43 protein-coding genes are annotated in these 49632 nt (G+C 64.9%); 20 read left to right on the plus strand and 23 right to left on the minus strand.

Going from position 1 to position 49632, the window contains the following annotated elements; genetic code table 11:
• Nucleotides 1–307 precede the first annotated feature (307 nt).
• The 4 genes from CHB99_RS24625 (at nucleotide 308) to CHB99_RS24640 (ending at nucleotide 7991) form a co-directional block, all read left to right on the plus strand.
• A complete protein-coding gene (locus tag CHB99_RS24625) occupies nucleotides 308–2077 on the plus strand; it encodes a flavin monoamine oxidase family protein (RefSeq protein WP_042125990.1) in 1770 nt (589 codons plus the stop codon).
• Nucleotides 2074–3759 carry a thiamine pyrophosphate-binding protein gene (locus CHB99_RS24630; protein ID WP_042125993.1) on the plus strand — a complete coding sequence of 562 codons (1686 nt, stop codon included), beginning with the start codon at nucleotides 2074–2076 and terminating at the stop codon, nucleotides 3757–3759. The genes CHB99_RS24625 and CHB99_RS24630 overlap by 4 nt, the downstream gene beginning before the upstream one ends.
• A gap of 12 nt (nucleotides 3760–3771) precedes the next feature.
• Complete coding sequence (locus CHB99_RS24635) at nucleotides 3772–5781, plus strand: hypothetical protein (RefSeq protein WP_042125995.1); 2010 nt, start codon at nucleotides 3772–3774, stop codon at nucleotides 5779–5781.
• A gap of 254 nt (nucleotides 5782–6035) precedes the next feature.
• Complete coding sequence (locus CHB99_RS24640; RefSeq protein WP_042125997.1) at nucleotides 6036–7991, plus strand: DNA topoisomerase III; 1956 nt, start codon at nucleotides 6036–6038, stop codon at nucleotides 7989–7991.
• Between the two features lie 81 nt (nucleotides 7992–8072).
• Here CHB99_RS24640 and CHB99_RS24645 read toward each other — a convergent pair whose 3' ends face one another.
• Entirely contained in the window at nucleotides 8073–8894 is an 822-nt protein-coding gene (locus CHB99_RS24645; RefSeq protein ID WP_042125999.1) for a class I SAM-dependent methyltransferase, read from the minus strand.
• Between the two features lie 116 nt (nucleotides 8895–9010).
• Between CHB99_RS24645 and CHB99_RS24650 the strand changes: the two genes are divergently transcribed.
• Nucleotides 9011–9400: a VOC family protein gene (locus tag CHB99_RS24650; protein ID WP_042126001.1), complete on the plus strand. Its 390-nt coding sequence runs from the start codon at nucleotides 9011–9013 to the stop codon at nucleotides 9398–9400.
• A gap of 164 nt (nucleotides 9401–9564) precedes the next feature.
• On the opposite strand, the gene CHB99_RS24655 is transcribed toward CHB99_RS24650, so the two are convergent.
• The 4 genes from CHB99_RS24655 to CHB99_RS24670 form a co-directional block, all read right to left on the minus strand.
• On the minus strand, nucleotides 9565–10290 hold the full coding sequence (locus tag CHB99_RS24655; protein ID WP_089266671.1) for a DUF4198 domain-containing protein: 726 nt from the start codon (nucleotides 10288–10290) through the stop codon (nucleotides 9565–9567).
• Between the two features lie 18 nt (nucleotides 10291–10308).
• On the minus strand, nucleotides 10309–12402 hold the full coding sequence (locus CHB99_RS24660; RefSeq protein ID WP_042126003.1) for a TonB-dependent siderophore receptor: 2094 nt from the start codon (nucleotides 12400–12402) through the stop codon (nucleotides 10309–10311).
• Nucleotides 12403–12616: 214 nt separating this feature from the next.
• On the minus strand, nucleotides 12617–13561 hold the full coding sequence (locus CHB99_RS24665) for a p-hydroxyphenylacetate 3-hydroxylase reductase component (RefSeq protein ID WP_042126009.1): 945 nt from the start codon (nucleotides 13559–13561) through the stop codon (nucleotides 12617–12619).
• A 71-nt stretch (nucleotides 13562–13632) separates the two neighbouring features.
• Nucleotides 13633–14802 carry a p-hydroxyphenylacetate 3-hydroxylase oxygenase component gene (locus CHB99_RS24670; protein ID WP_042126011.1) on the minus strand — a complete coding sequence of 390 codons (1170 nt, stop codon included), beginning with the start codon at nucleotides 14800–14802 and terminating at the stop codon, nucleotides 13633–13635.
• Between the two features lie 259 nt (nucleotides 14803–15061).
• Between CHB99_RS24670 and CHB99_RS24675 the strand changes: the two genes are divergently transcribed.
• Together CHB99_RS24675 and CHB99_RS24680 are read left to right on the plus strand one after the other, a co-directional pair.
• On the plus strand, nucleotides 15062–16546 hold the full coding sequence (locus CHB99_RS24675) for an aldehyde dehydrogenase family protein (RefSeq protein ID WP_042126013.1): 1485 nt from the start codon (nucleotides 15062–15064) through the stop codon (nucleotides 16544–16546).
• A gap of 134 nt (nucleotides 16547–16680) precedes the next feature.
• Complete coding sequence (locus CHB99_RS24680; protein ID WP_042126014.1) at nucleotides 16681–17544, plus strand: LysR family transcriptional regulator; 864 nt, start codon at nucleotides 16681–16683, stop codon at nucleotides 17542–17544.
• On the opposite strand, the gene CHB99_RS24685 is transcribed toward CHB99_RS24680, so the two are convergent.
• The 5 genes from CHB99_RS24685 to CHB99_RS24705 all read right to left on the minus strand — a co-directional run bounded on the left by CHB99_RS24685 (nucleotide 17541) and on the right by CHB99_RS24705 (nucleotide 21096).
• Nucleotides 17541–18686 (minus strand): HPP family protein, encoded by a 1146-nt coding sequence (locus CHB99_RS24685; protein WP_042126016.1) that lies wholly within the window; start codon nucleotides 18684–18686, stop codon nucleotides 17541–17543. The genes CHB99_RS24680 and CHB99_RS24685 overlap by 4 nt on opposite strands.
• A 201-nt stretch (nucleotides 18687–18887) precedes the next feature.
• Nucleotides 18888–19574 (minus strand): anti-sigma factor, encoded by a 687-nt coding sequence (locus tag CHB99_RS24690; protein WP_042126018.1) that lies wholly within the window; start codon nucleotides 19572–19574, stop codon nucleotides 18888–18890.
• Nucleotides 19571–20104, minus strand: a complete 534-nt coding sequence (locus tag CHB99_RS24695) for a sigma-70 family RNA polymerase sigma factor (RefSeq protein ID WP_084702771.1) — start codon at nucleotides 20102–20104, stop codon at nucleotides 19571–19573. Before CHB99_RS24695 ends, CHB99_RS24690 begins: the two co-directional genes overlap by 4 nt.
• 70 nt (nucleotides 20105–20174) lie before the next feature.
• Nucleotides 20175–20699, minus strand: coding sequence for a DUF3455 domain-containing protein (locus CHB99_RS24700; RefSeq protein WP_042126020.1), 525 nt, complete (start codon nucleotides 20697–20699; stop codon nucleotides 20175–20177).
• A 109-nt stretch (nucleotides 20700–20808) separates the two neighbouring features.
• Entirely contained in the window at nucleotides 20809–21096 is a 288-nt protein-coding gene (locus CHB99_RS24705; protein WP_042126022.1) for a hypothetical protein, read from the minus strand.
• 136 nt (nucleotides 21097–21232) lie between these two features.
• Between CHB99_RS24705 and CHB99_RS24710 the strand changes: the two genes are divergently transcribed.
• Nucleotides 21233–21670, plus strand: a complete 438-nt coding sequence (locus CHB99_RS24710) for a hypothetical protein (RefSeq protein WP_170946412.1) — start codon at nucleotides 21233–21235, stop codon at nucleotides 21668–21670.
• Nucleotides 21671–22008: 338 nt separating this feature from the next.
• On the opposite strand, the gene ppnN is transcribed toward CHB99_RS24710, so the two are convergent.
• Nucleotides 22009–23382, minus strand: coding sequence for a nucleotide 5'-monophosphate nucleosidase PpnN (gene ppnN / locus CHB99_RS24715; RefSeq protein WP_042126027.1), 1374 nt, complete (start codon nucleotides 23380–23382; stop codon nucleotides 22009–22011).
• A 174-nt stretch (nucleotides 23383–23556) separates the two neighbouring features.
• Entirely contained in the window at nucleotides 23557–24765 is a 1209-nt protein-coding gene (locus tag CHB99_RS24720; protein ID WP_042126029.1) for a Bcr/CflA family multidrug efflux MFS transporter, read from the minus strand.
• Between the two features lie 174 nt (nucleotides 24766–24939).
• On the opposite strand from CHB99_RS24720, the gene CHB99_RS24725 reads away from it, so the two are divergent.
• The 5 genes from CHB99_RS24725 (at nucleotide 24940) to CHB99_RS24745 (ending at nucleotide 29576) form a co-directional block, all read left to right on the plus strand.
• Nucleotides 24940–26196: an OprD family porin gene (locus CHB99_RS24725; protein WP_042126031.1), complete on the plus strand. Its 1257-nt coding sequence runs from the start codon at nucleotides 24940–24942 to the stop codon at nucleotides 26194–26196.
• Between the two features lie 219 nt (nucleotides 26197–26415).
• Nucleotides 26416–27615: an MFS transporter gene (locus CHB99_RS24730; RefSeq protein ID WP_042126033.1), complete on the plus strand. Its 1200-nt coding sequence runs from the start codon at nucleotides 26416–26418 to the stop codon at nucleotides 27613–27615.
• A 92-nt stretch (nucleotides 27616–27707) separates the two neighbouring features.
• Complete coding sequence (locus CHB99_RS24735) at nucleotides 27708–28256, plus strand: cupin domain-containing protein (RefSeq protein ID WP_009408871.1); 549 nt, start codon at nucleotides 27708–27710, stop codon at nucleotides 28254–28256.
• A 455-nt stretch (nucleotides 28257–28711) separates the two neighbouring features.
• Nucleotides 28712–29044 carry a hypothetical protein gene (locus tag CHB99_RS24740; RefSeq protein ID WP_042126037.1) on the plus strand — a complete coding sequence of 111 codons (333 nt, stop codon included), beginning with the start codon at nucleotides 28712–28714 and terminating at the stop codon, nucleotides 29042–29044.
• Nucleotides 29045–29156: 112 nt separating this feature from the next.
• Nucleotides 29157–29576: a group II truncated hemoglobin gene (locus CHB99_RS24745; protein ID WP_042126039.1), complete on the plus strand. Its 420-nt coding sequence runs from the start codon at nucleotides 29157–29159 to the stop codon at nucleotides 29574–29576.
• Between the two features lie 64 nt (nucleotides 29577–29640).
• Here CHB99_RS24745 and CHB99_RS24750 read toward each other — a convergent pair whose 3' ends face one another.
• The 11 genes from CHB99_RS24750 to CHB99_RS24800 all read right to left on the minus strand — a co-directional run bounded on the left by CHB99_RS24750 (nucleotide 29641) and on the right by CHB99_RS24800 (nucleotide 36385).
• A complete protein-coding gene (locus CHB99_RS24750) occupies nucleotides 29641–29937 on the minus strand; it encodes a hypothetical protein (protein WP_042126041.1) in 297 nt (98 codons plus the stop codon).
• Between the two features lie 208 nt (nucleotides 29938–30145).
• Nucleotides 30146–30337 carry a hypothetical protein gene (locus CHB99_RS24755; RefSeq protein WP_042126043.1) on the minus strand — a complete coding sequence of 64 codons (192 nt, stop codon included), beginning with the start codon at nucleotides 30335–30337 and terminating at the stop codon, nucleotides 30146–30148.
• 140 nt (nucleotides 30338–30477) lie between these two features.
• Nucleotides 30478–31362: an EamA family transporter gene (locus CHB99_RS24760; protein WP_042126045.1), complete on the minus strand. Its 885-nt coding sequence runs from the start codon at nucleotides 31360–31362 to the stop codon at nucleotides 30478–30480.
• A 612-nt stretch (nucleotides 31363–31974) separates the two neighbouring features.
• The gene (locus tag CHB99_RS24765; protein WP_042126046.1) at nucleotides 31975–32526 is read right to left on the minus strand and encodes an ATP-dependent Clp protease proteolytic subunit; all 552 of its coding nucleotides are present in this window, start codon (nucleotides 32524–32526) and stop codon (nucleotides 31975–31977) included.
• 161 nt (nucleotides 32527–32687) lie between these two features.
• Nucleotides 32688–33488, minus strand: a complete 801-nt coding sequence (locus CHB99_RS24770; RefSeq protein ID WP_042126048.1) for a glycine-rich domain-containing protein — start codon at nucleotides 33486–33488, stop codon at nucleotides 32688–32690.
• Between the two features lie 154 nt (nucleotides 33489–33642).
• On the minus strand, nucleotides 33643–33876 hold the full coding sequence (locus tag CHB99_RS24775) for a metallothionein (protein ID WP_042126050.1): 234 nt from the start codon (nucleotides 33874–33876) through the stop codon (nucleotides 33643–33645).
• Nucleotides 33877–34005: 129 nt separating this feature from the next.
• Nucleotides 34006–34185 (minus strand): hypothetical protein, encoded by a 180-nt coding sequence (locus CHB99_RS24780; RefSeq protein ID WP_042126052.1) that lies wholly within the window; start codon nucleotides 34183–34185, stop codon nucleotides 34006–34008.
• A gap of 104 nt (nucleotides 34186–34289) precedes the next feature.
• Nucleotides 34290–34463, minus strand: coding sequence for a con-10 family general stress protein (locus CHB99_RS24785; protein ID WP_042126054.1), 174 nt, complete (start codon nucleotides 34461–34463; stop codon nucleotides 34290–34292).
• A 199-nt stretch (nucleotides 34464–34662) separates the two neighbouring features.
• A complete protein-coding gene (locus tag CHB99_RS24790; protein WP_377698362.1) occupies nucleotides 34663–35136 on the minus strand; it encodes a copper chaperone PCu(A)C in 474 nt (157 codons plus the stop codon).
• Nucleotides 35136–35741, minus strand: a complete 606-nt coding sequence (locus tag CHB99_RS24795; protein WP_042126056.1) for an SCO family protein — start codon at nucleotides 35739–35741, stop codon at nucleotides 35136–35138. The genes CHB99_RS24790 and CHB99_RS24795 overlap by 1 nt, the downstream gene beginning before the upstream one ends.
• 182 nt (nucleotides 35742–35923) lie before the next feature.
• The gene (locus tag CHB99_RS24800; RefSeq protein ID WP_042126058.1) at nucleotides 35924–36385 is read right to left on the minus strand and encodes a hypothetical protein; all 462 of its coding nucleotides are present in this window, start codon (nucleotides 36383–36385) and stop codon (nucleotides 35924–35926) included.
• Between the two features lie 464 nt (nucleotides 36386–36849).
• Here CHB99_RS24800 and CHB99_RS24805 point away from each other — a divergent pair, with 464 nt between their 5' ends.
• The 7 genes from CHB99_RS24805 (at nucleotide 36850) to CHB99_RS24835 (ending at nucleotide 49394) form a co-directional block, all read left to right on the plus strand.
• Nucleotides 36850–37740 carry a helix-turn-helix transcriptional regulator gene (locus CHB99_RS24805; RefSeq protein WP_042126060.1) on the plus strand — a complete coding sequence of 297 codons (891 nt, stop codon included), beginning with the start codon at nucleotides 36850–36852 and terminating at the stop codon, nucleotides 37738–37740.
• Entirely contained in the window at nucleotides 37737–39314 is a 1578-nt protein-coding gene (locus tag CHB99_RS24810; RefSeq protein ID WP_042126062.1) for a hypothetical protein, read from the plus strand. The genes CHB99_RS24805 and CHB99_RS24810 overlap by 4 nt, the downstream gene beginning before the upstream one ends.
• Nucleotides 39315–39319: 5 nt before the next feature.
• A complete protein-coding gene (locus CHB99_RS24815) occupies nucleotides 39320–43753 on the plus strand; it encodes an AAA family ATPase (RefSeq protein WP_042126063.1) in 4434 nt (1477 codons plus the stop codon).
• Between the two features lie 214 nt (nucleotides 43754–43967).
• A complete protein-coding gene (locus CHB99_RS24820) occupies nucleotides 43968–45911 on the plus strand; it encodes an autotransporter outer membrane beta-barrel domain-containing protein (RefSeq protein ID WP_042126065.1) in 1944 nt (647 codons plus the stop codon).
• Nucleotides 45912–46287: 376 nt separating this feature from the next.
• Nucleotides 46288–47319, plus strand: coding sequence for an IS110 family RNA-guided transposase (locus CHB99_RS24825; RefSeq protein ID WP_042126075.1), 1032 nt, complete (start codon nucleotides 46288–46290; stop codon nucleotides 47317–47319).
• A gap of 487 nt (nucleotides 47320–47806) precedes the next feature.
• A complete protein-coding gene (locus CHB99_RS24830) occupies nucleotides 47807–48430 on the plus strand; it encodes an START domain-containing protein (RefSeq protein WP_042126067.1) in 624 nt (207 codons plus the stop codon).
• A 130-nt stretch (nucleotides 48431–48560) separates the two neighbouring features.
• The gene (locus CHB99_RS24835; protein WP_042126069.1) at nucleotides 48561–49394 is read left to right on the plus strand and encodes a bifunctional allantoicase/(S)-ureidoglycine aminohydrolase; all 834 of its coding nucleotides are present in this window, start codon (nucleotides 48561–48563) and stop codon (nucleotides 49392–49394) included.
• Nucleotides 49395–49632: the final 238 nt, after the last annotated feature.

A 49632-nucleotide genomic window follows, 5' to 3' on the forward strand; every position in this document is an offset into this window, starting at 1 on the left:
GCTTTGCGGCCCTTCGCGAGCAAGCTCGCTCCCACAGGGGGCCGCCAAACTCCTGTGGGAGCGAGCTTGCTCGCGAAGGGCTGCGAAGCAGCCCCACTACTGACGCCAACCGCAGTCTTGAGCGCCCCGCTCAGGTTGCCTTGCGCACACACCTTTTCTCCCCTGAAAGCCTTGTAATCCGCAGCTTTCGCCGTTTCAGCCATCGCTTGCAAAAAAATCAGTGATGGCAGATTGGCACTGACACAATCCTCGTCAATACTGCCTCCCGCATGGAATTCCTTGCCCACACAACATAAGGATATTTGCGATGAGTCAGACCCAGCCATTGGATGTCGCCATCATCGGCGGCGGCGTATCAGGGACCTATAGCGCATGGCGCTTGCAAGAAGCCCAGGGTGATCGTCAACGCATCCAGTTGTTCGAATACAGCGACCGCATCGGCGGCCGTCTCTTCAGTATCAATCTTCCCGGTCTGCCCAACGTCGTCGCCGAAGTCGGCGGCATGCGCTGGATGCCCGCGACCGACGATGGCACCGGCGGCCACGTGATGGTCGACAAGCTGGTCGGCGAACTCAAGCTGCCGACCAAAGACTTCCCCATGGGCAGCAACCTGCCGGAAAAAGACCCGGTCGGCGCCAAGGACAACCTGTTCTACCTGCGCGGCGAGCGTTTCCGCCTGCGCGACTTCACCGAAGCACCGGAGAAGATCCCCTACAAGCTGGCCTGGTCCGAGCGTGGTTTCGGTCCGGAAGACCTGCAGGTCAAGGTGATGAACAGCATCTACCCGGGCTTCGACCAGCTCAGCCTGGCCGAGCAGATGCAGGTCAAGGTGTTCGGCAAGGAAATCTGGCGCTACGGCTTCTGGGACCTGCTCTACCGCGTGCTGAGCAACGAGGGCTACCAGTTCATGAAGGACGCCGGCGGCTACGAGGCCAACGTGGCCAACGCCAGCGCCGTGACCCAGTTGCCCGCCACCGAATACAGCGACAACACCAAGTTCCTCACCCTCAAGACCGGCTTCCAGACCCTGCCGCTGACCCTGGCCAAGCGCTTCGTCGATGTCGCCGGTGGCCTGGTCCCCGCCGAGCAGCGGGTGCAGATGAACCGTCGCCTGGTCTCCGTGCAGTTCAGCGATGACACCGAATACCCGTACCGCCTGCACTTCCAGGCGACCGTCACCGTCGACGGCAACACCACCGACGTTGCCGGCCCGGAAGAAATCATCCATGCCCGCCAGGTGATCCTGGCGATGCCGCGGCGCTCCCTGGAACTGATCCAGTCGCCGCTGTTCGACGACCCATGGCTGAAGCAGAACATCGACTCGGTACTGGTGCAGTCGGCCTTCAAGCTGTTCCTCGCCTACGAGCAACCCTGGTGGCGCAGCCAGGGCCTGGTGGCCGGGCGCTCGGTCACCGACCTGCCGATCCGCCAGTGCTACTACATGGGCACCGAGTGCGAGCAGGACGGCGGCGAGAAGACCCTCAACTCGCTGTTGATGGCGTCCTACAACGACATCGGTACCGTGCCGTTCTGGAAGGGCCTGGAAGGCGGTCTGCCGTTCGGCGGCTACCAGCCGAAGAGCCTGCAAGGCAGGATCGACGCCAACGAAGTAGTGCCGAGGATGCAGTACCAGATCAGCGACGAGATGGTCCAGATCGCCCAGCGCCAGGTCACTTCGCTGCACGACCAGATCGAGCTGCCGGCGCCCTACTCCGCGGTCTACCACGCCTGGGACGCCGATCCGTTCGGCGGCGGCTGGCACGAGTGGAAGGCCAACTACCGTCTCGACCTGATCATCCAGCGCATGCGCCATCCGGTGCAGGAGCAGGAGGTGTACATCGTCGGCGAGGCCTATTCCTATGGCCAGGGCTGGGTCGAAGGCGCGCTGACCACCGCCGAGTCCACCCTCCAGGACTTCTTCGGCCTGCCCCGTCCTGAGTGGCTGCCAGAGGCCTATCAACTGCTGCCGACCCCGGCACCGATCGATATCGAGAACCCGCCGTCCCTTGCCTGCACCGACTGCAAGAAGACCCTGGCCGATGTCACCGAATTCGCCTACACGGGGATCAAAGCATGAGCGCCCAGGACTTCAGCGTTGCCGACTACCTGCTGACCCGTCTCAAGGAGCTGGGCCTGGGCAAGATCTTCCAGGTCCCGGGCGACTACGTGTCCAACTTCATGGATGCCCTGGAGAACTTCGACGGCATCGACGCCGTGGGCGAAGTCTACGAAATGGGCGCGGCCTACGCCGCCGACGGCTATGCCCGGGTGCATGGCCTCGGCGCGGTGTCGCTGCAATACGGCGTGGGCACCTTCAGCGCGGTCAACGCCATTGCCGGCTCGTTCGTCGAACGCGCCCCGGTGGTGGTGATTTCCGCCAGCCCGTCCACCGCCAACCGTGAACTGGCGCGCAAGCAGCACGTCTTGTTCCACCATTCCACCGGCGATTTCGAGGCCGACCGCAAGGTGCTGGAACAGGTGACCGTAGCCTGCGAGATCATCTCCGACGCCAACCAGGCGCCGTGGCAGATCGACAGCGCGCTGATCGCCGCCCTCACCCACCGCCAGCCGGTCTACCTGGAAGCCTGGAAGGACGTCTGGGGCATGCCGTGCTCGCGTCCCCAGGGCCAGTTGGCCCCGGCACCGACGCCGTCCAATGCCTACAACCTCGACCTGCTGGTGAAAAACAGCATCCAGCGCCTGGCCGAAGCGAAGAAACCGTTGGTGCTGCTTGGCGTCGAGGTCATGCGCTACGGCCTGCAGGACGCCGTGCAGCGTCTGATCGACGGCTGCAAGCTGCCGTTCAGCACCACCCTCGATGCCAAGACCGTGCTCGACGAAAGCCAGGCACCGTTCATCGGCACCTACGCCGGCCCGGCGTCGCGCCTGGAGACCTCGCCGCAGGTGCTGGACGCCGACTGCATCCTGGCCATCGGGGTGATCTTCACCGACGACTACCTCGACCTGCTGGAGCAGCGTTTCGACCAGATCATCCAGGTCAACTGCGACCTGGCCCGCACCGGCGCCGAGTACTACCCCAACGTGCGCCTGCCGGACTATGTCGACGCACTGCTCAAGGCCTTCAACCTCGACGCGCGCTTCCCGCGCACCGACCTGGTCCTGCCCAAGCACCCGCCCCTGCTCGCCGCCTGCGGCGCGGACACGGCGCTGAGCTATGCGAACTTCTTCGCCACCTTCGTCGAGTACGCCCAGGAGCACCGCCTGTGGGACAGCAGCACGCTGATCCTCGGCGAAAGCTCGTCGCTGTACGTGGCCAGCAACATCCAGGGCATGCCGCGCAACGCCTTCCTCTCGGATGCCATCTGGGGCTCGCTCGGCCATGAAACCGGCTGCGCCCTCGGCGTCGCCCTGGGCAGCGGCAAGCGGCCGATCGTGGTCGCCGGCGACGGCGGCTTCATGATGGTCAGCCAGTCCCTGGCCGCGCTGAAGCGCAACAAGATCAACGCCATCGTCTTCGTCATGAGCAACCAGGTGTATGCCATCGAGCAGGCCTTCGTCGATATCGATGCGTTCAAGCCGGATGGCCAGTTCGCCCCGTTCGACACCCTGCCGAGCCTGGACTACCTCGCGGTCGCCCAGGGCTATGGCGCGCAGGGCCATCAGGTGCGCACGGTCAGCGAGCTGCAGCAGTTGCTGCCGCAACTGCTCGCGGTCCGCGACCAGCCGGTGCTGGTGGAGGTGAAGATTCCTGAAAAGGACCTCGCGGTACAGATCGAACGCCTGGCTACAACCCCATAAGGAAATCGTTTCATGGAAAGAACGACCAGCGTGCGCATGGCAGTCGCCTGCGCACTGCTGGCCGCTTTGCCGTTGCAGGCCATCGCCCATGGTGGCATGCACGACAAGACGGACCAGCAAGAACAGTTTTTCCCCCGGCTGCCTGACGGCAGCAGCCTGGAGAACGCCCTCAAGCTCTGCGTCAGCGACAAGGACACCCAGGCCGACCATCTGCTGTCCGGCCTCGGCGGTGAGCGCTACGACCTGGTGGCCGTGGGCGATACCGCGAAGATCCAGGCCTTCTACAGCCAGGGCATGGCCCTGCAGTACGGCTTCAACTTCGGCGAGGCGATCCGTGCCTTCTACCAGGCGTACCAGCTCGACAAGCGTTCGACGATGCCGCTGTGGGGCATCGCCCTGTCGGCCAGCTCGAACATCAACACCGACGCCACCCAGGGTTGCGACCAACTGGCCAACCTGGCCGCGCGCATGGCGCAGGACAATGCCGACGCCCGGGTCACGACCATTCCGGCCGGTTTCACCGAGCAGCAGGTCAAGCGCGAGCAGGCCTACGCCAAGGCGTTCCTCACCCAGTACGACGTCAAGGGCGATGACATCGGCCTGTCGCTGGAGGGCAAGAAACGCTACGCGGCGAAGATGAAGGAACTCTCCGCCACCTACTTCGACGACCTCGACGCCGCCGCCCTGTACGCCGACGCCCTGCTCAACATCGCGCCGTGGAAATGGTGGAACGGCGACGAAGCCACCTCCGACACGGTCAAGCCGACCGGCGAGGCCTACGAGGCCCTGGAAGTGCTCAACCGCGTGCTGGTGATGGACAAGAACCATTCCGGCGCCAACCACTTCTACATCCACGCCATCGAAGAGTCGCCGTTCCCCGACAGCGGCATGCCCATGGCCGAACGCTTCCGCACCCTCAACCCGGCGGTGGGCCACCTGATCCACATGGCCTCGCACATCTACCAGCGCACCGGCAACAACGAACTGTCCAGCGCCACCAACTACGCGGCGATCTCGGTGGACCGTGCCTATGGCAACCAGGTGCAGCCGGAGAGTCCGTACCTGCTGCATTACCTGGGGCACAACATCCACTTCCTGACCTGGACCCTGTCCATCGAAGGGCGCAAGAACGAAGCGCTGAACATGGCCAGCGAGCTGGTGGACAACACCACCGCCAACGCCTCGGTGAAGTTCCTCTGCGAGAAATATCCGGCTGAGCTGAAGACCAAGTCCGACTACTTCTATGCGGTGCCGTACTACTACGCCGTGCGCTTCCAGGCGTGGGACGAACTGACGGCGATCGAACCGAAGATCGACGCCGGGCTGGCGCGGATCAACGACACCTGCAAGGACGCCGAGGGCTGGCAGACGCTGACCATGCCGTACACGCGGATCATGAAAAGCTACGCCGCGGCGTACAAGGCACTGGGTGACAAGCAGGACAGCGGCAAGGCCGTCGAGGCGCTGGACGGGTTCTGGAGCACGGCGGGCAAGGTGCTTGCCGAGGTCAAGAAGACCACTCCCGACGGATTGCGCTACGGCAACAACGATGCCGTGGAGCTGCTGCGCCTGGCCAACCTGATCTTGTTCAACAAGGCCCAGGAAGCGACGGGCGGCGCGCTCGCCCTGAAAACCGTGCAGGAAACCAGCGCCAGGTCCGTGGGTGACGTGGGCAAAGCGCTGGCCGATGACCTCGCCGGGTTGAAGGACGACAGCAAGGCGCAGGTGATCGCTGCGTGGGGCAAGGCCGTCGAGGTGCAGGACAAGCTCTGGTACAACGAACCGCCGGACTGGTACTACACGGTTCGCGAGTCGCTGGGGTATGCCCTGCTGGCGCAGGGCGAGGCCGAGAAGGCGGAGCGAGTGTTCACCCAGGACCTCAGTGAGAATCGCCTGAGCGGACGCTCGCTGAACGGCCTGAAACTGAGCCTGGAGGCGCAGAAGGGCAAGGTGGTGAGCGCGGAGCTGGAGCAGAAGCTGCAGCAGGCGTGGCGCAATGCCACGGTGAGCGCGAAGCCGTAAAAAGCCCTCGCCCATCCTTGTAGGAGCTGGCTTGCCTGCGAAAGGACCGCAAAGCGGTCCCCGATAACAGTGCAATTGGGACCGCTTTGCGGTCCTTTCGCAGGCAAGCCAGCTCCTACACAGCCAAGCGACATCAGGTGGTCAGAGTCCCATCCCAGCCATGAAAACTGTACATCCATACAGATAAAACTTGCCAGCTACCCTCATCCTGCGCATCCTAGGGAACCTCTTTCCCCTGGATGCCACCCCCACCCATGCGCCTGTTCCTCTGCGAAAAACCCTCCCAGGCCAAGGATATCGCCAAGGTCCTCGGCGCCAGTCGCCGCGGCGACGGCTGCTGGGTCGGCACGGGGGTGACGGTGACCTGGTGCATCGGCCACCTGCTGGAGACCGCCCCGCCCGATGCCTACGACGCACGCTACAAGCGCTGGGTGCTGACCGACCTGCCGATCGTGCCGCAGCAGTGGAAGATGCAGGTCAAGCCCAAGACCGCCAGCCAGTACAAGGCGGTCAAGCGCCTGCTGGGCGAGGCCACGGAGCTGGTGATCGCCACCGACGCCGACCGCGAGGGCGAGATGATCGCCCGCGAGCTGGTGGAGCACTGCCGCTATCGCGGGCCGATCCGCCGCCTGTGGCTGTCCGCGCTGGACGACGCCTCGATCCGCAAGGCCCTGGCCAGCCTCAAGCCCGGCGCCGAGACCTTCAGCCTGTATCACTCGGCCCTGGGCCGCTCCCGCGCCGACTGGCTGATCGGCATGAACATGAGCCGCCTGTTCACCCTGCTCGGTCGCCAGTCCGGCTACCAGGGCGTGCTGCCGGTGGGCCGGGTGCAGACCCCGACCCTGCGCCTGGTGGTGGACCGCGACCGCAGCATCGCCGACTTCGTGCCGGTGCCGTTCTGGGCCATCGATGTGCAGCTGGACAGCGACGGCACCCTGTTCACCGCGCAATGGCGCGCACCGGACGACGCCTGCGACGACCAGGGCCGTTGCCTCAAGCAGGAACTGGCGCAGCAGGCCGCCGCGGCGATGCAGGCAGCGGGATCGGCGCAGGTGGTCGAGGTCAAGACCGAGCGCGTGCGCGAGGCGGCGCCGCTGCCCTTCGACCTGGGCACCCTGCAGGAAGTCTGCTCGAAGAAACTCGGCCTCGGTGCCCAGGAAACCCTGGACATCGCCCAGTCCCTGTACGAAACTCACAAGGTCATCACCTACCCGCGCAGCGACTGCGGCTACCTGCCGCTGAGCCAGCACGGCGAAGCGCCGGCGATCCTCGCCGCCCTGCACCGCGCCGACCCGAGCCTGGCGCCGTTGCAGCCGCACCTGCAGGCGCAGCGCCGCTCGCGGGCGTGGAACGATGCCAAGGTCAGTGCCCACCACGGCATCATCCCGACTGCCGCGGCGGTCGCCCCTGAGCGTCTGCCGGGCAAGGCCAAGGCGGTCTACACCCTGATTCGCGCACGTTATCTGGCGCAGTTCCTGCCCAACCACGAATACGACCGCACCCAGGCCGACTTCGACTGCGCGGGCCAGGCTCTGCGCGCGGTGGGCAAGCAGATCGTCGAGCCGGGCTGGCGCCGTGCCCTGCCGGAAGCCCTCACGCCGCCGAAAGGCCGTGAGGCCCCCGCGCCGCAAGTGCTGCCAGCCTTGCGCAAGGATCAGTGGTGCGCGGTGCGCGACCTGGCCCTGAAAGACCTGTGGACCCAACCACCCAAGCCCTTCACCGAAGGCGACCTGATCAAGGCGATGAAGAACGTCGCCAGGCTGGTGGACGATCCGCGACTCAAGCAGAAGCTCAAGGACACCACCGGCATCGGCACCGAGGCGACCCGCGCGGGAATCATCCAGGGCCTGCTCGATCGTGGCTACCTGGTGAAGAACGGCAAGGCCCTCAGCGCGACGCCAGCCGCCTTCAGCCTGATCGACGCGGTACCGCGGGCCATCGCCGACCCGGGCACCACGGCGATCTGGGAACAGGCGCTGGACATGGTGCAGAGCGGCGAAATGACCCTGGAAACCTTCGTCGCCAAGCAGTCGGCGTGGATGAGCAAGCAGGTCGAACGCTGCGCGGGATTGAGCCTGACCATTTCAGGGCCGGCGACACCGACCGGACGCGGCGGGTCGCCGTGGAAGAAAAAGCGCAAGAGCAGCGGTGCGGCAGGTGCCGGGACAAAGCGGGTACGCAAGCCTCGGGTGAAGAAATCAGGAAGTTGATGCCGGTCTCAAGGGCCTCATCGCGGGCAAGCGGAACGCCGCCCGCGATGAGGCCATCAGCAACACCCTCAAACCAGAGCCCTACTCCTTGACGGCCTGCAAGGTATAACTCAACGGCAACCGCCAGGGCTGTTTGTCCAACTGCCACTCGCCATTGCCGCGCCGGCTCATCTGCCCCGGCAAGGCCTCCCAGGGAATGCTGTCGTGCTCCACCAGCCCGGTGATGCGCAGCCCCTGTCCGAGCAAGGCGCTCACCACTTCACCCAGGCCATGGTTCCATTCATGGGTCTCGGTGTGCGTGAGGCTGGCATCGCTGCTCACATAGGTCTGCTCGCTGATCCATACGTTCGGCTCCGGGCGTTCGAAATACGGGTACTCCACCACCAGCCGGTCACGATGATCCTCGTTGATCGCCATCAGCATCGGGTGCCCGTCGCGCAGGAACAGACGCCCGCCCGGCTTCAGCAAAGTCGCCACGGTACCCGCCCAGCGCTGGATATCCGGCAGCCAGCACAAGGCCCCGATGCCGGTGTAGATCAGGTCGTACGACGCCGCGGGCAGGGTCGAGCAGGCGGCATAGACATCCGCCTCGACGTAGTCGATGTCGGTGGCGCAGCGCTTGGCCAGGGTCCGTGCCTGCTCCAGCGAGCGCCCGGAGAAATCCAGCCCGGTCATCCGCGCGCCAAGACGGGCCAGCGACAGGGTGTCGGTGCCGATATGGCATTGCAGGTGCAGGCCACGCAGGCCGTCGATAGCGCCGAGCAACGGCAGGTCGAAACGCACCACTTCGGACAGGTGCGCGGGATCGGCGACGAAGGTCGCCACTTCGTAGTCGCCAGACGCGGCATGCAGCGGCGCGCGTTCGTCCCAGCTGGCTTTGTTGAGGGCAAGTGAATCGGCCATGGTCAGCTCCTTTGTTCCAGGTCCGCGCACACCATAGTGCGGCCCATCGACGCTGGCAATGTGCCGGTTGCCGCATTGCGGTATAACGACGGCTTCGTCACTCAAGGAAGACCTGCATGAAACTGGGATACACCATCGCCTATGTCGCGGATGTCGCGGCGTCGTTGAGCTTTTTCGAGAAAGCCTTCGGGTTGCAACAGCGCTTCCTGCACGAGTCCGGGGACTACGGCGAACTGGAAACCGGAGCGACCACCCTGGCCTTCGCCTCGCTGGAACTGGGCGAGGCGAATTTCCCCGGGGGTGTGCTGGCGGCCAGTGACAGCGAGCGCCCGCTGGGGATGGAGATCGGCCTGCTGACCGACGATGTGCCGGCAGCCCACGCCCGCGCCCTCGAGGCCGGGGCGCGGGAGCTGAAGGCACCCCAGGTCAAGCCGTGGGGGCAGACGGTGTCGTGGGTCAGGTGCCCGGCGGGGATCCTGGTGGAGTTGTGTACGCCGATGGGGTGAACCTCGACTGACTTGCCCGCGAAGGCCTTGTAGGAGCTGGCTTGCCTGCGAAGGCCTGCACAGCAGGCCCAATACAGGCGCTGCTGATTTGGGACCGCTGCGCAGTCCTTTCGCGGGCAAGCCACGCTCCTACGGGAGATCGCGGCGATTCAAGGCCTTTCGCCCTACTCGTGATGCGGCTCACCCAGGAACGTCAACGAGGTGAACAACCCCTCCTCCGCCGTCGGCGCATCCTTGGCCAGGGGCCGGGTCACGCTGGCGGCGATGATGTTCAACCCTTCATTTCGCACCACCACGCTGGCCCGCCCTTCGGCGTCGGTAGTCGCCACGACCTGATGCAGCGCGCCGCGATAATCGCCGACCAGGTCCACGCCCGCCACCGGCTGGCCATCCAGCAACACCCGCACCGGCAACGCCTTGCCCGGCCCGACCTTGAGCGGATCGACCTGCGGCACGATCACCAGGCGCAATGCCTTCAATGGCGGCAGCTTCGCACCTTCCTGGTAGATCGCCAGGCTGTACTTCCAGGTATGAATCGAGCCGATCGCATCACGCACCTTGCTGCGGTCCTCGTTCACCCATTGCTTCTGCGGTGTCTGCGACCAGGGGCCATTGTCCAGCACCACCGCCACACCCGCCGGCGCGCGCAGCGGCTGCAGACGGGCATGGTCGGCCAGGCGCTCGACGCTCACCGGGATCTGCCGCCCCTGCCCGTCCCAGGCCCAGGCGCTCTTGATCTTCTGCGCCTTGAAGGCGTTGTCCTCGGCACCATGGCCATACACCACCTCGATCGCGCCGCGGCGTTCCTCGGTCCACAGGCCATGCCCCTGGGCAGTGCCGGCGATGGCCAGCAGACCGGTCAGCAGCCAGGGCATCAGTCGTACGTTCATTGCGGGTCCTTATCGATGTCAGAGGGAATAGGTCAGGCTGAGGCTGAGATTTCGCGGATCGCCGGGCATGTTCCAGGCCGCGTTGTAACCCCGCTCGTAGTACTTGCGGTCGAACAGGTTGTTCAGGTTCAGGCCGAAGCTGAGCTGTTCGCTGGCCTTGTAGTGGGCCAGGAGGTCGACGGTGCTGTAGGACGGCTGGCGGAAACTGCTGCCGGCCTGGCCGGAACGTTCGCCGACATAGTTGGCCGCGGCGCCGAAATCGGAACCGCGCAACGCCCCGTCCTGGAATTCGTAGACCGCCATCAGGCTGCCGCTGTGGCGGGGAATGCCAAGCAGGTCGCTACCCTTGGGCAACGCGGCATCGCCCTTGGTCACTTCGGCATCGATCCAGGCATAGGCACCGATGATCCGCACGGCATCGGTCACCTGCCCGCTGAACTGCAGGTCGACCCCCTGGCTGCGCGCCTTGCCGGCGGCGATGCTGTCGCCGAAGGCATCGGTGGTGATGACGTTTTCCTTGTCGATATGGAACAGCGCCAGCGTCGCGCCGACGCGGCTGTCGAACAGGTCGAGCTTGAGCCCGGTCTCGTAGCCGATGCCCTTCTCCGGCTTGTACACCTGGCCGCGGGTGCCGATGGCGTTGGGCTTGAACGAGGTCGAGGCATTGGCGAACACGCCGACCTGCGGCGTGAGTTGATAGAGCAGGCCGACCCGCGGCGTGACCACGTCCTTTTCCTGGGTGTTGCTGACCCGGGTGGTGCGGTTCAGCGCGGTCTGCTCGACCCGCTCCAGACGCACCCCGAGCAGCCCGCGCAGACGCTCGGTGAAGGCGATCTGATCCTGCAGGTTGAGGGCGTAGCTCTCGGTGTGCTCGAAGAAGTCGTTGGGATTGACGATCGCCGGCTTGGCCTGGCCGTAGACCGGGTTGTAGATATCCAGCCCGTAGCCGAAACCGGTGACGCTCTGCGGATATTTCTGGCTGTTGCGGTAGTTCTCGTATTCCAGGCCGATCAGGGTCTGGTGCTGCCAGCCGGCCCAGTCGAACTGACCATGCAGTTCGGCCTGGGTGATGGTGTCGTTCCACTCGAAATCACGCTCGCGGTAGAAGCGGCTGATGCGGTCGCCCACCACCCGCGAGGTTTCCGAGCTGTTCCCACGCAGCGTGCCCTGGGTGTAGTGATTGGCCAGGCGCAGCTTCCAGTTGTCGTCGAGGTAGTGCTCCAGGGCCACGTCGAGGGTCTGGTTGTCGTTGCGGACATGACCGTCGTTGGGCTCGCCGAGGAAGGTCGAGCGGGAGACCGGCCCCAGTTCGCCATTCACCGCCGGGATGCCGCGATCGAACACCGATTCGGTGCGGGAGAACTCGGTGTCGATGGACAGCAGGGTATCCGGCGTCAGCTGCCAGCTCAGCGACGGGCTGACGATGGCGCGGCGGCCATCGACGTGATCACGGAAGCTGCCGTTGTCTTCCACCGCCATGTTGACCCGCGACAGCACGCGGCCGTCCTCGCTCAGCGGGGTGTTGACGTCGAGGCTGCTGCGGTAGCGGTCCCAGCTGCCGGCGCTGGCCTTGAAGGTGGTGAAAGCCTCGGCCTGGGGCTTCTTGCCGACGATGTTCACCAGCCCGCCGGGATCGCCGCGCCCGTAGAGACTGGCGGCCGGGCCCTTGAGCACTTCGATGCGCTCGATCGTCGCGGTGTCCGGCGCGCTGTAGCTGCCGCGGTTGATGGCGAAGCCGTTCTTGTACAGCTCGCCGGTGGTGAAGCCGCGCACGCTGTAGTTGAGGAAGGTCAGGCCGCCGAAGTTGTTCTGCCGCGACACGCCGCCGGCGAAGTCGAGGGCGCGGTCGATACGGGTACTGTTGAGGTCTTCGATGACCTGCGCCGGGACCACGCTGATGGCTTGCGGGGTGTCGCGGATATCGGCGTCGGTGCGGGTCGCGGTGGCCGAACGGGTAGCGCGATAGCCTTGCACCGGGCCATCGGCGCGTTCTTCGAGGCGGCGTTCGGTGACGCTGACGGCGTCCAGCACCACGGGCTCCTGGGCCAGTGCGGGCAGGCCAAACAGGCCGGCGGACAAGCCGAGGTACAACCTTCCAATGGGGTAGTTCATGGGGGCTCCTGAGTTATTTATGTAATAACATAACAATTCAGAAGCAAAATGACACCATTGGGTTTGTAGGGGATTGCATTCACATCGCTCAATTCCCCCGTAGGAGCGAGGCTTGCCCGCGAAAGGACCGCGCAGCGGTCCCCGATAGCAGTGAGGTCCGGGACCGCCATGCGGTCCTTTCGCGGGCAAGCCTCGCTCCTACGGGGGCATGGTGTTAGCCGCGAATCACTGCCTTGAGCACGGTCTTGAACGTCTCGATCTGCTCTTCGCTGAACTCACCGAACACCTTGTCCTGCTGCTCCCGGGCAATGCTCCACAGTGCCTCGGTCTGGTCGATGCCGCTGACGGTCAGGCGCACATGCCCTTCAGCCTCGCTGTCGCAGACCAGGCCCTTGCGCTTGAGATTGGCCACCGCCTCGTCGATCTCCCGCGCCGGCATCGCCACTTCGCGCTGCAGGTCGGCGAGACTCAGGCCGGCATCGTTTTCCAGCACCATCAGCATCCGCGCCTCGCTGGTACGCAGCCCGCTGGACAGCTGTCGCGGCTGATAGCTGCTCTGGTAGGCACGCAGCGCCTGGGTCATCAGGTAATACAGGTTGTGGCTCAGGCGCCCCTGGAAATTGCTGCTCGGCGGCTGGCCTTCCTCGCGGCGGGTCATGCGCGTGTGCGGCAGGACCATGGAGTAGGCACCCTGGTGATACAGCAGCGGCGAACGCCCGCAGTCCTCGAAGCACACCACCTTGCCGATCATGATCCAGTGATCGCCACCGTCGAGGATCTGGTACTTCTCGCACTGGAAGTTGGCCGAGCAGTCCAGCAGGATCGGCGCCCCGCCCGCGCCCGCCTGGTGCGGGATACCGGCGAAGCGGTCGTCGCGCGGCTTGGCGAAGTTGTTGGACAGGTCGATCTGGTCGGCGGCGAGGATGTTCACCGCGAAGTGGCTGGCCGCCTCGAAGGTCGCGAGGCTGGTGGAGCGCTTGTCGAGGCTCCAGAGGACCAGCGCAGGATCGAGGGACACCGAGTTGAAGCTGTTGGCGGTGACACCGACCTTGTTGCCCCGGCCATCGTCGGCGGTGACCACGGTGACGCCGGTGGCGAAGTTGCCCAGGGCGCGGCGGAAGGCGCGGCTGTCGAAGGCCGCGGTGGTTTCGTTGGACATGCAAGACTCCCCGGCTGCCCCAGCGGGCAACCGTGATTTGTTGTTATGCGAGAGAGAAGAACGGTCGCGGATCAGACCATGCTTGGATCGGGATCGAGGCCCATCAGCTCCCGGCCGAGGATCTGCGCGCAGACGTCGTAGTCGGTGTAGGCGTGCGCACCGGTCATGTGCGAGTCGCGCCACAGGCGTTGCAACTCGTTGCTCTCGAACCAGGCGGTACCGCCGGCGGCTTCGTACAGGCGATCGACGGCCTGGATGCACATCTTCACCGCGTAGGCCTGGTTGGTGCGCCAGAAGGCCAGGGTTTCGCGACTCGGGTATTCCTTGCGCACGCCGTGCTCGGCATGGTCCTGCCAGGTCTTTTCGAGGAACGCGCGGGCGGCGGCGACCTGATGGGTCGATTCGGCCAGACGCATCAGCGCTGGCGTCGCGGCACCGACACTGACCCCGGTGTAGGCGCGCACGCGGTTTTTGGTCTTCTCGCGGAAGGCTTCGAGCATGCGCTCGGCGATGCCCAGGCTGATGGTGGCGAAACCGACGGCGAAGTACGGACGGTACGGGGTGTGGAAGATCTTGCTGTCCGGGTACAGACCGAAGCCGGCGGACTTGCCTTCCATCATGTCCTTGGCTTTCTGGATGCGGTGCTCGGGGACGAACGCCTTGTCGATGATCAGGGTCTTGGTGCCGCTGCCCTTCATGCCGGCGGCGTGCCAGTCGTCACGGATCTCGTAGTCGCTGCGCGGCAGCACGGCGAAGCAGTAGTCCTGGGTGCCTTCGGCATTGGCCCGGCGGCAGCCGACGATGGCCCATTCGGCGTGGTCGCAACCACTGCTCCAGCCCATCTCACCGCTGAACAGCAGGCCGCCCTCGACTTCCTCGACACGCCCGAACGGAGCGATGCTGCTGGAGGCGGTGTGGTCCGGGTTCACGCCCCAGATTTCCTCCTGCAGCCTGGCCGGGAACATGGCCAGTTGGTGGTTGTGGGTGCACAGCAGGCTCATGGCCCAGGCGGTACTGGCGCAGGCACCGGCCAGCAGGGCGATGCAGTCGGTGAATTCCGGCAGGGAGATCTCCATGCCGCCATAGGCTTTCGGCAGGAAGGCGCGGTGCAGGCCGATGCCCTTGAGCAGGGCGATGTTCTCGGCGGGGACCATGCGCTCCTTTTCGGCACGCGGGGCATTGGCGGCGATGGCCGGCAGTACCGACTTGAGGTCTTCGAGCAGCGGGTTTGGCTTTTTCATGGGTGGCCCTGCTTATTATTGGATGTCCGACAGAACTACCAGTGGCAGCGACTGCGGCGGATTCGGGGCCAGTATGGGAAACGCCGGGCAAGCTGAAAATGCACCTTCCACAGACAAAATTGTACTTTCCATGGCGCACGCCGAACGGGCGACCCGCGCTCTGGCAGACCCGGTCATGAACCCATGGCAGGCACAGTCAAGTCACCCGCGCGGGCCTGCGCTAGGGTGCGGCTTTGCCTCTTTCACAGGTACATCCGACATGAGCATTTCCCTTCTGCCCGCCGTCCAGGCCTTCCTTCAGCGCGACCACGGCCTGTTCATCGACGGCCAGGCGCGGGTCGCCGGCAGCGGCCGTCACCTGGAGGTGATCGACCCGGCCAGCGGCGAAGTCATCAGCCGCGTCGGCGAAGCCAGCCAGGCCGATATCGAGGCCGCCGTGGCGTCCTCGCGCCAGGGCTTCGCCCAGTGGTCCAAGGCCGCTCCGGCGGTGCGTGGCGGCGTGCTGCTGAAACTCGCCGACCTGCTGGAACGCAACCGCGAGGAGCTGGCGCAGATCGAGACCCTGCAATCGGGCAAGCTGATCCAGATCTCGCGCAACTTCGAAGTCGACCAGGCCGCGCACTTCCTGCGCTACTACGCCGGCTGGGCGACCAAGATCGGCGGCGAGACCATCACCCCGTCGCTGCCCTCGTTCAATGGCGAGCAATACACCGCCTTCACCCTGCGCGAGCCGATCGGCGTGGTGGTGGGCATCGTGCCGTGGAACTTCTCGACCATGATCGCCATCTGGAAACTGGCCTCGGCGCTGGTCACCGGCTGCAGCGTGATCATCAAGCCGAGCGAGTTCACCCCGCTGACCATCCTGCGCATCGCCGAACTGGCGGTGGAGGCCGGCCTGCCGGCGGGCGCGCTGAACGTGGTCACCGGTGCCGGCGGCGTCGGCAAGGCCCTGATCGAGCACCCGCACACCGACAAGGTGTCGTTCACCGGTTCCGTGCCGACCGGCCTCGCCGTGGGCCAGACCGCCATGGCCGCCAACCTGACCCGCGCCACCCTGGAACTGGGCGGCAAGAACGCCGCCGGCTTCCTCCCGGATGTCGATGTGGAGAAGGCCGTGGCCGGGATCATCGAGGCGGGCTTCCTGCATTCCGGGCAGATCTGCGCCGCGGCCGAGCGCTTCTATGTGCACCGTTCGCAGATCGACGCGATCACCCAGCGCCTGTGCGAACGCCTGGGCCAGTTGAAGATCGGCTCGCCACTGGATGAAAGCGCCGAATTCGGCCCGGTCACCAACAAGCAGCACCAGGCCAAGCTCGGCCAGCTGTTCGCCAAGGCCCGCGCGGAAAACTGCACCATCCTGCATGGCGGCAAGCTGATCGATGGTCCGGGCTGCTATGTCGAGCCGACGGTGATCCTCGCCAACTCGGCCCGGGACAGCCTGCTGACCGAAGAGACGTTCGGCCCGGTGGCCACCTTCCTGCCCTATGACAGCGAGGAAGAACTGATCGAACTGATGAACGACAGCCCGTTCGGCCTCAGCGCCAGCCTGTGGACCAACGACCTGGGCAAGGCCATGCGCCTGATTCCGCAGATCCAGGCGGGTACGCTGTGGGTCAACATGCACACCCTGCTCGACCCGGCGGTGCCGTTCGGCGGGATCAAGGCCTCGGGTGTAGGCCGGGAGTTCGGTGGGGCGTTCATCGAGGATTACACCGAGTTGAAGTCGGTGATGATTCGTTATTGATCTCTGGGGCCGCGTTGCGGCCCTTCGCGGGCAAGCCACGCTCCTACGGGTTGATCGCGAAGGACCGCAACGCGGTCCCAACAATCGCCACAAACCTCTAGAATGGCCCGCTCTCCCCTCCTCCAGGTTGCCCCATGGACATCGAGCTGGCCCGGACCTTCCTTGAAATCGTGCGCAGCGGCAGCCTGGTCGCCGCCGCCGAACGCCTGCACCTGACCCAGACCGCCATCAGCGCGCGGGTGCAGAAACTCGAACAGCAACTGGACAGCACCCTGTTCATCCGCAGCCGCGCCGGCGCCAGCCTGACGCCCAACGGCGAAGCCTTCGTGCCCTACGCCACGCAACTGCTGCACACCTGGGAAGCCGCACGCCGCGACCTGCCGCTGCCCGACGGGCGCCGCCAGGTGCTGCGCATCGGCGGCGAGGTCAGCCTGTGCAATCCGCTGATGCTGGACTGGGTCCGGGTGCTGCACGAAAACCTGCCCGAGCACGCCATCCGCAGCGAGGTCAACGACAGCGAGACGCTGCTGCACAAGCTGGAAACCGGGACGCTCGACGCGGCGCTGGTCTATCAGCCGATCTACAGCCCCGGCCTGCAGGTCGAGCAGTTGCTGGAAGAAAAACTGATCCGCATCGAACTGACCCGCAACCCCGAACCCTATGTGTACATCGACTGGGGCGAGGCCTTTCGCCGCCTGCATGACCAGGCGCTGCCGGAGTGCACGCGCCCGGCGCTGAGCTTCAACCTCGGCCCGCTGGCCCTGCAGTACATCCTCGAACACGGCGGCAGTGGCTATTTCCGCACCCGGGTGGTGCAGAGCTACCTGGAGCGCGGCGTGATGAAGCGGGTCGCGCAGGCCCCGGAATTCCCCTACCCGACCTGGCTGGTGTATCCCCGCGAACGGGACTCGGCGGAGCTGCGCCAGGCGTTCGCGCTGCTGCGCGAAGTGGTCGCGCGCGACGCCGACTGGTCGCAGCGCTGGGATCCGCTGATCTAGGCCGCCCTGGCCAAGCGCTCCTGCGCCAGCAGGTGCTGACTGAGGGCCGCGATCAGGTCGGTCTGGGTCACCACACCCACCACCTTGCCCGCCTCCAGCACCGGCAGGCAGTGCAGGCCGCGGTCGCAGAGCAACGGGATCAGTTCCACCGCCTGACGATCACTGCTCACGGTAATCACCGGCTCGCTCATGATCTGCGCCAGGGTCACGTCTTTCCCACGTCCGAACAGGCTGCGCCAGTTGAACCGCGCCTGCGCCATGGCCGGACCGACCAGATCACTGAGGCTGACGATACCCACCAGCCTGCCGCCGTCGTCCAGCACCGGCAGGTTCTTCAGGTGATGGCTGGCGAGCTGTTTCCAGGCCTGCGCCAGGGTGGTCTCGGGCGTGGCGAACTGCACGTCGCGGGACATCACGCTGGCCGCGGTGATCCCGCCCAGGCTGCGCTGCACGGCATGCCGCTCGGTCGCGAGGATGATCCGCTCCAGTTCGTCGCGGGTGACGTCGACGAACTCGCCGAGCTCGTCCAGGGCCTGGTCGAGGTCCTTGCCGCTCACACCCACGCGTTCGCTGGCGGGCTGGTCGGCGGTGCCATGGGCGGCCTTTCGCGGCATGCCGATTTTCGGATAGAGCACTCCGGTCAGGCGGTTGTAGCCAACCGCCACGGCGAGGACGATCAGTGCATTGAGCAGCACCGGCTCGATCACCCGCACGCCCATGGCCGCCAGCGACGGGTCGGCCAGGGCCAGGCTCACCGCCAGCGCCGCGCCCGGCGGATGCAGGCAACGCAGCAGGCACATCAGCAGGATCACCAGCAGCAGCGCGGCCCCCGCCACCAGCAGGCCCGGGCCGAGCAGGTGGTGCAGGCCGATGCCCACCGCCGCGGCGCAGACATAGCTGGCGAGAAACGGCCAGGGTTGCGACAGCGCCCCGGAATGCACGGCGAACAGCAGCACGGTCGAGGCCGCCAGCGGTGCCATCAGGTGCAGCGCGGCGGCACTGCCGAACAGCCAGGTACAGGCACTTCCCGCCAGCGCCAGGGCCAGCAGGGCACCGAAGGCGGAGCGAAACCATTCTTTGGGAGGGATATGCAGAGCAGCGGGGATGAAGCGATCGAACCAGCGACTCAAACCACTAGACATGTGACGACCAGGCACCTGTTCTGAACAAGAGAAGCCCGCCCAACAGCGGGCGGACCTGTATCGCGAGGGCAATACACAAAGGGCTCCTTCCTTGGAGATGGAAAGATTGCTCGGCAGTCTGAGGAAAACCGGCCCTTCGCTCAAACGCAAAAAAGTGCTGTTTTAGTGCATTTTTTTTGCAGTGTCACAAAACGGTGCGCACTACAGCACCTTGACGGCGCGTCCGATGAACTGCACCGGCCCGGTCGGCTTGCCGGTTTGCGAACCGCCCGGGCCTTCGAGGGTCAGTTCGAACAGCTGGTTGTCCTGCAGCGGCGGCAGCGCATCCAGCGACACCTCGGCGGAGCTTCCGGGCTCGACCAGGCCCAGAGACACCGGCCCTTTCCAGTCGTCGGCCTTGGTCCAGAACTGCAAGACCTTGTCGGCGGGAACCTCGGCCACAGCCAAAGGAATCAGGCGCACGTTGTGAGGATCGCTGGCCTGCACCACCCAGCCCGGAGCCTTGTCCTGCGGGGCGACCAGCACCACCAACCAGGTCGGTGCGGCAGGTTCGGGCTGGCGCAGCAGGAGGATCGCCAGGAACAGGCTCGCCGCCATCCCGGCCAGCGTCGCCCAGCGCCAGGGTGTCGGGCGCTGCCAGACGCGCGGACGCTCGGGCAGCAGGCTTTCGAGACTGCGGTCGATGCGCTGCCAGAGGTGGGGCGACGGTGAATGGGGCGGCACCAGCGCCTGCATCGATTGCAGGCGGCGTTCCCAGGCATCCACGGCGGCGCGCAGTGCGACATCGTGGGGCAAACGCCGGACGACGGCCTGGCGTTCGTCGTGGGGCAAGGTGCCGAGCACGTATTCCGCGGCCAGGGCGTCGAGATCTTCGGCTTCGCTGCTCATCCCATGCACTCGCGCAAGGCAGCCAGGCTGCGTTTGATCCAGGCCTTCACGGTGCCCAGCGGCGTGTCCAGGCGCCGGGCGATCTGTGCGTGGGACAGGCCGTCGACATAGGCGTGAAGCACACAGGCACGGCGCTCGGGAGCCAGTTGTTCGAGACAGGCATCCATGCGGCCACTGTGCAATGGGCCATCGCCGGCCACGTCGGGCTCGGCGGCCGCGCCTTCATCGTCGAGGGGCCGGTCGCGCTCGCGGCGGCGCAGGAAATCCAGGGCCAGGTGCCGGGTGATGCTGAACATCCAGCCGCGTGCGCTGCCGCGTCGGGGATCGAAGGTAGCGGCACGGGTCCAGATGCGCAGGAAGGCGTCGTGCACCACGTCTTCGGCCAGGGCATTGTCCTTGAGCAGTTGCCGGGCCACGCCCAGCAATTGCGCACCCTCCTCCTCGTAAAGGCGCCGCAGGGCCTGGCGATCGCCGCGAGCACAGGCGACGAGGTGGGCTTCATGGTCGAAGGTCGGAACGGGTGTGATCACAAGCACGGCCGATGGCGGGTGGTGGCGGACCAGAGGCAGCGTAGACCACCACACCAACGGCCGCGCTGCATCAGCGGGCGGTCCAGAAAATATAATCGGCCTGGTACCCCACCACTTCGCGCTTGCCCTTGTCCGCGGTGGTGCAGGCCGTGGCCGGTGCGACGCCACCCTTGAGCGCCACGCGCTGGATGTAGGTCACGCCACTCATGGCGCCCTTGCCCTCGGCCGGATTGGCCTTGACCAGCTGATACGGCAGGTTGCCAGGACTGGATGGGGCCACCGCGAGCTGGGTGCCGGTAACCTTCGAGCCGTCTTTCGCCTGCCAGGTGGCGGGCGGGCCGAAGTAGTCGCCGACCGCCTTGCCGCTGCGATCGTTGAGCACGGCCTTGGGCCCGACGAAGACCCACTCGGTCTGCCCGGCCATGTCGGCCTTGTCGCGGCACTCATAGGTGATTTCGCCAACGCCGGTGGTTTCCAGCGCTACCTTGTGCCCGTCGGGCACCTTGATGCTGTCGGGCACGGCGTTGCTGGCCTGGGCCAGGCTGCCGAGCAGCAGGCCGGCGGCGAACAGGGCGAAACGCGAAGAAAGGTTCATGGACATCACTCCAGTCGGAAGGGTCGGATAGGCAGCGTGAAGCTGCTATCCGAACTACGCGGGGCGAGCGCGACTGGATGCAGGCCGATGAAAAAATAAACGCTGGCGCTTACAGCCCCAGCTCTTGCGGGGTCAGCATGTCCGATTCGAAGGCGATCCAGCCGTATTCCAGCTCGGCATGACCGTTGACGATCTCGCCGTAGTAGGTCAGGCCGTTTTCCAGGGTCACGCAGATATGGGTCGGGTTGTCCGGAGCGGCCAGGGTGCCGTTGAAATGCACCTTCTTCAGGGTTTCCGACACTGCTTCCAGCGAGATCTGCACGCCAGTGTTCTCGACGGCTTCGACGTCGTCGCGCTGCTCGGCGCTGATGGTTACGGTGGCGGTGTACTTGTGCATGCGGGGGCTCCGGAATGGGCGCGATCGAAAGGCCGTACAGGATAAGCCAGCCCCGGCCATCACGAAAGCGAGCGCGACACTGCGCGCACTGGTATCGTGCCCGGCTGAATCCGCACGCCCCGCAAAGGAGATGACCTTGAGTGCCGATGCCAAACTGACCGGTGACCTGTTCGAAGTCGACAAGCGCCTGAGCCTGAAGCCCGTGGTGGACTTCAACACCTACCTGAGCAATGCCTTCGGTGACGGCCGTTGCGTCTGCGCGCGCTGCAAGGAAAGCGGCAACGACGAGAGCGCCTATGCCTTCGCCCACACCTTCGAATTCAATGGCATCCCGCTGAATCGGCGTTTTGCGATCACCACCGCCGCCGACGTACTGGCCAAGCTGAAAAGCGCCTGGCTGTCGTACAACAAGGAAGAGATGCCGGGCAATGGCACCCTGGACCTGCAGGCGATCAAGACCTTCGTCGAGCCGAGCCTGCAGGTGCGGGTCAAGCCGTTGCTGCTGGCCAGCGGGCTGACCAAGGAGCAGGAAGATGGCAGCCTGCAACTGATGGCGGTCGGTGATTTCGTGTAAGGCTTGAGGGCCCTATCGCTGCATGGGTATCTACACAACTTTCTGGCATGAAGATCTACCAGGAAACTGCATGATTCTGATGCAACACGGTCGGTGTGGGAGCGGATTCATCCGCGATCGGCGGCGAAGCCGTCGTAAATCCAGAATCCCGAATCTGTCAGGCACACCGGGGACTCAGGTTCTATGGCCGCTTCGCGCCCAATCGCGGATGAATCCGCTCCCACACCGACCACGTTGCACCAAACCTGATGTGGCTTTCCTGGCGAATCTGGTTCCGCCAGAAGATGTGTAGATACCCATGCCTATCGCTGGCAAGCCAGCGATAGGGCCCTCGATGTTTATGCAACTACCCGATAACAGGGCACGTAGGCCGCCCCACCCGGCAACTTCATCCGGTGCTGCTCGACGAACGCCTGCAGCAACTTGTCCAGCGGCCCCATGATCTGCGCATCGCCATGGATCTCGTACGGTCCGTGCTCCTCGATCAACCTGATGCCCTTGTCCTTGACGTTGCCGGCGACGATCCCGGAAAACGCCCGGCGCAGGTTCGCCGCCAGCTCATGCGGCGGCAGCGACCGGCTCAGTTGCAGGCTGGCCATGTTGGCGTGGGTCGGATCGAACGGGCGCTGGAAGCCCTCCTCGATCTTCAGCAGCCAGTTGAAATGGAAGGCATCGTTGCGCTCGCGACGGAACTGCTTCACCTGCTTCAGCGCCTCGGTCATCACCCGCGCCACCTCGACCGGGTCGTCGATGATGATCTGGTACAGGCCCTGCGCCGCCTCGCCCAGGGTCGCGCCGATGAACGCATGCAACTGCTGCAGGAACGGCTCGGCGCTGCGCGGCCCGCTGAGGATCACCGGGAACGGCAGGTCGCGGTTGTCCGGGTGCATGAGGATGCCCAGCAGGTAGAGGAACTCCTCGGCGGTGCCGGCGCCGCCGGGGAAGATGATGATGCCGTGGCCGACGCGGACGAAGGCTTCCAGGCGCTTCTCGATGTCCGGCAGGATCACCAGCTCGTTGACGATCGGATTCGGCGCCTCGGCGGCGATGATTCCGGGTTCGGTGAGGCCCAGGTAGCGGCCGGTGCTCATGCGCTGCTTGGCATGGGCGATGGTGGCGCCTTTCATCGGCCCCTTCATCACGCCCGGACCGCAACCGGTGCAGATGTCCAGCTTGCGCAGGCCCAGCTCGTGGCCGACCTTCTTGGTGTACTGGTACTCCTCGCTGCTGATCGAGTGCCCGCCCCAGCACACCACCAGCTTCGGTTCGACGCCGGAACGCAGGGTGCGCGCGTTGCGCAGCAACTGGAAGACGTAGTCGGTGATGCCCTGGGAGCTGTCCAGGTCGATGTTCAGGCGGTCCAGCTCGCTTTCGGTGTAGACGATGTCGCGCAGGGCGCTGAAGAGCATCTCCCGGGTGCTGGCGATCATTTCGCCATCGACGAAGGCGTCCGCCGGGGCATTCAGCAGTTCCAGGCGCACACCGCGGTCCTGCTGGTGGAAACGGACCTCGAAGTCCTTGTAGGCATCGAGGATGGTCTTGGCATTGTCGACATGGGCGCCGGTGTTGAGGATCGCCAGGGCGCACTGGCGGAAAAGGCTGTACATGCTGCCCGAGCCGGCCTGGCTCAATTGTTGGACTTCACGTTGGGAAAGCGTCTCCAGGCTACCTTTGGGGGCGACCGAAGCATTGATTACCTGTCTTTGGGTCATTCTGGATTCCATGCTGTTCGGTGCCGGCGAACGACTGTGGCACCGCTGTTGTGAACGCCGCACGCGCGGGTCTCGCACCTGTTTGTAACAGGTGCCCGGGCGTCAGGCAAACGCGCCGGGGGTTCACTGAGTATGGACGCATCCGAAGACTGTCGATGACTCTTCGTACAGGCTTCAGGCCGTCTGGCTGACAGCCTGCCGACGACTGCGGCGAGCGATCAGGCCGTAGCACAGCAGACAACCCAGCCCGGCGACGGCCAGGGTCAGGCACATCGGCCGCGGCGTGCCATCGGCCAGGGCGCTGACCGCGGCGGAAAAACCCGCGCCGAGGGCGAACTGACAGGCCACCGCCAGCCCCGCCGCGGCCCCCGCCTGACGCGGGTACAAGGCCAGCAGGCTGGCCACGCAGTTGGCGCCGAGCAGCCCGGTGACACTGACGTAGAGCACCACCCAGGCGACGATCAGCCCCAGCCCGCCCCAACCACCGAGCCCAACCGCCAGCAGGCCGAGCGCCGCGACGCCGGCCAGCGAGGCGCCCAGCGCGAGCATGCGCAGCGGCCCGAGGCGCCCGACGAAACGTGCGTTGATCAGAGTCATGACGATGATCCCGGCGATATTCAGGCCGAACAGCCAAGCGTAGCCGCGGGGGGAGACGCCGAAATACTCCATGTAGACAAACGGCGAGGCGGTGATGAAGGCGAACATGCCGCCGAAGGCCAGGCCCATGCAGAGGATGTAGCCCAGGGCCAGCGGCTGCCTGGCGATCTGCCAATAGGCGAGAAAGACCTTGCCCAGCGATTCGCCACGCTGCTCCGGGGCATGGGTCTCGGCGATCTTCAAGGCCGAGGCCAGCAGGCAGATCGCACAGAACAGCAGCAACGCCAGGAACACCGTGCGCCAGCCGCTCAGGTCCATCAGCAGGCTGCCCAGCAGCGGCGCCACCAGGGTCGCGAGCATGGTCACCAGGTGCATCAGCGACAGCACTTTCGCCGCTTCGCCCAGGGGGAACAGGTCACGCACGATGGCCCGCGCCAGCACCGACGCCGCCGCCCCGCCGAGGGCCTGGAAGAAACGCCAGGCCACCAGTTGCTCCACCGAGCCGGCGAACATGCAACCCACCGTCGCCAGCAGGTACAGGCCCATGCCGCCGAGCAGCAGCGGCCGGCGTCCGTAGCGGTCGGACAGCGGCCCGTAGACCAGCATGCCCAGGCACAGGCCGGCGAGGAACAGGCTGATGGTCAGTTGCACATGGGCGGCATCGGCGCCCAGGTCGCTGGCAATGGCCGGCAGGCTGGGCAGGTAGGTGTCGATCGACAGCGGCGCGAAGGCCACCAGCGCGGCGAGCAGGACGATCAGCCGCCCCGGATTGGAAGAAGGGGTCATCGGGGCTCCGGAAACAGGGAAAGATCAGGCATGACGTTAATATCTTAAATTTATTTGGACATCTGCCAAAAGGACTTCACGACACAAAAGATAACATGTTAACTATAAACCCTGCTCGCCAGAGGCGGGCTTGGCCCTCAGTACGCCAAAACAAAAACAAAAGGTATGCCATCGATGTCACGTTCCCGTCGCTATTGCACAGCCGGTGCCGGCCTATGCACCGTTCTCGCTCCCGTTTTCGCCCAGGCCGACTTCATCAAGGACAGCAAGGGCAGCCTGGAAGCCCGCAACTTCTACTTCAGCCGCGATTTCCGCCAGAGCCATGCGCCGCAGAGCCAGGCGCGGGAGTGGGCCCAGGGCTTCATCCTGCGCCTGGAATCGGGCTTCACCGAAGGCAGCGTCGGCTTCGGCATCGATGCCCTCGGCGAGCTCGGCGTCAAGCTCGATTCCAGCCGTGACCGCCGCGGCACCGGCCTGCTGCCTTTCGGCGCCAGCCAGGAACCGGTGGATGACTTCAGCGAACTGGGCCTGACCGCCAAGGCGCGGATCAGCAAGACCACCCTCAAGCTCGGCACCCTGCAACCGGCCCTGCCGGTGGCGGCGATCAACGACGTGCGCCTGTTGCCGTCGACCTACAGCGGCGGCCTGCTCACCTCCCAGGACATCGACGGCCTGACCCTCAACGTCGGACGCCTGGACAAGCAGAACCTGCGCGACTCCTCCAGCAACGACGAAATGAGCTACGCCGGGGTGGAGAGCAGCCACCTCGACCTCGCCGGCGGGACCTACAGCCTGACCCCGCGCCTGGCCGTGAGCTACTACTACGCGCAGATGCAGGACATCTACCGCCAGCACTACGCCGGCCTGGTGCACGACCTGCCGCTGGGCGACGGGGTGAACCTGCGCAGCGACCTGCGTTGGTTCGACACCCACGAGAGCGGCCAGGATGCCTTGCGCTCGGCATCCCGGGTCGACGGCGGCAAGATCGACAACCGCTTCTTCAACGGCATGCTGACCCTGGGCGTTGGCGCGCACAAATTCGGCCTGGGCTACCAGAACCTCTCCGGCGATGGCGATTTTGCCTACCCGGGGCTGGACCCGTATTCGGTCAACCTGGTCACGGTGAACGTCTTCACCAAGGCCGAGACCGATGCCTGGCAGGCGCGCTACGACTACAACTTCGCCGGTTTCGGCCTGCCCGGCCTGAGCTTCATGACCCGCTACGTGAACGGCCGGAACATCGAGACGGCGAGCGTCAGCGGCGGCAAGGAATGGGAACGCGACACCGATATCGCCTATGTGGTGCAGACCGGGCCGCTGAAGAATTTCAGCGTGCGCCTGCGCAATGCGACGTTCCGCTCCAGTGGAGGGTTGACCACGGATATCGATGAGAACCGGTTGATTCTGGGGTACACCGTGGCGCTGTGGTGAGCGAAATAAAAGCGTAAATACGGTTTTTATCTTCAATTTCTGCACCAGACCGGGGCACAATCGCCAGTCTTTCCGGCCTCATCGCGGGCAATGCCCGCTCCCACAAGGTCTTGTGTCGGTCCTTGATATCGAGGACAACCCAGAACCTTGTAGGAGCGGGCGTTGCCCGCGATGAAGCCCGCACGACCACCACAAAAACCAGCCCTCCCGGACCGCCCCATGACCACAGCCCAGGTGCCTCCGCCACAGACCACCTTCGACATCCGCCCCCTGCTCTTCGCCCACATGGCCTGCACCATCGCCATGATGGCCTTCGTTTCGCTGATCGGCCCGATCGCCCATGTCCTGCAACTGGCCCCTTGGCAGGCCGGTGCGGCGATGACCGTGTCCGGGGTGATCTGGATGCTCCTCGCCCGGCCCTGGGGCCGGGCCAGCGACCGCTATGGTCGCCGTCGCATCCTCCTGCTCGGCGCCAGCGGCTTCACCCTCGCCTACTGGGCCCTGTGCCTGTTCATCGACGGCGCCCTGCGCTGGCTGCCACCGGCCTCGATCGCCTTTGCCGGGATGATGCTCGGCCGCGGTGCCATCGGCGCCTTCTACGCCGCCCTGCCGGTGGGCAGCAATGCGCTGATCGCCGACAACGTCGAGCCACAGCATCGGGCCAGGGCACTGGCCTCGCTGGGCGCGGCCAATGCCGTCGGCCTGGTCCTCGGCCCGGCCCTGGCCGCGCTGCTGGCGCGCTTCAGCCTCAGCCTGCCGATGTACGCCCTGGCCATCCTGCCGTTGCTGGCGGTGCTGGTGCTGCGCAGCAAGCTGCAGCGTCAGGAACTGCACCTGGCCCAGCCACCACGCCCGGTGCGCCTGAGCGACCCGCGCCTGCGCCGACCGCTGGTGGTGGCCTTCGTCGCCATGCTCTGCGTGTCCCTGGCGCAGATCACCGTTGGTTTCTTCGCCCTCGACCGCCTCGCCCTGGACCCCGGCGCCGCCGCCCAGGCCGCGGGTGTGGCACTGACCATGGTCGGCGTGGCGCTGATCTGCTCGCAGCTGCTGGTGCGCAAAGTGCAATGGCCGCCACTGCGAATGATCCGCGTCGGTGCCAGCATCGCCGCACTGGGCTTCCTGGTCAGCGCCCTGGCCGACAGCGCGGCCGTGCTGGCGCTCGGCTACTTCGTCAGCGCCAGCGGCATGGGCTGGGTCTTCCCGGCCTTCGCGGCGCTGGCGGCGAATGCCGTGGACGCCTCGGAACAGGGCGCCACCGCCGGCTCCATCGGCGCCGTCCAGGGCCTTGGGGTCGTCGTCGGGCCGCTCGCCGGGACGCTGATCTACACCCTCGATGCACGACTGCCGTATCTGGTGGCGACGGGCCTGTTGCTGCTGGTGGCGGCGTGGTCGGGCGCACGACAGCCGCCGCCGGCCTGAAACCCGCGCAACCAGTCGCTTGCAGCCCGTACACAGCCGCCACGAGTGTGTTTTAATGCTTCGCCCATTATTTCTGACACACCAAGGCGGCTATGGACACGGGGACACGACTCAGACTGGTGCGTGAACGCAACAAGCTCTCCCAACGGGAATTGGCCCGACGCAGCGGCCTGACCAACTCGACGATCTCGCAGATCGAGCAGAATCGCGTCAGCCCTTCGGTCAGTTCCCTGAAAAAGCTGCTCGAAGGCATCCCCATGTCGCTCGCGGAGTTCTTCAGTTTCGACGAACCGCCACGGGAAGAACGCTTCGTCTTCCGCGCCGCCGAACAACCCGACCTGGGTCGCAGCGGCATGCGCATGCTGCTGGTCGGCGCCAGTGTCGAAGGACGGCAGATGCGCATGCTGCGCGAGCTGTACGCCCCCGGCGCCGACTCCGGCGAAGAGCCGATCGTCCACGCCGAAGGCGAGGAATGCGGCCTGGTGACCCGTGGCACCATCGAACTGCGCGTCGATGGCCAGGTGAGCATCCTCAACTCCGGCGACGGCTACTACTTCCCCACCACCCTGCCCCACAGCTTCAAGAACATCGGCCAGGACGAGGCCGAGATCATCAGCGCCAACACCCCGGCGAACTTCTGATTCCCCCCGGCGGTCCTTCCACGCGACCGCCGCTCCCGCTCCCCCCCTGACACCAGACACCGACGCCCGCACGCCGTCGTCTTCGCTGCTGCCCGCGTTTTTCCACAAGCCCTCCACCACGGCTTTTGCCAGACAATCCTACTGACCTGTCAGTCACCTTGTAGCCTTTGAATCCTGTAGGAAAAGAAATTTGTAGTGCTAGGAAAAAATCACTACAAAACCTGTTGACGCCGTTCGTCGAGCTCTTGCATGATGAGGCCGTCTCCCTGATCGGGAGCGCTGGCAAGGGTGTTCCAGACGGTTCGAGTGGTTTTCGGGTCGTCCGTGGAGTGGGACTGTCCAAAAGGCAGAGTGAAGAAAGCCCCTGTTGCGATGCTGCTGTAGCAGCCTTGGTAGTGCGCTACACATGTGGCGCCGGAAGAGAAATCAATACTGAAGAGTCATGGGGGCTTTAAATGATGAACCTGAACGAAAAACCGACCATCGAAGAATTGGCCAAACTGTTCGCAGCGCGCAAAGACAGCCTCGACAACCACATTCTCTGGATCTGCGATGCGGGTCGCGTGCATATCGAAGGCCTGGGGGCCTGCACCGCGGAAAGCGAATTCGAACAGCGCAAGCCGAACATGCGCGCCCGCCTGAAGATGTACCGCCGTGGCCAGGGCTACGTCGGCAAGAAGGCCGCCGCCGACACCCAGTTCGTCGGTCGCGTCCTGGCCACCCTGCAGCAGGAATGGCCAGCACTGCGTGACGGCCAGGGCATCCAGGTCATCGACCGCCTCTGCTGAGTTGTCAGCTTTATCGAGCCCGGCCCCAAAGGCCGGGCTTTTTCATGTCCGCGATCAATCCAGCGCCCTGCCTTGCGGGTAAGATGCGGCTTTTCCCCGGAGCCCCTTCGCCATGACCAGCCCCGTATTCGGCAACGCCGATGCGTCCTACCAGGCCGCCGGCGGCCTCGACGGCCTGCGCCGCCTGGTGGACGACTTCTACGACATCATGGACCAGGACCCCGCCGCCCAGGCGGTGCGGCGCATGCACGGCGCCGACCTGAGCCTGTCGCGGGACAAGCTGACCTGCTTTCTCAGCGGCTGGCTCGGCGGACCGAAGCTGTTCGCCGAGCGCTACGGCCCGATCGGCATCCCTTCGTTCCATGCGCAATGGCCGATGAGCGAAGAGCACGCGCGGATCTGGCTCGACTGCATGGCCCAGGCGATTGCCCGCCAGGACTACTCGGCGGCCTTCGCCGAGTACCTGCTGACGCAACTGCGGGTGCCGGCGCAACGTATCGTCCAGGCCAGCCGCGCCCGTCACGGACACTGATTCGCGGACAAGAAAAAACCGCCGGGGCAGTCATTGCCGCGGCGGTTCTTTCGTTGCGATTCGGTTATGCCTGCAGCGCCATTGTCTCCTCCGGCTGCAGACCGAAGACCAGCGCCCTGGCCCGATCGACACCCCAGGCCAGCGCCCGACTCATGCTCTCGCTGGGTCGCGCCGGGTAGTACTCCTCGAGCAAGGCCTTGCCTTGGCGGGCATAGACACCGAGGAAAAGCTGGGTCGCGCCGGTGCGCGAAAGCCTGACCTGAACATCGATGCTGGTACCGTCACTGAGCACTTCGTCGTGACTGCGGCTGTGCAGCATGGCATCCGCCCATTCCCAGTACTTTTCTTCCCTGATACGCATTGCTGTCCTCCACTGGAATTAGCGTGCCCAAGTAAGGCACAGATTGCCCCCCTTCTCCAGCACCGAGCGCCGGCGCAATGAGCAAGGTCAAGCAAAGCAGCATCAATTGGCACAAATCGCGTACCCGTCGGCGCTTTGGGCAAACACCCGAACAACGGTCGAACAATGCGTGACGAAACGGCCGCGAATGCCCCGAAGGGCATCGGTTTCAGCGTTTTGGCAGGGCGGCGGGAAGGAACCGGCGACTTTCCGCGCGGGCCGGCGTCCTCGCCTTGAAGGAGCCCTGGGCATCGTCCAAGGTCATGTGGGCGAAGCCCAGGCGGAAGGCGGACTGACCACAACGCACCACGGCATTGATGGGAAATTCGTCGCCGAGGTCTTCGAGAAATTGATCCTTCATGTTCCTGTCCCCTCTGAAAGCGACCGCTACCGACTCTCCAGCGGAGAACCTGAAAATAGCGATCTCAATGTTTGAGAGACTAGTCGGACATTTGCGGACCGACCGGTCATCGGCAGGCTCCCCGACAGGCGGCAACGAACTCAGGCTTGCGCAGTCCGGAATACCTCGCGCAGGCGCGGCCCGAACACATTGATCAGCAACCCGAACATCACCAGCACACCGCCCCAGCACTGGATCGCGCTCAAGCGCTCATCCAGCAGCCAGGCCGACGAGGTCAGCCCCACTACCGGAACCAGAAGCGAAAAAGGTGCCACTTTGCCCGCCGGGTAGCGCGACAGCAGGCGGCTCCACAGACCGTAGCCAAGCATGGTGGCGATCGCCGCCAGGTAGATCAGGGCCAGGATCGAGTGCAGGCCGATGTTGCGCAGCGACGCTTCGATCAGCGCCGGCCCTTCCAGGTACCACGACAGGGCGAGGAACGGCAGCGGCGGAATCAGCGCGCCCCAGATCACCAGGGCGACCAGATCGATCTTGCCGAAGCGCCGGGTGATGATGTTGCCCATGGCCCAGCAGGCACCGCCGCAGAGGGTCAGGAGCAGCGCGAACAGGGGTACATGGCTGCCGTTCTCGCTGCCGATCAGCGCCAGCCCGCCAGCCGCCACCAGCAGGCCCAGCACACTGGCCGCGCGCAGGCGCTCGCCGAGGAAGACCGCGGCGAAGATCATGGTGAAGAACGCCTGCGACTGCAGGACCAGCGACGCCAGCCCCGGCGGCATGCCGTTGTGCATGGCTTCGAAGAGAAAGGCGAACTGGCCGAGGGAGATGGTCGAGCCATAGGCGATCAGCCAGCGCCATGGCAGTTGTGGACGACGGATGAAGAACACCGCCGGAATCGCCACCAGGACGAAGCGCAGGGCCCCGAGCAACATCGGCGGCAGGCCGTCCAGGCCGACCTTGATCACCACGAAGTTGAGCCCCCAGGCGACGATCACCACCAGCGCCAACAGCAGATCCTTGAGTGGCATTTTCCCCCCAATCCTATGCGTAATAATTTGAAACATCATATCGTCATTGCCGCGGCAGCTGCCACGGCGCGGGCATCTGGGTGGCGGATTGGGTTAAGGCGGGGTCGTCGGAGTGCACCGCGATGCAGCGCTTGGGGCTGAAATGATGCAGATGATCAGGGCCGTATCGTTGCTGGGGTATCTACACATCTTCGAAAGGTTGTCGGGGGACCGCATGAAGGCCGCCAGGTGCCTGTCTTGAGTCCTGCAGTGTCCTCAGCGCGGCGCTTCGCGAGCAAGCTCGCTCCCACAGTTTGTTGCAACGCGCCATGGCCTGTGGGATTTGGGTTGTCAGCCTTTGTTTTTTCGGCGATGCATCGCGGGGAGGCTGTTGGGCTCGACTCGGTATCGAGTCGAACCAACAAGGCGGTCAACCATGGCCTGTCAGGCATAGGCGCGTTGCAACAAACTGTGGGAGCGAGCTTGCTCGCGAAGCGCCGCGCGGGCGGCGCTCGATCTGGAGGGCGCTGCAGGACTCAAGACAGACACCTGGCAGCCTTTATGCGGTCCCCCACCAGGCCCTCAAAGATGTGTAGATACCTATGCGCATCGCTGACACGCCAGCCCACTCCCTCAGGCATGCACACTCCACTGCACCACGTCCGCCCCGATCACCGAATCGCTCACCGCCTGGATCAACCCGCAACGAATCGCTTCCTGCGGCGTGACGATGCGCGGATGAGCCATCAGATAACGCGGAATATCCAGCACCTCCAGCGCCCCCTGCGTACGCTCGGCAACGATCTGCGCATACAGCTGCAGGTCGTAGTCCAGGCTCATCGCATACTCGGCCATCCGCGCATGATCCACCGAACCGTGCAGCGTCCAGTGGAACGGATGAAACAGGAACTTGCTCAAGGTGCAGGCAGTGCGATGCTCCCCGGCGAGGAACAGGATATTGCCCATCGACTCAACCGTGCCGAGGTTGTGGGTGTCCACCGGCACCGGCAACGAGCGCAGGAAGTTGTACAGGCTGAAGCCGTAACTGCACTCCCCGCCCATGGTGGCGATGTTCAGCTGCAGGCGCTCGGCACCCTGTTGCAGGGCCTTGGAGCAAGTGCTGATGAGGTTGCCGCAGGTGGAGGCGTTGATCGGTCCGGTGAAATGAATGATATGACTGGCCATGCTCACCTCATGCTGTCAGCGTCGGTTGCCGGCGGCCGGCGAGTTCGTCCAGATCGCAGAGGCCGAGCAGGGCATTGTGGACCCGGCGCCTGATCCGACATTCGGTGGAGGTTCTGCGCCGGGCAAAGTTCAACCAGCGTCGGGGCGCTGAGCCGCAGCCCTCAATAGTCGATCGAGACGCACCCGGCGCGGCCGGCGCCACTGGCGAATCGAGTGTGGGTGCCGCCATCACCGCCCAGCCCCGTCCCCTGGCACAGGGCATTGCGCGCGGCATCGGCGGCAGCGGCGGTGGCAAGGTCCTCCCGTTGCGCCTTGAACTCGCGCAGCAACCCGAGCATTCGCGCCGCTTCAACGGCACTGGCCGCGGCGCCCTTGCCCGGCGTGTCGGCGGTGTTGCCAGCACCGCCATTGCCCCCCGCGAAGCCCTCGGCGAGCACGCAGTCAGGCGTGGTCGAGCCCTTGCCGCCGCTGCCGCCACGGCCAGGCAGGCGACTGAACAGATTGCCGCTGCCCGCCCCACCACCCTTGCCGCCCTCGGCGGAAAAACGGAACGCCGACAGCGTGCCTCCGGGCTCGCGAATGCGGATACGGCTGGCACCGCCCGCCCCTCCGTCGCCGTCATGCTCCGTGCCGGCCACGCCGCCGGCACCGACCGTCACCTGCAACACGGAACCGGGCAGCACGGCCAGGGTACAGATGAGCGTCGCACCCCCGCCGCCACCGCCGCCACCGGCAGCGGGTCTGGCGAGGACCGGAAACGCCGTGGCCACACCCTCGGCTCCGCCGCCGCCACCTCCGCCAATCAGGGTGACGGTGACCCGGGCGATGTCGCTCGGCAGTTCCAGAAGCTGGACAGCCGCGGGATCGGCATAGGTCTGGTTGGCGCAGTGGGCAGCCGGCGCCAGGACGACTAGCAGCGCCACGGCGATGTTGCGTGCGCACAGGGGAAGGCGCCGCGTCATGTCTGAATCGAGGATGTTCATTCCTGCAGAACATAACGCCGACCGGCGTACTGCTCACCTGACAGAACTGCCAGTTGCCAAGAACGCTTGGCGATAGCACTTATTTCCTTCCCGAAACACCCAACATGCCGTTCGCACACGCGACATCGACGCGTCAGGGGGAAATCGGATCGCTCGCTGGAAAGGTCTCTTCCAGGGCGTTGTCGACCTTCGATTCATCGGGCTGCCGGCCCTGCTCATCACCGCAATGGCAGGCGCTCATGTGGCATGGCTCGCCCTTCGCGTGCCCGCTGGCGCAGGATTCGCAGCAGTAGGCCTCGCCATCGCGCATGAGCGCGTTGGCATCCACTTCACAGGTACAGCCGGGACAGGCGCAGTGCTCGGTCATGGTCGTCTCCTTCATCATTCAGGATTCGTCGCTTCGGGGCGCGCCTTGCGGATCTCCTCCTGGCTCACGCCCCTGCCGGTGACCTTGTTGATCCGCTTAAAGGTTTACCCGCAATGCGCGCGCTCCCGATCAGTTGTCGCTGTCCTTGCCCGGTGCCAGCTGCGAGGCCGGGCTCTCCGCCGGCGGTTGCTGCATCTGCAACGACGGCTTGCTCGGATCGGAATCCTTGCCAGGATGGTTCGAGTTGTCGAAGCAACCGCCCAGCGCCAGCAGGCCGGACAGCAGGAGCATGACTGCGCCCTGGTTCATGGCGATGTCCTCCACAAAAGCGAACGGCGCATCGTGGACAGGCCGCGATGCGCCAGGCGAACGGGGCAACGATCATGCCCCGCCGATTACCGCGGTATCACCGATCAGGAGCGACCGCCCTTGCGGCCGGTGTCCTGGGTTTTCTGCCGGTCCTGGTTCATGCCACCCGACTGTTGTCCGCCCTTGCGGCCGGCTTCGGCGGCTTTTTCCCGATCGTTGGCAAAATTGCCCGGGTTGCCACCTTGCTTGGAACCAGTGCGGTTTTCGTTGTTAGCCATGATCTTCCACCTCATAGAAAACGAAGGATGCACGACGTTGTGCCGTACATCAGTGAGAGTTCATGAGGTTGCAGGGATTCGCTTTGATTGGAGGCGCCCGGACGGGTGGCGGGAAATGCCCGTGGCATGGTGTTTCGCGCACAAGCGATCGCTGGCGCGGAAGGGAGTGCGGGGCAGCGAACTGCCCTGCGCAACAGCGTTACATATGGCCCTTGCCGTGATGCATCTCATGCCCGCCGCTGGTCAGCGCGCGCACCGGTGCCTGGACCTCGAGGTTTTCCCGGTTGCCCTTGGCATCCTCGATCACCAGGGTCAGCGCGACCTGCTGACCTTCCTTCAATTGCCCGGTGAGGCCCATCAGCATCACGTGATAGCCGTTGGCATCGAGGACCACGGTCTTGCCGGCCGGCAGGTCGACCGCCTGCACCGGGCCCATGCTCATCACATCGCCCTGCATGCGCATCTCGTGGATCTGCACGTCCCTGGCCACCGGCGACTGCACGGCGACCAGCTTGCTGTCGGTATCGGCGGTGAGGGTCATGAAGGCCCCGGACGCCTGCTGGTTGGCCACGGTGGCCCGGACCCAGGGCTCGCCCACGGTGGTTTGCGCCAGGGCCGGCAAGGCCGCGCCGCACAGGGCCAGCATGGCCAGGGATTTGCGCAGGAAAGTCATCAGCAGATCTCCATGAGGGTCAACAGGTCTTCGGCGCATTCCTTCGCCGTCAGCGAATGGGCCAGGCCCAGGTGCAGACGACCGCGGGAGTCGAAGACGAAACTGGTGGACGAATGCGACACCGTGTAGCTGTCACCCAGCGGTACCTTTTCGTAGAACACGCCGAACTCCTTGGCGGTGGCGGCGATCTGCTCCGGCGTGCCGGACAGCGCGGTGAAGGTCGGGTCGAAGGCTTTCACGTAGTCTTCCAGGACCTGCGGGGTATCGCGCTCGGGATCGAGGGTGATGAACACCACCTTGAGGAAATCGCCGTCGCGGCCCATCAGCTTCTTGATCTGCACCGCCCGCGCCAGGGTGGTCGGGCAGATCGCCGGGCACTGGGTGAAGCCGAAGAACACCATCGGCATCGAGCCGTAGAAGCTCGACAACGCGTAGGTGTCGCCGTGAACGTCCTGGAGTTTGAAGGAGCGGCCGAGGATCTTGTTGCTCAGGTCCTTGCCGTACTTGAAGTCGAGTTTCGGGGAACTGTCGCAGCCCGCCAGGGCGCCGAGCCCCAGCACGCCGAGCCCGGCGAGAACCGAACGCCGGGTCAGTAGATCGTTCATGTAACCATCCTTTCGGGAGGGTGCACGCTTCGCAGTGAAGCTGTTCATTTCGTGGTTTCTTGTGGGGCGGCATTTTGTCATGCGAGGGGTGGGGGTGCCAGCGCAGGGCGCTGGAAGGGTGCGGCGTGGTGTCGCAGAAGGCGTCGTAAAAACGTAACAAACCGTGAACACCCATGCGCCCCTTAAGCAGCCAACTTCATGACTGCCACAACGGCATATGAAAAAAGATAGAAAAGAGCCTGCGCGAGCGTGAACCCGACCAAGACACTGACACAAGACAAAAGCAGAACCACGAGCCAGGAACGCGTTGATATTCTCTTCAACAGATAGGCGCAGAACACCATGCCCAGAACAGCGCCAGGCAGTGAAAAGAAGTGCACGATCCCGACCATCCCCTCTTGATGTTCAGCGCGCCAATTGAATTGCAGAAACAGAATGTACTCCAGCGCCAGGGCAATGGCCAAACCGCTCAGAAACCCCGTGCGGGGACCAAGCCAGATAGCGATCAACCAAGCCGCCAGAGGAATGGCGAGGTAGTACCACATCCCGATATATAAATAATCTCCATATATCAGAATGATCAACGGAACAATTGAGGAGATAAGAAAAAATCCAACCGTATCGGCTCTATCGATCTGGATCATCGCCGTATTCAGCTCCCTGCCGTTTTCACTGCTCTGGGTTTTATTCCCTGCAGTTCCATTATTACCGGTGCCTCTCGATAACTATCGGGCTCACAGATGATGCGGTTATTGCCCGTCCCTCGGATGGCGGGTGATCCATCTCATCAGAGCTAAGGCGGCCGCCAATTCAATGTCAATAAGCCATCAACGCCGGCCGCTTGGCGGCTTTCCAGCAATACAATCGAAATACGTGGCAATTCAGGTACTAGCGCTGTACATACCCGACCGTCATTGGATTGCCTGCCACGGATTGGCGACCAACGGCGAGTCGGTGCCACCCCGCCCGCAAAGTGGCCACCAGCCACCATCCGGGTTATTGTCGCCATTTTTCCGGCAGGCCAGCACCAATACTGTCAGCGCTACTGACACACCCTGTCAGTAGCCCTCGCTAGAGTCGCCGCCAAGCCCATCGACAAGGACCCGCCATGGCGGCCACCGAGCATGACACCCTGGCCCTGCGCCTCGCCGATATCCTGCGCCTGTTGCAGGGTGGCGAGCGCCCTACGCGCCTGCAACTGGCCGAACGCTTCGGCGTCAGCGAGCGGACCATCTACCGCGACCTCAACCGCCTCGGTGACGTGGTCGAGCCCGGTGCCGATGGTGTCTATCAACTGGCCAGCCAGTACCGCAGCCACCTGTCCCCGGCCGATCTGCAGACCTTCGCCCGCCTCAGCGGCGTCGAGCGGCTGTTCCCCACCAGCGACCGACGCTCCTGGCTGGAACTGCTCAAACCCGGCCAGGCCAGCTTCCTGGTGCGCGACGGACATTTCGCCGCCGAGCGCCCGGACACCAGCGACTTCCGCACGCTGAGCCGCGCCGTCGAGCAACACCGCCGCTGCCAGCTGAACTACACCGGCAAATCGCGGCGCATCGAGCCCTACCGGCTGATCCACAACAAGGGCATCTGGTACCTCGCCGCCACCGAGGGCGGACACCTGAAGAGCTTCGCCCTCGGCCGCATCGACGAACTGCGCCTGCTGGAGGAAAGCTTCAGCCCCGACCCGCGGATCCAGGGCCAGATCGAAAACGACGACGACATCTGGTTCGGCCAGGACTGCCTCGACGTCACCGTGCAGGTGGCCGCCAGCAACGCCTACTACTTCCTGCGGCGCAATGTGCTGCCGCAGCAGCGCGTGGTCGAGCAACGCACCGACGGCCAGTTGCTGCTGCGCTGCCAGGTCAATCATCCGAACCAGTTGCTGCCGATCATCCGCTACTGGATTCCCCACATACGCATCCTCGAGCCCGCCTGGTTGCAGCAGCAACTGCGCGACGAACTCACCGACTACCTGAACGACGCAGGACCACGCCCATGACCGCCGATATGGAAAAGCCCCTGAGCAACGACCACGACAAGAACGACAGCCTCGATTTCGAGCAGATCGCCGAGACCCAGGCCAATCGCCTCGAAACCACGCTGTTCGCCAATCCGGACAACGCCGGCAAGACCAGTGCGGTGATCGCCTCCTTCGTCGCCTCCTGCAACGCCCGCGGCGATAAACCGCTGGAGACGTGGCTGGACGACGAATTCAGCAAGTACCCGACCCTGTGGAAAGACCCGGAAGAACGGCTCCAGGCCAGCCGTGAGGTGATCCGCTCGACCGGTGCCTTCAACCACTCCCGCGACGCCCTGCAACTGCATCTGGACAGCGGCCGCAGCAAGGCCTCCTGGCTGGCCGGCGAGATCGAGAGAAACGCCGCGGTGTCCGGCTCGGTGCATGTCGGCAAATACGCCGGGCGCATCGATCACGCCCTGGAACAGGCCACGGATAACGCGCGCAAGATCGTCACCACCCAGGGCGGCGCGATCAACCTCAACCCGAACCTGGACGGCTTCATCGCCGAGCAGCACCACGTCGACACCTTCAATATCGACGCCGCCACCAAGGGCAGCCCGTACCGCGCCCAGATGGTCAATTCCCGCGACCTCAACTCGGTGGATATCGAGATCGTCGACGGCAACGGCAACGTGGTCGGCAGCTACCAGTCCAAGTACGGCGCGGACGCCAACGCGACCAACCGCCAGTTCGAAAACGGCGACTACGAAGGCCAGCAGCGCCTGGTGCCGGAAGGTCACGCGGCCGAGGTGGCCGACAGCAGCGAAGTGATCGAGATCGACGGGGTGAAATCCCAGCCGCTGTCCAAGGACGAAGCCAAGGCTCTGCAGAAAAAGGCCCAGGCCGAGGCCGAAGCGCGCCAGTACGACTGGAAGGACACCAACCGCGTCGACATCGCCAAACAGATCGGCAAGCAGGCAATGGTCGGCGCCTGCCTTTCCGTCGGCCTGCAGGGTGTGCGCATCCTCGCCCGACGCGCCTGGAACAGCCTCAATGGCCGGGACAACCCCAGCGCCCAGGACGATCTCAAGGAGTTCTTCGAAAGCTCGCTGCGTTCCTCCACCCAGACCGCCGCGCAAGTGGCCGTCTCCGGCGCGGTGGTCGTGGCGGTGAAGAACGGCTGGCTCGGCAGCGTACTGCGCAATACCCCGGCCGGACTGATAACCAACATCGCCTGTGTCGGCATGCAGAACGCCAAGATCCTCTACAAGCTGGGCAAGGGTGAACTGACCGGCGAAGAAGCCATCGACGCCATCGGCAACATCACGGTGACCACCACCATGGCGATCGCCGGCGCGACCAAGGGCGCCGGTATCGGCGCGGCGATCGGCACCGTGTTCGGCCCGGTCGGCAGCGCCGTGGGCGGCTTCGTCGGCGGCGTGGTCGGCGGGATCGCCGGCAGCTCGATCGGCGAGACGGTCTACGAGGCCGGCAAGTCGGTGGCCAAGGTCGCGGTGCAGGTCGCCGCGCGGGTCGTCGACGGGGTCGGCCGGGTGGTGGAATCCATCGGCAGCGGCCTGCGCAATTTCGCCTCCAACTTTCTCCCCTGGTGATCGCGATGAACCTGCTCGAACTCAAGGACAAGATCAAATCCCACCTGGTCGCCGGCTACCCGGGGCTGTACATCCACTCCGGGGAAGAAGCGCGGGTCGACAGCATGCTGCAGGACGTCGCCGCGCAACTGCGCCTGAACCCCAAGGAATGGAACCTCGGCTACGGCTGGGTGGACTTCTTCAACAAGCAGCCGCGGGGCAGCCAGGGCGCCGAGACCGACCTGGCCAGCAGCCTGCCGGCGCTGCTCGACGATGACCTGGACCACAAGCTGTTCATCATCAAGGACGCCCGCAGCGCCCTGGAAAACCAGCCCCTGGCGGTGGCGCGGCTGAAGCAGTTGCTCAACCGCATCCAGCGCCATCACAGCGGTAAGGCCGCGGTGGTGCTGGTCTCGGAAACCCTGCACATCCCGCCGCAGATCGAAGCGCAGATCACCCTGCTGCCGCTGCCGCTGCCGCGTGGCGAGGAGATCAGCGAACAGCTCGAACAACTCTGCCAGCGCTTCGAACTGACCGTTCCGGAGAACCTGCGCCAGCGCCTGCATGCCGCGTGCAGTGGCCTGAGCCAGGAAGAGATCCGCTCGGCGCTGGCCATGGTCCGCCAGCAGCATGAGCAGATCAACGACGCCGCGCTGACGCTGATCCAGCATGAGAAGGAACAGATCATCGCCAAGAGCGGCGTGCTGGAAATGCTTCGGGTCAGCGAGAACGCCACGGACATCGGCGGTCTGGAAAACCTCAAGCAATGGCTGCAGCGCCGCGCGCAGATCTTCCGCCGCCTCGGCGAGGCCCGCACGGCGCGGGTGCAGGCGCCCAAGGGGGTGCTGATCGCCGGCATGCCCGGCTGCGGCAAGTCGCTGACCGCCAAGGCCGCGGCCGGGCTGTTCCAGCTGCCGCTGCTGCGCCTGGACATCGGTTCGCTGCTCGGCAAGTACGTCGGCGAGAGCGAGCACAACATGCGCCGCGCCCTGACCATGGCCGAGTCGGTCAGCCCATGCATCCTGTGGATCGACGAGCTGGAAAAGGCCTTCGTCGGCATGACCAGCGGCAGTGGCTCGGAGGTGTCGTCGCGGCTGTTCGGCTACTTCCTGACCTGGATGCAGGAAAAGACCGGCGCGGTGTTCGTCATCGCCACGGCCAACAACATCACCGCGCTGCCGCCGGAGTTGCTGCGCAAGGGGCGCTTCGACGAGGTGTTCTATGTCGGTTTTCCCAACGGCAGCGAGCGCGGCGCGATTCTCGACATCCACCTCAAGGGCGACGCCCTGGAACTGAATCGGGACGAGCGCCACGCCCTGGTCCGCCAATGCCGCGACTACGCCGGTGCCGATATCCAGAACGCGATCAACGAAGCCCGGGAGGCGGCGTTTCTCGACAACCGCGCGCTGAAGCTCGAAGACCTCCAGACAGCCATCAAGCTCACCGTGCCACTGCGCGAGACCCTGCGCGATCAGGTCGGCAAGTACGAGGAGCTGTTCGAGAAGCTGAAGCTCAAGCCCGCCTCGACCTGCGACGGCCTGAGCGTGGCGGAAATGATCAAGCTGGCGGACAGCCACAACGCCCTGCGGCGCAAGGAAGTCGCGACCCACGAGGACTGCCCGGACGACCTGCTGGAGAAACTGGCCGGCGACACCGACCTCGACGTGCGCACCGCAGTGTACGGCAACCCGAAATGTCCGGAAGGCCTGCTGACCCTGCGCATCAACATCGAGGCTGGCCAGCCGGGGTACGACCTGGCCCTCCTGCACCTGGCCTGCATGCACGCCAATGCGCCCCACGACCTGCTGGCCTCGCAGTTCGAGCGCCTGCAACTGAGCGTCGAACAGAGGGTCCAGCTCGCCGCCGACAGCGAGCACGAAGCCCTGCACCGTCGCCTGCTGGGCGACGCCGACCAGACGGTGCGGGGCTACCTGGCCTGCAATGAAAAACTCAGCGGCGAGATCCAGCAATTGCTCGGCAAGGACCCGCTGGTCGCGGTGCGCTGCGACCTGGCCAGAAACGACAACCTGCATGCCGAGACCCAGGCGCTGCTGGCCCGGGACGAATCCTTCGAGGTACGCGAAGTCCTCGCCAGGCTCGCGCACCTCGGCGAGGCGGTGCAACTGACCCTGAGCCAGGACGAGGATGTCGACGTGCGCCTGGAACTGGCCGAGCGCACCCGCGAAGCCCTGCTGCCGGAAAGCGTGCAACTGGTGCTGGTCAAGGATTGCCTGGAAGTCCGCCAGGCCCTCGCCGGCAACGAGAACCTCGGCGCGGCGGCGCAACTGCTGTTGGCCCAGGATCCACGGGGCGAAGTGCGCCAGACCCTCGCCAGGCACCCGGCGCTGGCCAGCGCCACCCTGCAGTGCCTGCTCAAGGACGTCGAGGCGGTGCAGGTGGAACTGGCGGACAACGCGCACCTGGGTTCGGCACTGGTACAGATGGGCCTGAGCCACAGCGAGTCGCCGGAGGTGCGCAAGGCCCTGGCCGGCAACCGCCAGCTCAACGTCGAAGTGCAGACCCGGCTGCTCGCCGACGCCAGCGACGCCGTGCGCAAAGCCCTCGCCGGCAACCCGGGCATCAGCCTGGAAACCAGTGAAGCGCTGATGCACGACAGCAATGACGACGTCCGCGAGTGCCTGGTGAGCTGGCCGCAAAAACCCACGCCAAGTGTCCAGGCGCATCTGGCGAACGACGCCAACGTGAGCGTTCGCCAATACCTGGCGCGCCGCGAGGAACTGTCCGAAACCGTTCAGCAACGACTCGCCGGCGACCTGGCGGAGGTCCAGCGTGCGCTGGCGGACAATGCCTGCATCACGGCTGCTGTCCAGCGACACCTGCTGGAACACGGCGACAGCGAGACCCGGCGCGCCCTGGCGGGCAACGAGGCGTTGAGCGGGCCAGTGCAGGCACGCCTGGCCGAGGACCCCAGCGTCGAGGTGCGGGTCACCCTGGCGCGCAATGCGGCGCTGGCGCTGGAAGTCGCCGACAAGCTGATCATGGATCAGGCGGACGTGCGCAAGGAGCTGGCCTGCAACCGCCATCTCGGCGAGGCGCACTACGCCCGGCTGTTCAAAAGCGGCGGGGAAGAAGTGCGCATGGCGCTGGCGATAAACCCGGAAATCGGCGAAGCGCTGATGACCCAGATCGCGCAACTGGAGGCACCAGCGGCCGACAGGCCGGCAGCGTCCGGCGCCGCGCTGGGTGCCGTGGTCGGCTCGGCAACGAACGTGGCCGTCGGGGCGGGAATCTTCGGCGGCTTGCTCGGCAACCAGGCCCGCACCGCGGCGGCCGCCGCGACCGCCGCTGCAAGCGTTGCCGAGCGCGCCGTGGCCTGGCTCGACGAGCAGAACCTGATCAAACCCAAGCTGCTGCTGGCACGTAATCACAACCTGCCGGTGGCGCTGCAAACGCTCTTGCTGGCCCAGGGCGAGCAGTCCGTGGAGCTGCACGAGGGCCTGGCCGGCAACCCGGCCCTGGCGCCCGAGCTGCAAAGCGTGCTGGTAACACACAAGGAAGTCAGGGTCCGGCAGAAACTCGCCGATAACCCGAACCGCAGCGAGGAGGTGGAACGCCTGCTGCTCAAGGATCCGCAGGCATCCGTGCGCGCCGCGCTGATCCGTGAGCATGGCTGGCTGGACCCGGTCCTGGAGCTGCAACTGGCACGGGACAAGGCCGTCAGCGTGCGGCTCGCCCTCGCCGGCAATGACTGGGTGCGCAAGCCCGCGCAACTGCTGCTGGCCGTCGATCCGGACAAGAGCGTGCGCAGCCGCCTGCTGCAGCGCCCGGACGGTGTCAGCCGCCGCCTGGAACGCAAGACCCAGCAACTGCTGGCGCAGGACAGCGACCTGGAGGTGCGCAAACTGCTGGCGGTGTACCCGGAGCTGGATTTTGCCGCGCAGTTGCTGCTGGCCGAAGACCCCGCGGTCAGCGTACGCGAGATCCTGGCCAAGGGCGCGGAAGACAACTGGTTCGGCACGCAACTGAACGAGGAGGTACAGGCGCGCCTGGCCAGGGACGCGAACGTCAGCGTGCGCCTGGCCCTGGCGGAGAACCATCGCCTGTGTCCGGCGGCCCAGGCACGCCTGGCGGCGGACGCCGACCGCAGCGTGAAAAACAAGTTGCTGGAGGAGTCCGGATTCATGAACCCGCTCTCCCTGCTGGCCCAGCAGGTGCTGACCAGCGATGCCGACAGCGAGATGCGCAAGGAACTGGTGGACAAGCTGTTCGGCGTCTTCGCCTTCCCCAGCAGCGAGGAAATCCACATGAAGCTGGCCAATGACCCGGATGAATCGGTGCGCGTGCAGATCATGAGGAACCTGCTGTGGCCCTATAACCAGGGCAAATGCAGCAACGCGGTGAAGGAGCGCCTGCTCGAAGGCGATGACGGCAGCCTGCGCAAACGCCTGGAGGAGGTCGAGCGCGAACGCCAGGCGAGGAGGAACGAACCGCTGCTCTGAAGCCAGGCAAGCGATGTTCCCACAAGCGCCATCGGTCACTTGTGGGAACATTTCTCTTGCCGCTTCTCGGGCAGACCGGCGATGAATCCGCCAACCTCCCGTGCCTGACCCGCCAACTCACAAAAATCTGTCACAAACCGGCCCGCTTCCTGCTGTCGCTACGCCGTCGCATCGTCAAGATGCCCACGCCTACCGACACACAAGGACAAGTGCCGTGCTCAAACCCCTCGCCATCGCCGTCGCCATCGGATCTTCCCTGCTCAGCGCCGAGGCCGATGCCTACGACTACGGAGACCACGCCGGACAGACCCTCGACCGGCTGATCAACGACTACCCCGGCCGTTACCGCGGCACCGCCAATTTCGCCGGCGCCGCCGACTGGATGCAGTCGCAGTTGAGCTTCGGCTACCAGACCAGCCGCCAGGACTTCACCTGGTCCGGCAACCGCAGTTCGCAGAACGTCATCGCTTCCGCCGCCGGTAGCAGCAGCAACTACGTGGTGCTCGGTGCCCACTTCGACACCTACTACGGCCGCCCTACCCTGCAGGGTCTGGACGACAACGCTTCCGGCGCCGCGGTGCTTACCGAGATCGCCCGCAACCTCGGCGGCCTGCCCCTGGAGAACGGCCTGCAAGTGGTCGGCTTCGGTGCCGAGGAGGAAGGCCTGCGCGGTTCGCGCGCCTACGTCGCCGCGCTCAGCGACAGCCAGCGCGCCAACCTGCTGGGCATGATCAACCTCGACAGCCTGATCACCGGCGACCGCATGTACGCCCACGCCGCCAGCAACGCGGTGGACAACCCGGCCCTCGGCGCTTACCGCAACCAGTTGCTGCGCATCGCCCGGGAACTGAAGATCGACCTGTTCAGCAACCCCGGCCTGAATGCCGAATACCCCGCCGGCACCGGTTGCTGCAGCGACGGCGAGAGCTTCAACGGTCTTGGCGTACCGGTGCTGTTCATCGAGGCGACCAACTGGGAGCTGGGCGATCTCGACGGCTACCAGCAGACCGACAACCCGGCCATTCCCGGCGGCTCCACCTGGCACGACCCGAGGGAGGACAACCAGGCCGTGCTGACCAATGCCTTCGGCCAGGAACGCATCGACCAGCGCCTGCGCGACTTCTCGCGGCTGCTGACGCGCCTGCTGCTGGAGCTGACCAACGCCGACCTGCTCGCCTCCAACGCCTCCGGCGGCGCCCTGGCACGGCAGATGGAAGACCAGTTGCAGCGCCAGCACCAGGCCATGACCCGCCTGCACGATCGGCGTTGGCTGAGCCTGTTGGGCAGCGAGCGGACGGTGGGCAGCGTCGATGGCGAAGTGGGGGTCGAGGGCGAGGTGTCGCCGGACAGTGGTTTCGATGCACCGGGCAATCCCGAGTCGAAGCGCCTTGGCCTGCATCTGCTCGGCGACTATCGCCTGAGCGAGGCAGCGACCGTCGGTGCCAGCCTCAGCTTCGAGCGCAGTCGCGATCAGCTCGAGCATGGCGGGCGGGTCGAGGGGGATACCTGGCAGGCGGGGGTCTTCGGCCTGTTCGACGCTGACGGTCCGGGCTGGCTGGCGGGTGAATTGAGTGTCGGGCACAGCCGCCTCGATACCCGGCGTTCGGTGTTCATCCAGGCCCAGGGCGGGCCGGTGCTGCTGGATCAGCGTCTGACGGGCGATACCTCGGCGCTGTTCTGGGGCGCGCGGGTCGAGGGCGGTTACGACTTCACCTTCGGCGGGTTGAAGACCGGGCCGGTGGCGGGGCTGGATCATGTCCACTACCGTATCGACGACTTCGACGAGGACGAGGCGCTGCGCACCGCCCTCGGTTTCCAGGAGCAGGACTACGACACCGTCGAGGCCAGCCTTGGCTGGCGCCTGCACGGCGATCTCGCCCTGGGTGCCGGCATGGCGATCAAGCCGTACGCCAGTGTGCGCTGGGTGCGCGAGCTGGCCGACGGGCGCCTGGACGAAATCGACCTGACCAGCCGCGCCGATGGCCGCGTGCGGGTGGCGGACCTGAGCGCCGTGGACAAGAATTTCGGGCGCGCGCAACTGGGTGCGCAGTTGATGCTGAGCGAGCAGTTGGGGGTATTCGCCGAGGCCAATAGCCGGTTCGCCCATGCCGAGGGCAATCAGGCCGGGTATTCGCTTGGGGTGCAGTGGTTGTTCTGAGTGGAGCGGATGCAGGCCCTGTGGTGTATGGGGCTTGCCAGAGAGGCGCATCAGGGCTGCCAGGTGCCTGTCGTGAGTGTTGCAGCGCTCTGAAGATCGAGCGCCGCCCGCGCGGCGCATCGCGGATGAATCCGCTCCCACATCGGTTGCAACGTGCCATGGCCTGTGGGATTTGGGTTGTCAGCCTTTGTCTTTCGGCGATGCATCGCGGGGAAGCTGTTGGGTTCGGCTCGGTATCGCGTCGTGCCGACAAGGCGGACAACCATGGCCTGTCAGGCATAGGTACGTTGCAACAAATAATGGAATGGTCCCTCCCTTCCGCCCCCGACTGAACGCCTACCCTTTCAGTCGGGGGAACCTCTCGGAGACCGCCACCATGAAGACTGCAAATCTAACGCTCACCAGTGTCGACCTGGGTAAAAACTGCTTCCACTTTCATGGTCAGGACGGCTCCGGCAACAAGCTCTTCAGCTGTAAGGTTTCACGTACCAAGGTGTTCGAGTTCATCGCCCAACTTCCAGTGTGTACCTTGGCCATGGAAGCCTGTGGCGGGGCTCACTACATGGGCCGATTCGCCGCCAGCTGCGGCCATGAACCACGGTTGATCGCCGCACAGCACGTCAGTCCTTTCGTCAAAAGCAACAAGAACGATTTTGCCGATGCCGAGGCGATTGGTGAGGCAGCAAGCCGGCCCGCGATGCGCTTCGTTGCACTCAAGACTGAACAACAGCAGGCACTGTGTTTGCTCAACGGTATCCGCGATGCATTCATTCACGACCGAACGGCAACCTCCAATCGTATTCACGCTTATCTGCTGGAGTTCGGTATGGCACTTCAGCCCAGCTTCGCGACGATCAGAAAGCTCCCCGTCATCCTTGAAGAACTGAAGGCGCCCCCCTTGGTGATTCGCCTGCTGCAGGATCTGCATGCACATTTCGTTTATCTGGACGGGCGGATCGACGCATTGACCAAGGAGGTGAGGAGCCAGGCCGCTGAAGATGATCTAGCCTCGCGCTTGATGACTATCCCGTGCGTTGGGCCGATCACCTCCAGCGTCCTGGCTGCAACTATCGGCGACGGCAAGCAGTTCAAATGTGGCCGGGACTATGCAGCGTCCATCGGACTGGTGCCTCGACAACATACGACCGGCGGACGACCACGTTTGCTAGGAATCAGTAAGCGAGGCAATCCGAATGAGCGGCGCTTGGCAGTGCAGTGCTCAAACACGTTCATCCTGCATCTTGACCGACAGACTGGCGCGCTAGCTGACTGGGTACGCAAGATGCTGGTTGGACACCATCGAAACGTGGTGGTTTGTGCGCTGGCCAACAAACTGGCTCGAATTGCCTGGGCATTGGCCCATACCCATGGAATTTATGAGGCAAGGCCAAGCGTGCTGAACGCCTGACCCTGCCGTTACCAAGCACCACCCACCTGGTTTTGCGATGCTGGATAACAGATGACGTAAACGGCCTACCGACCTGATGAAAAACCTGGGCTCCCACACGGTTTTAGAAACCGTACAAATATTCAGGATCATCAGGCGCGATTTCCATCGTGGCGCGAACTTGGGTTTGACGCCGAATAGATTGCGGCAAGCCGCCCACATCATCCAGTAATCAGTATTGCAGAAACGGGAGGGACCATAGATGTGGGAGCGGGCGTTGCCCGCGATGCGCCGTGCGGACGGCGCTCGATCTTGAGGGCGCCACAAGAGCATCGTCATGCACAGCGATGCGCCGCGCGGGCGGCGCTCGATCTTCAGAGCGCCGCAAGACTCAAGACAGGCACCTGGCGGCCGTGACACGGCTCCCCAAACCATAACGATCGACCCCGTAGAACCCACACAAATCCCAACTATCCTGAAACCACCCCCCCCAGCCAGACCACCCGCCATGCAGCGCCTCATCCTCCTGACCCTGCTCCTGCTCCTGAGCCCCACCCAGGCCGCCGAACCCTGGCACCTGGCCCACAAAGAAGCCGGCATCCAGGTCTACCTGCGCGATGTCCCCGGCTCGAAATACCAGAGCTTTCGCGGCATCGCCACGATCAAGGCCGATGTCCGCACCCTCAGCGACCTGCAGGAAAACCTGCGGGTGGCCTGCAAATGGCTGTACGCCTGCGCCGACATGCGCCTGCTCAAGGTCGAGGGCGATACCACCTGGGTCTACCTGACCACCGCCCTGCCCTGGCCCACCACCACCCGCGACATGGTGCTCAAGGTGCAGACCGAGCGCGCTGACGACGGCAGCCTGGTCCGCCATCTCACGGCCGTGCCCGGCATGGTTGCGCGCGAGCCGGGACAGATTCGCGTCACCCGCCTGCAGGGCACCTGGCAGATGATCCCCAAGGGCGAACGGCAAACCGAAGTGACCTACGAAATGCAGGCCGATCCCGCCGGCGATATCCCCGCCTGGCTGGCCAACCAGTTCGTCATCGACGCCCCGATGATCACCCTGAAGACCTTGCGCGCCGTGGCCGAACGCCAGGGTGTGGTGTCCCCGACACCCATTCAGTAATCAAATACCAAGAATTCCAACATTTAATTTGTGGATGCACCGCGATGCTCATACTGTAGAGCTGCAAGCCCCGGCAGCACGACCATCCAGGCGGCCCCGGGGACACAACAACAAACACCCGAGACTGACCATGTCGAAATCCTACTTCGCCCCTCACGGCGGGCACCCGGCTCAGACCGAGCTGCTGACAGACCGTGCGATGTTCACCGAAGCCTATGCCGTCATCCCGAAAGGCGTGATGCGCGACATCGTCACCAGCCATCTGCCCTTCTGGGACAAGATGCGCATGTGGGTCATCGCCCGCCCGCTGTCCGGTTTCGCCGAAACCTTCTCCCAGTACATCGTCGAAGTCGCGCCGGAAGGCGGCAGCGAGCGTCCTGAGCTGGACAAGAACGCCGAAGCGGTACTGTTCGTCGTCGAAGGTGAAGTCGACATCACCCTGCAGGGCAAGCCGTACACCCTCAAGCCGGGTGGCTACGCCTTCATTCCGCCGGCGGCCGAGTGGAGCCTGCGCAACAACAGCAACGCCAACGTCACCTTCCACTGGATACGCAAGCACTACGAGGCTGTCGAAGGCCTGGCGCATCCGGAAGCGTTCGTCACCAACGAACAGGACATCACCCCGATCCCGATGCCGGGCACCGATGGCGCCTGGGTCACCACGCGCTTCGTCGACATGGCCGACATGCGCCACGACATGCACGTCAACATCGTGACCTTCCAGCCGGGCGGCGTGATTCCGTTCGCCGAGACCCACGTCATGGAACACGGCCTGTACGTACTGGAAGGCAAGGCGGTGTATCGCCTGAACCAGGACTGGGTGGAAGTGGAAGCCGGCGACTTCATGTGGCTGCGCGCCTTCTGCCCGCAGGCCTGCTACTCCGGTGGCCCTGGCCCGTTCCGCTACCTGCTGTACAAGGATGTGAACCGCAACGTGCACCTGACGCTGAATCCGAAGCGTTGATGCGGACTGCGCTAGCAGCCTGAACCAGAAGCCCGCCTGTCGAAGGCGGGCTTTTTGCTTTTGCTTGCGGGCCTCATCGCGGGCAACGCCCGCTCCCACAGATTCCGCGGCGCACCCGAACCCTGCGGCTTGCACAGAAGCCAGATTGGGTCGAGGTGACGGGACCAGCCCGTCACCCCTCCCACACCACCGGACGTGCGGTTTTCCGCATCCGGCGGTTGAATCGCTCAGCGTTGCA

The sequence above is a fragment of the Pseudomonas japonica genome (genome assembly GCF_900188455.1).
GTDB classification, from domain to species: domain Bacteria; phylum Pseudomonadota; class Gammaproteobacteria; order Pseudomonadales; family Pseudomonadaceae; genus Aquipseudomonas; species Aquipseudomonas japonica.

Coding starts and splice junctions, on each gene's coding strand:
- CHB99_RS24625 (WP_042125990.1), top strand. CDS start 308: ATGAGTCAGACCCAGCCATTGGATGTCGCCATCATCGGCGGCGGCGTA.
- CHB99_RS24630 (WP_042125993.1), top strand. CDS start 2,074: ATGAGCGCCCAGGACTTCAGCGTTGCCGACTACCTGCTGACCCGTCTC.
- CHB99_RS24635 (WP_042125995.1), top strand. CDS start 3,772: ATGGAAAGAACGACCAGCGTGCGCATGGCAGTCGCCTGCGCACTGCTG.
- CHB99_RS24640 (WP_042125997.1), top strand. CDS start 6,036: ATGCGCCTGTTCCTCTGCGAAAAACCCTCCCAGGCCAAGGATATCGCC.
- CHB99_RS24645 (WP_042125999.1), bottom strand. CDS start 8,894: ATGGCCGATTCACTTGCCCTCAACAAAGCCAGCTGGGACGAACGCGCG.
- CHB99_RS24650 (WP_042126001.1), top strand. CDS start 9,011: ATGAAACTGGGATACACCATCGCCTATGTCGCGGATGTCGCGGCGTCG.
- CHB99_RS24655 (WP_089266671.1), bottom strand. CDS start 10,290: ATGAACGTACGACTGATGCCCTGGCTGCTGACCGGTCTGCTGGCCATC.
- CHB99_RS24660 (WP_042126003.1), bottom strand. CDS start 12,402: ATGAACTACCCCATTGGAAGGTTGTACCTCGGCTTGTCCGCCGGCCTG.
- CHB99_RS24665 (WP_042126009.1), bottom strand. CDS start 13,561: ATGTCCAACGAAACCACCGCGGCCTTCGACAGCCGCGCCTTCCGCCGC.
- CHB99_RS24670 (WP_042126011.1), bottom strand. CDS start 14,802: ATGAAAAAGCCAAACCCGCTGCTCGAAGACCTCAAGTCGGTACTGCCG.
- CHB99_RS24675 (WP_042126013.1), top strand. CDS start 15,062: ATGAGCATTTCCCTTCTGCCCGCCGTCCAGGCCTTCCTTCAGCGCGAC.
- CHB99_RS24680 (WP_042126014.1), top strand. CDS start 16,681: ATGGACATCGAGCTGGCCCGGACCTTCCTTGAAATCGTGCGCAGCGGC.
- CHB99_RS24685 (WP_042126016.1), bottom strand. CDS start 18,686: ATGTCTAGTGGTTTGAGTCGCTGGTTCGATCGCTTCATCCCCGCTGCT.
- CHB99_RS24690 (WP_042126018.1), bottom strand. CDS start 19,574: ATGAGCAGCGAAGCCGAAGATCTCGACGCCCTGGCCGCGGAATACGTG.
- CHB99_RS24700 (WP_042126020.1), bottom strand. CDS start 20,699: ATGAACCTTTCTTCGCGTTTCGCCCTGTTCGCCGCCGGCCTGCTGCTC.
- CHB99_RS24705 (WP_042126022.1), bottom strand. CDS start 21,096: ATGCACAAGTACACCGCCACCGTAACCATCAGCGCCGAGCAGCGCGAC.
- ppnN (WP_042126027.1), bottom strand. CDS start 23,382: ATGACCCAAAGACAGGTAATCAATGCTTCGGTCGCCCCCAAAGGTAGC.
- CHB99_RS24720 (WP_042126029.1), bottom strand. CDS start 24,765: ATGACCCCTTCTTCCAATCCGGGGCGGCTGATCGTCCTGCTCGCCGCG.
- CHB99_RS24725 (WP_042126031.1), top strand. CDS start 24,940: ATGTCACGTTCCCGTCGCTATTGCACAGCCGGTGCCGGCCTATGCACC.
- CHB99_RS24730 (WP_042126033.1), top strand. CDS start 26,416: ATGACCACAGCCCAGGTGCCTCCGCCACAGACCACCTTCGACATCCGC.
- CHB99_RS24735 (WP_009408871.1), top strand. CDS start 27,708: ATGGACACGGGGACACGACTCAGACTGGTGCGTGAACGCAACAAGCTC.
- CHB99_RS24740 (WP_042126037.1), top strand. CDS start 28,712: ATGATGAACCTGAACGAAAAACCGACCATCGAAGAATTGGCCAAACTG.
- CHB99_RS24745 (WP_042126039.1), top strand. CDS start 29,157: ATGACCAGCCCCGTATTCGGCAACGCCGATGCGTCCTACCAGGCCGCC.
- CHB99_RS24750 (WP_042126041.1), bottom strand. CDS start 29,937: ATGCGTATCAGGGAAGAAAAGTACTGGGAATGGGCGGATGCCATGCTG.
- CHB99_RS24755 (WP_042126043.1), bottom strand. CDS start 30,337: ATGAAGGATCAATTTCTCGAAGACCTCGGCGACGAATTTCCCATCAAT.
- CHB99_RS24760 (WP_042126045.1), bottom strand. CDS start 31,362: ATGCCACTCAAGGATCTGCTGTTGGCGCTGGTGGTGATCGTCGCCTGG.
- CHB99_RS24765 (WP_042126046.1), bottom strand. CDS start 32,526: ATGGCCAGTCATATCATTCATTTCACCGGACCGATCAACGCCTCCACC.
- CHB99_RS24770 (WP_042126048.1), bottom strand. CDS start 33,488: ATGACGCGGCGCCTTCCCCTGTGCGCACGCAACATCGCCGTGGCGCTG.
- CHB99_RS24775 (WP_042126050.1), bottom strand. CDS start 33,876: ATGACCGAGCACTGCGCCTGTCCCGGCTGTACCTGTGAAGTGGATGCC.
- CHB99_RS24780 (WP_042126052.1), bottom strand. CDS start 34,185: ATGAACCAGGGCGCAGTCATGCTCCTGCTGTCCGGCCTGCTGGCGCTG.
- CHB99_RS24785 (WP_042126054.1), bottom strand. CDS start 34,463: ATGGCTAACAACGAAAACCGCACTGGTTCCAAGCAAGGTGGCAACCCG.
- CHB99_RS24790 (WP_377698362.1), bottom strand. CDS start 35,136: ATGACTTTCCTGCGCAAATCCCTGGCCATGCTGGCCCTGTGCGGCGCG.
- CHB99_RS24795 (WP_042126056.1), bottom strand. CDS start 35,741: ATGAACGATCTACTGACCCGGCGTTCGGTTCTCGCCGGGCTCGGCGTG.
- CHB99_RS24800 (WP_042126058.1), bottom strand. CDS start 36,385: ATGATCCAGATCGATAGAGCCGATACGGTTGGATTTTTTCTTATCTCC.
- CHB99_RS24805 (WP_042126060.1), top strand. CDS start 36,850: ATGGCGGCCACCGAGCATGACACCCTGGCCCTGCGCCTCGCCGATATC.
- CHB99_RS24810 (WP_042126062.1), top strand. CDS start 37,737: ATGACCGCCGATATGGAAAAGCCCCTGAGCAACGACCACGACAAGAAC.
- CHB99_RS24815 (WP_042126063.1), top strand. CDS start 39,320: ATGAACCTGCTCGAACTCAAGGACAAGATCAAATCCCACCTGGTCGCC.
- CHB99_RS24825 (WP_042126075.1), top strand. CDS start 46,288: ATGAAGACTGCAAATCTAACGCTCACCAGTGTCGACCTGGGTAAAAAC.
- CHB99_RS24830 (WP_042126067.1), top strand. CDS start 47,807: ATGCAGCGCCTCATCCTCCTGACCCTGCTCCTGCTCCTGAGCCCCACC.
- CHB99_RS24835 (WP_042126069.1), top strand. CDS start 48,561: ATGTCGAAATCCTACTTCGCCCCTCACGGCGGGCACCCGGCTCAGACC.